The sequence below is a fragment of the Streptomyces sp. 17_S59 genome (assembly GCF_056930295.1).
Genome location: NZ_JBXOWD010000001.1, coordinates 7,166,287 through 7,218,862, shown reverse-complemented (window position 1 = coordinate 7,218,862; position 52,576 = coordinate 7,166,287). Strand labels below are relative to the sequence as shown.

48 protein-coding genes and 2 pseudogenes (1 of these 50 cut by a window edge) are annotated in these 52,576 nt (G+C 69.9%); 27 read left to right on the top strand and 23 right to left on the bottom strand.

All coding sequences use genetic code 11. From position 1 onward, the window contains the following. The 3 genes from AC1Z4A_RS32425 to tpg all read left to right on the top strand — a co-directional run. On the top strand, positions 1 to 2,036 hold a 2,036-nt coding region (locus tag AC1Z4A_RS32425; protein ID WP_483683456.1), incomplete at its 5' end, for a helicase associated domain-containing protein. Between the two features lie 139 nt (positions 2,037 to 2,175). After that, positions 2,176 to 2,652, top strand: coding sequence for a GNAT family N-acetyltransferase (locus tag AC1Z4A_RS32420; RefSeq protein WP_483675715.1), 477 nt, complete (start codon positions 2,176 to 2,178; stop codon positions 2,650 to 2,652). 574 nt (positions 2,653 to 3,226) lie between these two features. After that, on the top strand, positions 3,227 to 3,853 hold the full coding sequence (gene tpg / locus AC1Z4A_RS32415) for a telomere-protecting terminal protein Tpg (protein WP_483675716.1): 627 nt from the start codon (positions 3,227 to 3,229) through the stop codon (positions 3,851 to 3,853). A gap of 32 nt (positions 3,854 to 3,885) precedes the next feature. Here the strand turns inward: tpg and AC1Z4A_RS32410 are convergent, their stop codons facing one another. The 8 genes and pseudogenes from AC1Z4A_RS32410 to AC1Z4A_RS32375 all read right to left on the bottom strand — a co-directional run bounded on the left by AC1Z4A_RS32410 (position 3,886) and on the right by AC1Z4A_RS32375 (position 13,602). Beyond that, positions 3,886 to 4,698 (bottom strand): hypothetical protein, encoded by an 813-nt coding sequence (locus tag AC1Z4A_RS32410; RefSeq protein WP_483675717.1) that lies wholly within the window; start codon positions 4,696 to 4,698, stop codon positions 3,886 to 3,888. Beyond that, a complete protein-coding gene (locus AC1Z4A_RS32405; RefSeq protein WP_483683457.1) occupies positions 4,695 to 6,413 on the bottom strand; it encodes a transposase in 1,719 nt (572 codons plus the stop codon). The genes AC1Z4A_RS32410 and AC1Z4A_RS32405 overlap by 4 nt, the downstream gene beginning before the upstream one ends. A gap of 188 nt (positions 6,414 to 6,601) precedes the next feature. Beyond that, positions 6,602 to 7,009, bottom strand: coding sequence for a TniB family NTP-binding protein (locus AC1Z4A_RS32400; protein WP_483675718.1), 408 nt, complete (start codon positions 7,007 to 7,009; stop codon positions 6,602 to 6,604). A 7-nt stretch (positions 7,010 to 7,016) separates the two neighbouring features. Then, positions 7,017 to 8,054: a transposase family protein gene (locus tag AC1Z4A_RS32395; protein WP_483675719.1), complete on the bottom strand. Its 1,038-nt coding sequence runs from the start codon at positions 8,052 to 8,054 to the stop codon at positions 7,017 to 7,019. Positions 8,055 to 8,223: 169 nt separating this feature from the next. Then, a pseudogene (locus AC1Z4A_RS32390) lies at positions 8,224 to 8,367 on the bottom strand (IS110 family transposase); the annotation flags it as partial. A 173-nt stretch (positions 8,368 to 8,540) separates the two neighbouring features. Beyond that, positions 8,541 to 9,281: a BPL-N domain-containing protein gene (locus AC1Z4A_RS32385; protein WP_483675720.1), complete on the bottom strand. Its 741-nt coding sequence runs from the start codon at positions 9,279 to 9,281 to the stop codon at positions 8,541 to 8,543. A gap of 34 nt (positions 9,282 to 9,315) precedes the next feature. After that, complete coding sequence (locus tag AC1Z4A_RS32380) at positions 9,316 to 13,299, bottom strand: Pls/PosA family non-ribosomal peptide synthetase (RefSeq protein ID WP_483683455.1); 3,984 nt, start codon at positions 13,297 to 13,299, stop codon at positions 9,316 to 9,318. 66 nt (positions 13,300 to 13,365) lie between these two features. Beyond that, positions 13,366 to 13,602: an alpha/beta hydrolase fold domain-containing protein gene (locus tag AC1Z4A_RS32375; protein ID WP_483683792.1), complete on the bottom strand. Its 237-nt coding sequence runs from the start codon at positions 13,600 to 13,602 to the stop codon at positions 13,366 to 13,368. A gap of 1,028 nt (positions 13,603 to 14,630) precedes the next feature. Between AC1Z4A_RS32375 and AC1Z4A_RS32370 the strand changes: the two genes are divergently transcribed. Both AC1Z4A_RS32370 and AC1Z4A_RS32365 read left to right on the top strand, forming a co-directional pair. After that, on the top strand, positions 14,631 to 16,400 hold the full coding sequence (locus AC1Z4A_RS32370) for a hypothetical protein (RefSeq protein WP_483683454.1): 1,770 nt from the start codon (positions 14,631 to 14,633) through the stop codon (positions 16,398 to 16,400). 108 nt (positions 16,401 to 16,508) lie between these two features. Next, positions 16,509 to 16,829 carry a hypothetical protein gene (locus tag AC1Z4A_RS32365; protein ID WP_483683453.1) on the top strand — a complete coding sequence of 107 codons (321 nt, stop codon included), beginning with the start codon at positions 16,509 to 16,511 and terminating at the stop codon, positions 16,827 to 16,829. Between the two features lie 325 nt (positions 16,830 to 17,154). Here AC1Z4A_RS32365 and AC1Z4A_RS32360 read toward each other — a convergent pair whose 3' ends face one another. Then, on the bottom strand, positions 17,155 to 17,889 hold the full coding sequence (locus AC1Z4A_RS32360; protein WP_483683452.1) for a dienelactone hydrolase family protein: 735 nt from the start codon (positions 17,887 to 17,889) through the stop codon (positions 17,155 to 17,157). A 753-nt stretch (positions 17,890 to 18,642) separates the two neighbouring features. Here AC1Z4A_RS32360 and AC1Z4A_RS32355 point away from each other — a divergent pair. From AC1Z4A_RS32355 to AC1Z4A_RS32345, 3 genes are all read left to right on the top strand, one after another. Continuing rightward, on the top strand, positions 18,643 to 19,008 hold the full coding sequence (locus AC1Z4A_RS32355; protein WP_483683451.1) for a hypothetical protein: 366 nt from the start codon (positions 18,643 to 18,645) through the stop codon (positions 19,006 to 19,008). Between the two features lie 373 nt (positions 19,009 to 19,381). Further along, positions 19,382 to 19,678, top strand: coding sequence for an HIT family protein (locus tag AC1Z4A_RS32350; protein ID WP_483683450.1), 297 nt, complete (start codon positions 19,382 to 19,384; stop codon positions 19,676 to 19,678). Then, positions 19,678 to 19,815 carry a hypothetical protein gene (locus tag AC1Z4A_RS32345; protein ID WP_483683449.1) on the top strand — a complete coding sequence of 46 codons (138 nt, stop codon included), beginning with the start codon at positions 19,678 to 19,680 and terminating at the stop codon, positions 19,813 to 19,815. The genes AC1Z4A_RS32350 and AC1Z4A_RS32345 overlap by 1 nt, the downstream gene beginning before the upstream one ends. Before the next feature lie 682 nt (positions 19,816 to 20,497). Here AC1Z4A_RS32345 and AC1Z4A_RS32340 read toward each other — a convergent pair. Beyond that, positions 20,498 to 21,079, bottom strand: coding sequence for a hypothetical protein (locus tag AC1Z4A_RS32340; RefSeq protein ID WP_483683448.1), 582 nt, complete (start codon positions 21,077 to 21,079; stop codon positions 20,498 to 20,500). A 208-nt stretch (positions 21,080 to 21,287) separates the two neighbouring features. On the opposite strand from AC1Z4A_RS32340, the gene AC1Z4A_RS32335 reads away from it, so the two are divergent. The 4 genes from AC1Z4A_RS32335 to AC1Z4A_RS32320 all read left to right on the top strand — a co-directional run bounded on the left by AC1Z4A_RS32335 (position 21,288) and on the right by AC1Z4A_RS32320 (position 25,237). Further along, a complete protein-coding gene (locus AC1Z4A_RS32335; protein ID WP_483683447.1) occupies positions 21,288 to 21,713 on the top strand; it encodes a DUF6924 domain-containing protein in 426 nt (141 codons plus the stop codon). A 370-nt stretch (positions 21,714 to 22,083) separates the two neighbouring features. Further along, positions 22,084 to 22,410, top strand: coding sequence for a hypothetical protein (locus AC1Z4A_RS32330; RefSeq protein ID WP_483683446.1), 327 nt, complete (start codon positions 22,084 to 22,086; stop codon positions 22,408 to 22,410). A gap of 561 nt (positions 22,411 to 22,971) precedes the next feature. Further along, a complete protein-coding gene (locus AC1Z4A_RS32325; protein ID WP_483683445.1) occupies positions 22,972 to 24,012 on the top strand; it encodes a vWA domain-containing protein in 1,041 nt (346 codons plus the stop codon). Between the two features lie 163 nt (positions 24,013 to 24,175). Beyond that, on the top strand, positions 24,176 to 25,237 hold the full coding sequence (locus tag AC1Z4A_RS32320) for a helix-turn-helix transcriptional regulator (protein WP_483683444.1): 1,062 nt from the start codon (positions 24,176 to 24,178) through the stop codon (positions 25,235 to 25,237). Positions 25,238 to 25,456: 219 nt separating this feature from the next. Here AC1Z4A_RS32320 and AC1Z4A_RS32315 read toward each other — a convergent pair whose 3' ends face one another. From AC1Z4A_RS32315 to AC1Z4A_RS32305, 3 genes are all read right to left on the bottom strand, one after another. Then, on the bottom strand, positions 25,457 to 26,584 hold the full coding sequence (locus tag AC1Z4A_RS32315; RefSeq protein WP_483683443.1) for an LLM class flavin-dependent oxidoreductase: 1,128 nt from the start codon (positions 26,582 to 26,584) through the stop codon (positions 25,457 to 25,459). A 140-nt stretch (positions 26,585 to 26,724) separates the two neighbouring features. After that, entirely contained in the window at positions 26,725 to 29,577 is a 2,853-nt protein-coding gene (gene lanL / locus AC1Z4A_RS32310) for a class IV lanthionine synthetase LanL (RefSeq protein WP_483683442.1), read from the bottom strand. Positions 29,578 to 29,909: 332 nt separating this feature from the next. Further along, complete coding sequence (locus AC1Z4A_RS32305) at positions 29,910 to 30,872, bottom strand: ArsR/SmtB family transcription factor (RefSeq protein WP_483683441.1); 963 nt, start codon at positions 30,870 to 30,872, stop codon at positions 29,910 to 29,912. A 242-nt stretch (positions 30,873 to 31,114) separates the two neighbouring features. Between AC1Z4A_RS32305 and AC1Z4A_RS32300 the strand changes: the two genes are divergently transcribed. From AC1Z4A_RS32300 to AC1Z4A_RS32290, 3 genes are all read left to right on the top strand, one after another. Then, positions 31,115 to 31,711 carry a hypothetical protein gene (locus tag AC1Z4A_RS32300; protein ID WP_483683440.1) on the top strand — a complete coding sequence of 199 codons (597 nt, stop codon included), beginning with the start codon at positions 31,115 to 31,117 and terminating at the stop codon, positions 31,709 to 31,711. A 421-nt stretch (positions 31,712 to 32,132) separates the two neighbouring features. Further along, positions 32,133 to 32,699, top strand: a complete 567-nt coding sequence (locus AC1Z4A_RS32295) for a DJ-1/PfpI family protein (RefSeq protein WP_483683439.1) — start codon at positions 32,133 to 32,135, stop codon at positions 32,697 to 32,699. A gap of 187 nt (positions 32,700 to 32,886) precedes the next feature. Beyond that, positions 32,887 to 33,228 carry a transposase gene (locus AC1Z4A_RS32290; RefSeq protein WP_483683438.1) on the top strand — a complete coding sequence of 114 codons (342 nt, stop codon included), beginning with the start codon at positions 32,887 to 32,889 and terminating at the stop codon, positions 33,226 to 33,228. A 136-nt stretch (positions 33,229 to 33,364) separates the two neighbouring features. On the opposite strand, the gene AC1Z4A_RS32285 is transcribed toward AC1Z4A_RS32290, so the two are convergent. From AC1Z4A_RS32285 to AC1Z4A_RS32270, 4 genes are all read right to left on the bottom strand, one after another. Further along, complete coding sequence (locus AC1Z4A_RS32285; protein WP_483683437.1) at positions 33,365 to 33,712, bottom strand: VOC family protein; 348 nt, start codon at positions 33,710 to 33,712, stop codon at positions 33,365 to 33,367. 91 nt (positions 33,713 to 33,803) lie between these two features. Further along, entirely contained in the window at positions 33,804 to 34,499 is a 696-nt protein-coding gene (locus tag AC1Z4A_RS32280; protein ID WP_483683436.1) for a DUF899 family protein, read from the bottom strand. A gap of 32 nt (positions 34,500 to 34,531) precedes the next feature. Then, positions 34,532 to 35,533, bottom strand: coding sequence for a PI-PLC domain-containing protein (locus AC1Z4A_RS32275; RefSeq protein WP_483683435.1), 1,002 nt, complete (start codon positions 35,531 to 35,533; stop codon positions 34,532 to 34,534). Positions 35,534 to 35,543: 10 nt separating this feature from the next. Continuing rightward, on the bottom strand, positions 35,544 to 36,452 hold the full coding sequence (locus tag AC1Z4A_RS32270) for a hypothetical protein (RefSeq protein WP_483683434.1): 909 nt from the start codon (positions 36,450 to 36,452) through the stop codon (positions 35,544 to 35,546). A 122-nt stretch (positions 36,453 to 36,574) separates the two neighbouring features. Between AC1Z4A_RS32270 and AC1Z4A_RS32265 the strand changes: the two genes are divergently transcribed. Then, positions 36,575 to 36,838, top strand: coding sequence for a hypothetical protein (locus AC1Z4A_RS32265; RefSeq protein ID WP_483683433.1), 264 nt, complete (start codon positions 36,575 to 36,577; stop codon positions 36,836 to 36,838). Here AC1Z4A_RS32265 and AC1Z4A_RS32260 read toward each other — a convergent pair. Then, entirely contained in the window at positions 36,823 to 37,689 is an 867-nt protein-coding gene (locus AC1Z4A_RS32260; RefSeq protein WP_483683432.1) for a bestrophin-like domain, read from the bottom strand. The two genes, AC1Z4A_RS32265 and AC1Z4A_RS32260, sit on opposite strands and share 16 nt — an antisense overlap. Positions 37,690 to 37,807: 118 nt before the next feature. Then, positions 37,808 to 39,124: a hypothetical protein gene (locus AC1Z4A_RS32255; RefSeq protein ID WP_483683431.1), complete on the bottom strand. Its 1,317-nt coding sequence runs from the start codon at positions 39,122 to 39,124 to the stop codon at positions 37,808 to 37,810. 108 nt (positions 39,125 to 39,232) lie between these two features. Here AC1Z4A_RS32255 and AC1Z4A_RS32250 point away from each other — a divergent pair. The 4 genes and pseudogenes from AC1Z4A_RS32250 to AC1Z4A_RS32235 form a co-directional block, all read left to right on the top strand. Further along, positions 39,233 to 39,328, top strand: a pseudogene (locus tag AC1Z4A_RS32250) (DUF1203 domain-containing protein); the annotation flags it as partial. Between the two features lie 144 nt (positions 39,329 to 39,472). After that, positions 39,473 to 41,143, top strand: coding sequence for an FAD-binding oxidoreductase (locus AC1Z4A_RS32245; protein WP_483683430.1), 1,671 nt, complete (start codon positions 39,473 to 39,475; stop codon positions 41,141 to 41,143). Between the two features lie 121 nt (positions 41,144 to 41,264). Next, positions 41,265 to 41,939, top strand: a complete 675-nt coding sequence (locus tag AC1Z4A_RS32240; protein WP_483683429.1) for a protein-L-isoaspartate(D-aspartate) O-methyltransferase — start codon at positions 41,265 to 41,267, stop codon at positions 41,937 to 41,939. A gap of 6 nt (positions 41,940 to 41,945) precedes the next feature. Continuing rightward, positions 41,946 to 42,638, top strand: a complete 693-nt coding sequence (locus AC1Z4A_RS32235; protein WP_483683428.1) for a DUF429 domain-containing protein — start codon at positions 41,946 to 41,948, stop codon at positions 42,636 to 42,638. A 110-nt stretch (positions 42,639 to 42,748) separates the two neighbouring features. On the opposite strand, the gene AC1Z4A_RS32230 is transcribed toward AC1Z4A_RS32235, so the two are convergent. Then, positions 42,749 to 42,934, bottom strand: a complete 186-nt coding sequence (locus AC1Z4A_RS32230; RefSeq protein WP_483683427.1) for a hypothetical protein — start codon at positions 42,932 to 42,934, stop codon at positions 42,749 to 42,751. Between the two features lie 187 nt (positions 42,935 to 43,121). On the opposite strand from AC1Z4A_RS32230, the gene AC1Z4A_RS32225 reads away from it, so the two are divergent. The 3 genes from AC1Z4A_RS32225 to AC1Z4A_RS32215 all read left to right on the top strand — a co-directional run bounded on the left by AC1Z4A_RS32225 (position 43,122) and on the right by AC1Z4A_RS32215 (position 47,402). Further along, a complete protein-coding gene (locus AC1Z4A_RS32225; protein ID WP_483683426.1) occupies positions 43,122 to 44,183 on the top strand; it encodes a PP2C family protein-serine/threonine phosphatase in 1,062 nt (353 codons plus the stop codon). A gap of 571 nt (positions 44,184 to 44,754) precedes the next feature. Further along, entirely contained in the window at positions 44,755 to 46,710 is a 1,956-nt protein-coding gene (locus AC1Z4A_RS32220; RefSeq protein ID WP_483683425.1) for a RiPP maturation radical SAM C-methyltransferase, read from the top strand. Continuing rightward, on the top strand, positions 46,707 to 47,402 hold the full coding sequence (locus AC1Z4A_RS32215; protein WP_483683424.1) for a DUF5825 family protein: 696 nt from the start codon (positions 46,707 to 46,709) through the stop codon (positions 47,400 to 47,402). The genes AC1Z4A_RS32220 and AC1Z4A_RS32215 overlap by 4 nt, the downstream gene beginning before the upstream one ends. Positions 47,403 to 47,458: 56 nt before the next feature. Here AC1Z4A_RS32215 and AC1Z4A_RS32210 read toward each other — a convergent pair whose 3' ends face one another. After that, positions 47,459 to 48,370: a LysR family transcriptional regulator gene (locus AC1Z4A_RS32210; protein WP_483683423.1), complete on the bottom strand. Its 912-nt coding sequence runs from the start codon at positions 48,368 to 48,370 to the stop codon at positions 47,459 to 47,461. Positions 48,371 to 48,482: 112 nt separating this feature from the next. Here AC1Z4A_RS32210 and AC1Z4A_RS32205 point away from each other — a divergent pair, with 112 nt between their 5' ends. The 4 genes from AC1Z4A_RS32205 (at position 48,483) to AC1Z4A_RS32190 (ending at position 51,364) form a co-directional block, all read left to right on the top strand. Next, positions 48,483 to 48,833, top strand: a complete 351-nt coding sequence (locus AC1Z4A_RS32205) for a DoxX family protein (RefSeq protein WP_483683422.1) — start codon at positions 48,483 to 48,485, stop codon at positions 48,831 to 48,833. 283 nt (positions 48,834 to 49,116) lie between these two features. Then, positions 49,117 to 49,386: a hypothetical protein gene (locus AC1Z4A_RS32200; protein ID WP_483683421.1), complete on the top strand. Its 270-nt coding sequence runs from the start codon at positions 49,117 to 49,119 to the stop codon at positions 49,384 to 49,386. 202 nt (positions 49,387 to 49,588) lie between these two features. Beyond that, on the top strand, positions 49,589 to 49,918 hold the full coding sequence (locus AC1Z4A_RS32195; RefSeq protein ID WP_483683420.1) for a hypothetical protein: 330 nt from the start codon (positions 49,589 to 49,591) through the stop codon (positions 49,916 to 49,918). A 99-nt stretch (positions 49,919 to 50,017) separates the two neighbouring features. Then, a complete protein-coding gene (locus AC1Z4A_RS32190) occupies positions 50,018 to 51,364 on the top strand; it encodes a zinc metalloprotease (RefSeq protein WP_483683419.1) in 1,347 nt (448 codons plus the stop codon). On the opposite strand, the gene AC1Z4A_RS32185 is transcribed toward AC1Z4A_RS32190, so the two are convergent. Beyond that, positions 51,361 to 52,224, bottom strand: a complete 864-nt coding sequence (locus tag AC1Z4A_RS32185; protein ID WP_483683418.1) for an ATP-grasp domain-containing protein — start codon at positions 52,222 to 52,224, stop codon at positions 51,361 to 51,363. The genes AC1Z4A_RS32190 and AC1Z4A_RS32185 overlap by 4 nt on opposite strands. Positions 52,225 to 52,422: 198 nt before the next feature. Next, a protein-coding gene (locus AC1Z4A_RS32180; protein WP_483683417.1) for a sugar-binding protein crosses the window boundary here: on the bottom strand, positions 52,423 to 52,576 show its end. It continues 1,691 nt past the right edge of the window; only the last 154 of its 1,845 coding nucleotides appear in the window; the start codon falls outside the window, past its right edge — the gene reads right to left on this strand; it ends in the stop codon at positions 52,423 to 52,425.

The following is a 52,576-nucleotide window of genomic DNA, read 5'->3' as shown; positions in this document are numbered from 1 at the left end:
TCACCGCCACGCCCCGCATCCTGGCCTCGCCGCGGCCGCAGAAGGGCAAGGACGGGCGCGAGCTGGAGATCGCCTCCATGGCCTCCGACCCGGCTGGCCCGTACGGCGAGTGGATCTACGAGCTGGGGCTGTCGGAGGCGATCACGCGCGAGATCCTCGCCGGATTCGAGATCGATGTGCTGGAGATCCGCGATCCCTCACCCGTCCTCGGGCTGTCCGAGGGGGCGCTGCGGGGCCGGCGCCTGGCCCTGCTGCAGACCGCGCTCCTGGAGCACGCAGCCCGGCACAACCTGAAGACGGTGATGACGTTCCACCAGCGGGTCGAGGAGGCGGCCGCGTTCGCGGAGAAGCTGCCCGTCACCGCCGCCGAGCTGTACGCCACGGAAACGTCCGACGAGGACCTGGCGGCCGCCGAGAAGCTGCCCGCATCGTCCATCGACGCCGGGTTCTACGAGCTGGGCAGCGGCCGTCACGTGCGGCCGGACCGCATCTGGGCGGCATGGCTGTGCGGCGACCACCTCGTCGCCGAGCGCCGCGAGACCATCCGGCAGTTCGCCAACGGCGTCGACGCCGGCGGCCGCGGCGTGCACCGCGCCTTCCTCGCCTCGGTGAGGGTCCTGGGCGAGGGCGTGGACATCGTCGGGACACGGGGCGTGGAGGCGATCTGCTTTGCCGACACCCGCGGCTCCCAGGTGGAGATCGTGCAGAACATCGGCCGGGCGCTGAGGCCGAACCCGGACGGCACCGCCAAGACGGCCAGGATCATCGTGCCGGTCTTCCTCCACTCCGACGAGAGCCCCAACGACATGGTCGCGTCGGCTTCGTTCGCCCCCCTTGTCGCGGTGCTCCAGGGCTTGCGCTCACACGACGAGCGCCTGGTCGAGCAGCTCGCCTCCCGGGCGCTGTCCCGCAGCAAGCAGGAACGGCGGGTGCATGTGAAGCGCGACGAGGAAGGCCGGATCGTCGGGGCCGGCGGCGAAGGCGAGGACCAGGAGCACGAGGACGGCACCGAGGCCGCGGTGGAGTCGGCACTGCTGCACTTCTCCAGCCCACGCGACGCGGCCACGATCGCTGCCTTCCTGCGCACGCGGGTCTACCGGCCGGAAAGCCTGGTGTGGCTGGAGGGCTACCAGGCCCTGCGCCGCTGGCGCCAGGAGAACGGCATCACCGGCCTGCACGCTGTCCCCTACGACACCGAGGTCGAACTCGGCGTCACCACAGCGTTCCCGCTGGGACACTGGGTCCACGAACAGCGCAAGGCACTGCGGGCGGGAGAACTGGAAGAGCACCGCAAGGAGCAGCTCGACGCCGAGGGGATGGTATGGGAGCCGGGCGAAGAAGCATGGGAGAAGAAACTCGCCGTGCTGCGATCGTACCAACGCGTCCACGGGCACCTCGCCCCGCGGCAGGACGCGGTCTGGGGCGGCGCGGAGGGCGAACTCGTGCCCATCGGGCAGCACATGGCCAACCTGCGCAGGAAGGGCGGCCTGGGCAAAGACCCGGAGCGCGCCGCCGTCCGCGCGCAGCAACTGGCGGCCATCGACCCCGACTGGGCGTGCCCGTGGCCGCTGGACTGGCAACGCCACTACCGCGTCCTCGCCAACCTCGCCGAAGACGAACCCGGCGGCACCCTGCCCGAGATCCAGCCGGGCGTCCTGTTCGAGGGCGACGATCTCGGACGATGGCTCGAACGGCAGGCGAACTCATGGGCGCAGCTGCTGGAAGAGCAGCAGCAGCGACTGTCAGCGCTGGGAGTGAAACCCGCCGAGCGGCCCGCTGCGGCCCTAACGGACAAGGGAAGCAGTAGGGGGAAAGCGTCCGCAGCCTTCCAGCGGGGCATGGCAGCCCTCGCGCAGTACATCACCCGCGAAGGCCACCACCGCATCCCCAGAAACCACACAGAGCAGATCGCGGTCGAGGACGAACCCGTCTCCGTGCGACTGGGGGTGTTTATGAGCAACACCAAATCGAGGCGCGACAAGCTCACCCAGGAGCAGCGGACCGCGCTGACGGAGCTGGGCATCGAATGGGCATGAAGGACGGAGCCGCCGAAACAGAGCCGGGCGATCGGTGGGACACAACGCAGGGCCGTACCAGCCAGCGGCCTTTGAAGAACTCAGGCGCGGAGCGGCTGAAGCGGCCACCGGGCCGACGGATCTGCGCCACGATGAAGCCGTGGATGACATCGCTTGCCGCCCTGCCCAGCCCCATGAGTTAGCCGCTGTCGCCGAGCTTCGATGGCGGTGGGTGCAAGAGCTCTACGGAACGCCCGGTACCACACTGGACGAGTTCACGCCCCGATTCGTGGCATGGGCCCGGAAGGCCGAGTCCTCGCACCGGTGCATGGTGATGGTCCGCGACGATGCTGTCATCGGCATGGCCTGGCTGGCCATCACGCAGCGCGTGCCGCATCCGCGCGCAACCGAGCGGACGTCCGGCGACGTGCAGTGCATGTACATCGTGCCGGATGAACGAGGCCGAGGCCTGGGCGGCGAGCTGATCGAAGCGGTCCTGGCACTGGCGAGTGATCTCGGCCTTGAGCGGGTGACCGTTTACTCCAGCGACCGGGCGGTCCCGGTGTACTCCCGGCATGGCTTCGAAGTCTCTGCGCGCCTGCTCCAGGCCGAAGTCGGGCACGGCCACGCGGGGTGACACCGGGCACGGCCGGCCGCCAGCAGCTGAACCGACTCCCTCCTGCGGAAAATGATCACCGTGCGCGGGGGGCGGGCCACGCGCAGCACCCGCTATACGTGCAGACCACACTGCCGACGGCTGCTCCATGGCCGCTGGCCGTACCCACAGAATGCCCCGCTTGCAGACACACAGGGTTCGCAAGCGGCAGGGACAAACTCGGGGACTACTTGAGGTCTGGTTCCTTCCCCGGCACTTCGGCTGCCGGTTGTGTGGTCTCACCCTCACGCTGGGAGAACTGGAGCTCGCCGACATCAGGGGTCGGGTGCTCAACGACTCCGAGGAATCCGACGAGCTCGACCCTGACTGGGAACCGGATTTCGAGACGTCCTAGGCGGTCATGCAGCAGTTTCTATCTCTACGTACGAGGAGGCTCAGGCGGGAGCTCTGCCCGGGGTGGTCTCCAGCTCACGGTCGGCGGCGTCCTTCCTGACCCGCGCCGTCAGCCTGTCGCCGGTGCTCCCCCAGGGGCTCTAGCCTGCGTCAACCGGCGCTGTCTCGAGAATGCAGGAACTGGCAGGCAGGGGCGGGCGGTGTGGGAGAACTGACACTACGGGCTGCGGGGTGCTGGCCCTGCCGGCTGGCCGCTTGGAGAGGCGGACGTGGGACAGATCGAAGAGGGACTGGAGCGTGCGTTGCGCACGCGGCCCGTTCCCTCAAGCACCAGGGCCCGCCTGCGTTTTTTGCTGGCGGCGCACCAAGGCCCCCCCCCCGGAGGGTAGCCGCCGTGCTGGGGGTGTCGCAGCGCACTGTGCAGCGGTGGGTGACGAAGAAGCCCGGAGCACGTCGTCCGCCGGGTCCGATGCAGGCCCGGACGATCGAGGAAGAGGTCCTGGCTCGGTGGCAGCCCCGGATACGGGCCCGTCGGCGTGCTCAGGCCGAGGCGGAAGGCTTCGTCTTCCATACCCGGGCGCGATTCGGGTTCGCCGCGCCAGCAGGGTCCTCGGACGATCCGCGAGTGCGGCGGATCACCCAGTACCTGCCGGGAGAGGTAGCCCGGGAGCTGTTCGCCGCCCGGGATGCCGCCGCGGGCGAGCAGCAGCAAACGGTGATCCTGGCCCGCGCGCTGGGACACGTCTACTTTCGCGCATGGGGCCGCCGCGCCCACGGTCTGCACATCGCCTTCAGCAACGTCGAGTTCGCCGACTTCTCGATCGGATGAGCCTGCCCCTTCGAGCGAACGCGTCAGGGTGTTCAGCGTCGCGAGGGCCTGGCACGCCTGGCCGGCATCGCTTCGTGCCTCTCAGCTTCCTGCCGCTCGCGCCAGTCCCACTCCACACGGCCAACCGGGCCTTGGCGGCGGGTCGCGGGCGGCTGAGGCGGGCGCAGCCTGGCCGTCTCCGCCACGCGCAGCAGGTGCCCACGGTCACCTGGCGCGGCGAGCAGCTCCTGGTCCTCGCCGGATACGAGCCGGGTGAAGCAGGCCGCGGCCCGCAGGAAGACGCCCGCCCAGGGCGGTACGGGGTAGGCGGCGCAGCCGTCGGTGTAGCGGGCACGGTCGTGCAGGGCGAGCGTGGCCGCGGCAGCGTCGTAGTCGTGGGGGCGGGCGGTGGCGAGTTGCTGGAGGGAGGCGCCAGTGAGCAGCGCGGCGGCGACGGCTGCGGCCAGGCGGGGATGTGCGGTCGCCGCGTGCAGCCGGTGGGCGACCTTCTGGGCGGTGTGCGCGGCGAGAGGACCGGGTGGTGGGCGGTGCCGCCAGATGATCGGGGGCGGCGTGCACGGGGCGGAGCAGGGGCGGGGGCTGTCGTAGGAGACGAGGCGGTCCAGTGCGGGCAGGGTGAGCCACCGGTCAGCCGACCCGGCGGGCTCGTCTGCAGGCGGGGGTTCGGCGACAGGCGTGCCGTAGTAGTGGCGGCGGGCTGCCTCGAAGCCGGCACCGCCGTGGATGCACATCATCGCGCGGGCAGCGACGGTGTCGGCGATGTTCTCGCGGGCGGTGAGCAGGGCGCGGGTGGTGACCACGGAGGCGTCGGGCAGGTCGACGTACTGGTAGGTGGCCGCAGTCACGAGGCGTCTCCGTCTTCGTCGGTGGTGGAGGGTATGGCCCGTCCGGCCGGGCCGTCGGGGACTGCAGGGGCGGAGTCACGGCCTGGCGGGAGCGGGGCGGGGCGGGCCGGCGTGGTCAGCGCGGCCAGAGAGGGCGGGGTGCGCCAGTCGGCTGGTGGCGCAGCGTGCGGGATGACGTCCGGCAGCGCGAGCTGCGACAGGCTGGTGCCGGCACTCCGGGCGAGTTCGTCCCCGGCCTGCGCGGCGGTGAGGGCTCCCAGCCGCTGGGCCGGCCCGGCCGTGGTGGCCGGGGCGAAGCGCTGTCGGCGCAGCGTCTCGGCGGCTTTCACCTCCGCTCGCAGACGTCGGGCACGCTCCGCCCGGGCTGTGCGCAGGGCCCCGAGTTGTTCGGGGGTGGCTTCGTCCGCGAGGTGCGCGGGCCCGAGATACCTGCCGCTTGCGTCACAGACATCGATCTCGTGATCGTGGTGCGGCATGTAGCGCACGGTGACGGTACGGCCAGCCTGGCCGGTCATCCACGGGGCGATGTAGGTGCGCCCGCGCCACCGCACGCCGTGGCTGGTCAGCTTCCGCGGGCGGCCGTCGTCCTCGAGGGTGAAGGTCCACAGGTCGGCGGCGGGGATGTCGGTGACAGGGGTCGGGTCGGCCTGCCATGCCTCAAGCGGCGTACGGCCGGACAGCGCCTTGGGACGGTGCTCGGTGTTCCACCAGTGTGTCCAGGCCAGCACCTCCGCTGTGAAGTCCTGAAACGACATGGCACCGGACGTGTCCGGCCTGCGGCCCGCGCCCTTGCTTCGCCGGCCGGAGCGGAGCTTCGTGGGCGTGAGGGTGTAGCCGGGCAGGGCCGCGAACAGCATCCGGTCGACGGCTCGGTTGAGGTTTTCCACCGTTCCTTTGGGATGGGGGCTGTAGGCGGGCAGGTCCTTCACCGTCACGCCCATCGTTCCGAACGCCGTAGTGACGGCGGTGGACAGGAAGTCCTTGCCCCGGTCCACCCGCACCTGCTCCGGTGTCCCTCCCGCGGGGCCGTAGGGCTCCTCACGCAGAACAGCGGCACGCAGCGCGGCCAGCACGGAGGCGCGGGAAGGGACGCCAGGAGTGACCGCGGTGCCGGTGATGACTTTGGTGGCGGTGTCGATGAACCAGGTCACCCACGGGCGCACCAGGTCGCCGTCGGCATCGACCAGCAGCGGTGCCTGGACGTGATCGGCCTGCCAGACGTGATTGCGCCAGGAGGCCGCCCGCTTACCGAAGACGTCGTGCGCGCGTGCCGCGTCCGGTCCCGCGGCGAGACCGGCCCGCTCCGCCGCGGTGAGATCACGACGCACCGCACGCAGGAACGTCGACAGCGACGGAGGCGGGTCCAGCAACGGCACCGCGGCCGGCAGGGCGCCCGCGGGAGAAGCCGCGGATTCGGCCGTGGTCGTCGGCTGACCGTCACTGCCGTGTGGGCCGGTCTCGGCCCGGGCCACCAACCGGCGGTGGACCGCGGAAGCGTTGCCGTGCCAGTACGCCAGCAGCACCCGGATCTCCCTGGTGATCTCGAACCGGTCACCGCTGCGTTCCCCGGGGCGCAGCGCGGCCTGAGGCGACCGGGAGGCCTCAGCCAGCCACCGCCACACCGTCCGCTCCGACACGCCCAGGCACTCCCCGGCCAGGCGCACATGCTCCCGCGACAGCCGCCGCTCGGCGCGCAGCGCCAGCAGACGACGCACCGCCGGCGCCCGCAACGCCGTCAACGACTCCTCCCCCAGAACACCGGCCGGATCCTCCGGCGGCTCCATCGGCTGCCCGTCCACGCCATGCCCCTTCGTTCTCGTCCGCTTCCATGAGCACGCCTTCGTTCACTTGGCCTGGAACCAGGTGAAGGCCCTGTACACGAGCCTTTCGAGCAGCCGGACCGTCACGGATAGGGGCCAAGACGCGCACATGCCTGCTCGATCAGCTCCCGGTCCACACGCCTTGCGGGGTCGCGCTCGCGCGCGGCGTAGACATGCGACGTGATCTTCGCCCACGTGCGGAAATTGCCGCGCGCTATCCGCTCGTCCACCCGCGCCAGGTCGTCGGGTTCCGCCTGCGCCCACACGGGATGCAACAGGCTCAGTGTCTGCGGCACCTGAGACGGCTCGAGCCGGCCGACCTGGTGCCAGGTCAGCACGCGCGAGCGCAGCGCCGAAGCGCGGGCCAGGGCCCGTTCGCTTCCCGCGCCGCACAGCACCAGCGCCGCCGCACAGCCCGGCGCGTCCCACAACTGCCGCAGGTAATCCAACAGCGGCGGCGTCAGCCGCTGGGCGTCATCGACAAACAGCACACCCGGCTCAGCCAATGCCCGCATCAGAGCCTGGCTGGCCGGCACAGCCCGGTGCGGCAGAGCACCCGACGGCAGCCCCAGCGCCCTCGCACAGCGAGGCCCGCAGCTGTGGCAGACCGGGCGCCACGCCGGCCACCGCCCGCCACGCCGGCACCCGGACAGGAAGGAGATGCAACGCCTGCTCGACCGCGACCGTCTTCCCCAGGCCCGTGTCCCCGTACACACAGCACATCCCGCGGGCCGCGACCGTATGACCCACCGCCCCCACGACAGCGGCCACCTGCCGTGTGGACACCAGGCGGGCCTCTGGCACGTACAACCGCACACCGCCGCCCCGCGCGCCCGCATCCACGGCACCACCCTCTGGGACAGGCGCGTCAGCGGGCGGCCCGTCGGCAACCAGCGGACCACCCGCCCCGTCCATGAGCCCCAAATCCGCCAGTGCCCGGTCATACCGGCTCGGCTCCAGCCCCACCCGGGCACCTGCCGGGCGCGCCACCTCAAGAACCCGGCCCGCCCCCAGATCCCGCTTGATCACGCGGTGCAGTGTCGGCAGCGAAGGCACACACTCCGCACCCCACCCTTCCACCGCCCCCTCTTCCTGGGCCCGGAGCATCCTGCGCCGCAACTCCGCGACGTTCCCGCCCGCCTGAGCCAGGACCTCCCACAACGCGTCACTCAGCGAAAACCCGTCCTGCCGCGGCCGCGCCTCGACAAGACCACGGCGTCCATCGGCCAGCCACCGCCACACCGTCCGCTCCGACACCCCCGCCAGCTCCGCCGCGATCCGCACATGCAGCGCAGTCAGCGTCCCCTCCCCGTCCACCGCGAGAAGCCGCCGCACCACCACGCCCCGCGCCAACGACACACCACCCGCCGGCACAACAACAGCCGACCCCGCCCCGCCCTCGGCCCCACCCGCCGTCCCGTGAACCGTCATAGAGCCCAGCCCACCCGAACCGGCCAGCCCCTCACACAGGAACAGCGAAAGCCATGACAGCCAGCAACCAACCTGCCAGCCACCCCACAACAGCCGCTTGGTCACCCCATGACAGCAACCACAGCCCCGTCCTGCACCCACTACCAGGACAGCTACCCTGCGATTCCGGTGACACCCACCCACTGCCACCCCACCACCCACTCACACTGGCGTGAGGATGCGACTCCTGGCCAGCGGTTCGCTTCGTGGGTTCGCCCTCCAGGCCAGTGACGGGTCAGGCGGCCACGGAGTTCAACTCGTCCCGTGGTGCAGGGAAGGCCAGCGCCTCCTCGTAGCGACGGCCCGTCCGGAGGCAGTGGTAGAGCTGTCCGATCATGCGGTTGAAGAGGTTGCGCTGGGCGGCGGCGTGCCAGTCGCCCCAGACCCAGGCTGCCCAGCCGCCCCCGCCTCAGGCACCCCGCTACGACGTCGGCAAAACCGTCCGCCGCGAGAAGACCCTCATGCGGTTCGACGGGCCGGGCTCTGCGCGCAGACTGCCACACGGTCCCGGAGCCCGCGCGCCCGGCACCTGTATGGGTCACTCCGGCACGCTCACTCCAGCACCGCGCCCGCGAGGTCGAGGCCCAGGTCGTGGCCGTGGTGGACGGGGAGGCCGACGTCGGTGAACCAGTCGTCGGTGGCCTCCGGGTGCGGCCCCACGACCCCGACGCGGCCCGCGCCGAAGGGGGCGACGAGTGCGGCGACCGTGCCGTTCGTATAGGTGGCCAGGACCGTCGAGTGCGCGCCCGGGTCGAGGAGGAACTGCGGACCGTCCTGGAAGAACAGGGTGCGGCGCAGGCCGCGCCAGTCCACGTCGACCAGTGTGTTGCTCTCGTCCTGGACGGTGGCGCCCGGTGAGCCGATGTACTGGTCGGTGTCGCCGGGCAGCAGGCCGAACCCCGGGGTGGCCCCGGCCAGATAGCCGCCGAGGCAGAAGCCCAGATAGCGGCCGCCGCCGTGGACGTAGCCGCGGATGGCCTCGCGCTGCCGTCTGAGGTGCCGGTACGCGTGGGACAGCGTGCCGCCGCCCGGCTGGGCGTACACCCACGCCTGGGCCAGCGATTCGGCCGACAGCGGTACGGCCTCGTGCGGGCCGGTGTAGCGGATGTCCAGGTCCCACGGCCCGGCGGCCAGCAGCCGGGCCACCGCTTCCGGGCAGCCGGGCAGGGTGGCCGGTCCGCGGTAGACGAGCGCCAGCGGGCGCTCGCCGGCGGCCCGGACGGGGACGTCGACGGGGGCGCTCCTGCTGCCGAACGCCCGGCGGAGGGAATCGAGGATGCCGTTGAGTGCCATGAGTGCTGCCTCACCGCCCGTGTCCGGTCGGCGTTCACCGGTGGCGGGGTCCGGGCGCGTGCTCGCGGCCGACGTCCCGGTGGGCCACGCCCTGGGCCGGGATGCCGCGCCAGCTCGTGCCCGGCGTGAGGTGCTCGCCCTTCATGAGCAGCGACAGCGCGTCGAGCCAGACGCCCTCGCCGACCACGCCGTCGTAGAGCACGATCGCCCGGGTGCCGATGCTGGTGCCCGCCTGGAGGGTGACCGTCGACATCTTCATGACACGGTCTTCGAACAGGTGTGTCTGCAACGATACGCCCGTGCCCACCGCGGCGTCATCGCCGATGTCCACCAGGTCGAACTCGGTGAGGTAGGTGGTGCTGATCCAGGTGCGTCTGCCGATACGGGCGCCGAACCAGCGCAGCACCGGCGGCAGGAACGGGGTCCCGGTCAGGGCGGCCACCCCGGCCGGTACGGCGGCCGCCTCGAAGAGGCCGGTGACGAACTCCGTACGCCGCACGAAGAGGCTCCACAGCGGCTCGACCCGCGGCCGGTAGACCCCGGCGACCAGGCGCTTGACCACCGCGCAGTAGGCGATCACACCGAGGCCCACGCTCATCAGCAGGACCGGCGCCACGAGTACGGGGAGCAGGAGGCCCGGCAGACGGACCAGGCCGGCGAGCGCCAGCACGTACAGGAACAGGCTCGTGCCCAGCACCGACGCGGGCATGGTGGCGCGGAAGAACTCGATGCCCAGCCGCTGGAGGACCGCCTTGCGGGTCGGCGTGAACGTCAGCTCTTCGGGGAAGGCGCCGCTGCTCTGGCGCACCGGCAGGTGGATCGCGGGCGACCCCAGCCACGAGGTGCCCGCCGGCACCTCCTCCCGCGGCGGCACCGTGCCCACGCCGACGAGGGAGCCCGGCCCCGTCCGGGTGCCGGCCGGTACGCACGCGGCGTTGCCGACGAACGCCCGCCGGCCCACCTCGGTGGGCCCGAACGAGACGCGTCCGGCCGCGAAGGAAGCGGCACCGATGCTGGCCATGTCCGCGACGAAGCTGCCGTCGCCGAGGGTGAGCAGGCCCGGGTCGAGGTGCGCGGCGGTGGAGACCTCCGCGCCCCGCCCGATCCGCGCGCCGAGGACCCGCAGCCACGGCACGGTGTAGAGCGTGGCGTAGAGGGAATTGGTGAACGCCAGGCTGAACTCCAGGAGCTTGTCCGCCAGCCACTTGCGCACGCCCAGCGAGGACCGCAGCGGCCGGACACCGGCCGGCGGGGTGGGCAGGACCAGGCGTTTGCCGACGGCGACCGCGCAGCACACGGTCAGCACGTACACCGGGCCGGACAGCAGCGAGACGAGGAGTGCCGCCCAGGAGCCCCGGACGAGCAGGGACCACCACACCAGCACCAAGCTCGGCACGATCATGGCGAGCACGCCGGCCTCCAGGGCCGCGAGGCCGAGCAGCGCGGCGGCGAGGTGCCGCGGCCGCCACCGGCCGGCGTCGCCGTCGGCGCGCAGCATGGCCTCCACGTCGGGGGAGAGCGCGTCCGTCGGGCCCGGCGGCGACCCGGCCCAGCGGGCCCCGGGGGGAATCGCCTCTCCCTGGCCGATCACCGACTGCTCGCCGAGCCCCGACCCGGCCCCCATGCGGGCGCCGGGTTCGAGGACCGCGTTGGCGCCCACGTAGCACCGCGGGCCGATCTCGATCGGGGCGACCGTCACCCAGCCGTCCGCCACGCGCCACGGGTGCAGGGTGGCGCCGTAGCCGATCGCGGAATCACCGCCGACCCGCAGCAGCGTGGGCAGCGACAGGGCGTTCGTCGCGATCGTGGTGCGGGGTCCGACGCGCGCGCCGAGCAGGCGCAGGTACGCGGCCATCATGGGCGAACCGCTCAGCACCGGCAACGGACTGAGGCTCAGCAGCAGGCCCAGCGACCACAGCCGGAGGTAGGTCCTGCCCCACAGCCGGTAGCGGCCCGGCCGGATGCCCGCCGCCAGCGGGCGCGCGAGCGCGGCCGGGACGACCCAGCGCAGGAAGAGGTAGCTGATCAGCACGGCAGCCGCGGCGCGCAGCGAGGTCCGCAGCGAGAGCTGACCGCCGCCGTGGTCGAGCACCCAGACCAGCGGCAGCGTGAAGGAGAGCAGCACCAGATAGAGCGCCCCCGCCTGGACGGCCCCCGCGGCCGCGATCCGGCCGCCGCTGTGGCGGATCGGCGCCGGGCGGGGCGGACCGGCCGGCGGAGTGGTGGCGGCCGGTGCGTCCAGCACGGCGGCGAGGCCGCGCACAGTGGGGTGGGCGTAGAGGTCGCGCAGAGCGGGGGTGCCGATGCCCCGGTCACGCAGCAGTGACACGACGCGGGCCGCGAGGAGGGAGTGGCCGCCGAGGTCGGTGAAGAAGTCCTCCTCCGCCGACAGCGACGCGGAGCCGACGCCGAACGCCTCCGCCCAGGCGTCCCGCACCTTCTCCTCCACCTCGCCCCGGGGCGGCACCACTTCGCCGCCGCCCAGCAGGCGGCGGCCGGTCGGCGGGGGCAGCTTGCGCCGGTCCACCTTGCCACTCGGCATGGCGGGCAGCTCGGTGAGGATGTCCAGGAAGGACGGGACCATGTAGGCGGGCAGCCTGCGTCGCGCGTGCTCGTGCAGCCGGGCGAGGAGGGTCTCGTCCGTTTCGGTGCCTTCCGCCGACCGCACCACGTAGGCGGACAGTTCGGCCGCGCCGCCCTCCACGTCGGGCGCGGGCATCAAGGTGGTGGCCGCCTCGGCCACACCGGGCTCCTCCAGCAGCACGTTGTCGATCTCACCGAGATCGACCCGGTGCCCGCGGACCTTCACCTCGGCGTCGGCCCGGCCCAGATACTCGAACTGCCCGTCCGGGGTCCTGCGTCCGAGGTCGCCCGTGCGGTAGAGCCTGCCGCCCGGCGGTGCCAGCGGATGCTCGATGAACCGGTCGGCGGTCAGCTCCGGCCGCCCGATGTAGCCACGGGCGACGCCGGGGCCGCCGACGCAGATCTCCCCGACCGCGCCGTCGGGCACGGGCCGGCGCTCCTCGTCGAGCAGCACCACCGAACAGGTCGGCAGCGGCCTGCCGATGGTCACGGGCCGACCCGGCAGCAGTTCCCCGACGGTGGCGGTGACCGTGGCCTCGGTCGGGCCGTAGGTGTTGAGGATGCGGCGCCCGGGCCTGCTCCACCGCTCGACGAGCCGGGCCGGGCACGCCTCTCCGCCGACCATGATGGCGCGCAGGAGCGGGAGGTCCCGGGGGATCGTCGCCAGCAGCGTCGGCACGCAGTACAGCACCGTGATCCCGCGCTCCTCCAGCCAGTCGGCCAGCTCGGCGCCGAACTGCGCCGAGCCGGCCGGGCCCGCGACGAGCGTGGCGCCGACCGCCCACGTCGGCCAGATCTCCTCGATGGAGAAGTCGAAGGAGATCGTCATGCCCTGGTGGACCCGGTCCTCGGGCCGCACGTCGTACAGCTCGGGCACGTAGCGGAGGAAGTTGCAGATGCTCGACTGGGCGATCCGCACGCCCTTGGGCCTGCCGCTCGAACCCGAGGTGTACATGATGTACGCCAGCGGATCGTCCTCCTCCCGGCCGGGCGGCAAGCGGGTGCGGGGCGCCGCCGCGAGCTCCGGCCCGCGCGTGCCGAGGTCGAGGACGCGGCGGGCGATCCCTTCGGCCGCCCGCGCGGCGCCGGAGGCGGTCAGCACCAGGTTGACGTCGGCGTCCTCGGTGATGAAGCCGACCCGGGCCGGTGGCGCCGCCGGGTCGACGGGCAGGAACGTCGCCCCGGCCTTGCCCACCCCCAGCAAGGACACGTACGTCTCCACCGACCGCGGCACCAGGATCGCGACCCGTGACCCCGGGCCGATGCCCAGGCCGCGGAGGTGATGGGCGAGCTGATTGGCGCGGGCGTCGAGTTCGCCGTAGGTCAGCCTGTGCTGCTCGCACTCCAGCGCGGTGGCCGACGGCGAGCGGTCACAGGCGGCCTCGAACACGCGGTGCAGCCGTGCGGCGCCCGTGGCCGGCCTGTACGTGGCCATGTCTCCATGGCATCGTCGATCACAAGTGATCGCATCCCTGGGCCGGGAGCGGCGGCCCCAGGCCGCTCACTTGAGCAGGCCGGCGAGTCGGGCGAACAGCTCGCCCGCCGCGGCGTCGGCACCGGGGGAGAAGGGGTAGAGATTCAAGAAGCCGTGGATCAGCCCCTCGTAGTTCCGCGCGAACACCTCCACCCCGGCGTCGCGCAGCGCTTCCGCGTAGGCCAGACCCTCGTCGCGCAGCGGGTCGTACTGCGCGGTGGCGACGACCGCGGGCGCGAGCCCCGCGAGGCTCTCGGCGCGCAGCGGGGAGACCTGGGCGCAGCTCCGTACGGCCGGGTCGTCGCCCGCGTGGTCGGGGGCGCCGTCCTGATGTCAGCGATGCTCACCCCGCCGCCCGCGTGGACCTTCGGCACGGTGGGCGCGGCCGCGGCCCTGCTCAACGTGGCGCCGGGACCTCGCTCGATCGCCCGCTGGGCGGCCGTCGGATACCGGCACCTGCGGGAGAAGACCACGCCCGGCGTCGCGTTCGCGCGTCCGGGAGCGGCCAGGACCTGGGCCCTGTACCCGGACCATGGCACCATGCAGGACCCGCTGCGGCGGGCGGCGTTTCACGATGCGTTCTCCCACGCCTTGAACTTCGCCGGCGGCCAGGCCCGCACCGCCGGTATCCAGGTCCACGTCAGCTACCACGCCACGGTCGGCGACTACACCGACCACTCGCAGACGGTGTCCGTGTACATCCCTAAGGGGCTGGTCGGACAGCCCGCTCGCATCCTCGACACCCTCGAGGGCGAGTTCGCGGCCCTGGGCGCCCTCGCGCCCCTGACACCCGAGCCGATCCCCGCGGTGACCGACCGCGGCGCCAGCTGGGCGGCCCTGGACGACGGCCGCTACGCCTCCACCGCGCGGATCACCGGCTGGCCCGAGGAGAGCGGCGGCGACCTTATGCCCCGGCTGCTGCTGGGCCAGGAGTCTGACCGGTCCCTGGCGGTGCTGTACCGGCCGCTGCCAGTGGGCCAGTCCCGGCGGTCGGCGAAATGGCAGCGCGCCGCAGCCCAGGCATTCACCACCGACAAGGTCAAGCAGGACGCTCACGAGATCGCCTCCAGCGCCGCGCGTGGCGCGCTCGTCCAGGGCGCGACGCTCGTGGACATCGACGCCTACCTGACGGTGTGGGGCGACAGCCCCGAGACCGTCACGGACGCCCGCTGGCAGGCCGAGCTCGCGGCCGACCAGCACTGCATCCACCTCGACTGGCTCGCGGGCCAGCAGCACCGCGCCCACGCGATGACCACTCCCCACGGAGCTTCCACCAGGAAGGGGGCGATCCTGTGATCCGTCTGCCCTCCACCCATGCCGCGATCACGGCGCCGCTCGTCGCCTCCACCACCAGGTTCCCCGGCATCCCGATCGGGCGGTCCCTGCTGGACGGCCGCCCCTTCCGCCTCTCCCCCGTTCTCGCCGAAGCCGCCATCCTGCCCTCCACGAACAGCCTCGGCCTGGGCGGCCTGGGATCCGGTAAATCCACGACCGCCAAGGTCCGCATCCGGCGGGAGATCCTCGAGCACGCCCACCAGGCCGTCGTCATCGACAGCTTCGGCGAGGACAACGCCGGCGGCGAATGGGCACCGCTCGTACGCGAACTGGGTGGGCGGGTCATCCAGGCCGGCAGCTTTACCCTCAACCCCTGCAGCGACTTGTTCCCGCCCGAGGTCCGTGAGCAACTCGTCCGCTCACTGATCGCCGCAGTGGAGCCCAACGCGCTCAGCCCCCAGGCCACCCACGCCCTCCAGCACGCCCTGAACCACCCGAAGGCCACCTCGCTGGACGGCCTGGTGGACGCACTGGTGCGCCCCGAGGACGGCCGATGGCCGGCGGCGAAACTGACCGGGTGGGGTGAGGGCGCCGCGATCGCGCTGTCCCGCTACACCGAGGGCAGCCTGCGCGGCCTATTCGACGGCCAGAACGCGGCCCTGCCCGAGACGGACCTGCCGATCCTGAGCTTCGACTTCTCCGGGCTCGACCGCAACAGCCCCGCCATCCCCGCCTTGATGGCCGCCGTGTCGTGCTGGGCAGAGCACCTGTGGCTGCGGCAGTCCACCGCCGTGCACCGCCACCTGGTGCTCGAGGAGGCATGGCAGATCCTCCTCTCCCCCGCCACAGCCGAGCTGATCCAGCGCCTGCTGAAGAACTCCCGCAAGGCGGCGTTGTCCCTGGACGTGCTGATGCACACACTCTCCGACCTGGGCGACGGCCGGGCACAGGACCTGGCGCGGCTGTGCGAGGTCGCCCACATCGGACGCCTCGGACCGGAAGAAGCAGCCATCGTCGGCGCGCTGCTCAGCCTGCCGGCCTGGGCGGTGGAGAAGATCCCGACGCTGGACCCCGGACAGGCCGTGTGGAAGGTCGGCCCCGACTATGTCGACATCGTCCAGACCGTACTGAACGAGGATGAAGCACGGCTCACCGACACCTCCGCACGACGCCGCCAGGCCCAACAGGCCATAGGCGCCGTGGCCGACGCGGAAGCCGACGCCGAACAGGCCGCCGAGACCGAGATGGACGTCGACGCCGACAGGGACCATGGCGACGAGGGCGACGCCCTGGCGGAGGCGGCAGTGTCCATCGAGCAGGACACCAGCGAAGAGGATGGTGACTGGGAATGGGAGATGCCGCCGAACGTCATCGACACCCGGCACCAGGACGTCCTCCAGGCCGCGAGGCAAGGCCGGTGCAGCGAGGCCGCTCAGATGGCGGCTATCGGCGAGCGCGAGGACATCAACACGTACGGGATCAACTCGGATCAGGCCATTTCCTGGCTCGCGATCCAAGCCCAGGTAGCGGAGCTGTGCGGCAACCCCGACCAAGCAGCCGGGCTCCGCGCTACTGTCGCCCGCATGGGCAAAGACGTGGAATGGTGGCAGCAGCCCGGAACCGGCGATACAGCGGGAATGGCATGGCACAGCACACCCCAGCCGCCCGCACCCACCACCCTGCCCAGCCCGACGTCGGACGGCAAAGGACACACACAACCGCGTCGGCGCACCTGGCCCTACATCGCCACGATCGCGGCCCTGGGCATCGCCGGGGCGTGCGTCTGACAGAACGCTCAAGACGAACAGCAAACCCAACAGCGTCAGGCGAAAGCCGCCGCGTACAAGCGCAGGTCCGGCGCAGCACTCCACATCGACGGCGTCAAAGCAGACGTCGTGGCCCACTGGAACAGCAACCGGGACCACGTCGTAGTGGAGCTGCGCAGCTACTTCGACCGGAACGCCAAGTTTCTGCGCATCGATGCCACATCAGGCGAGAGCGCGCAGAGCACGCGGGGGAACGACAAGTGGTTCCCCCGAGCACCTGAGGTCTCGGTGCCGGTCAAGGACCCGCTTGCCGACGTGACAGTGCGTGCAACGGTTGGCGGAACAAACTGGCACGAGGACGCTAAGCCGCCCACCCGGATGGTTCGCCTGTCGCCGACAGGGCTCGCCTACGACGCCGAAACCGGCAAGAGCCTTCCCTCCGACCTTTAATGCCACGCAGGAAGCGGCCCCTGTCGCCGGACTCGGTTCCGGCGACAGGGGCCACTTCCTGCGCTTCTCCACTTTCTGAGCGATGCCTGCGGAAGTGCCTACCGGCTGGGCCTGCCTCTCAACACAGCAGCAACACACCAAGCCAGCCACCACCTCCCAGCGTCAAGACGTCGAGCAATTCATGGCTTCGGGCAGCACGGGCCCCTGCCGAGAGTCTGGCAGGGGCCCGTGCTGCAGAGAGCCGAGGAGGGCCGGGGCCTGTCCCTGGATGAGCAGCATCCTGGCCGACACGGCTACCGTCTGCTGGTGGCCTGACGGCCCGGCGTCACTTCAGGTGCCGGGTGAAGAACTGGGCCGCGGCGTCCCCCGCGAACTGCGGGACGCCGGTGTGCCCGCCCATATTGGCGTGCAGCGTCTTCTCCTTGGAGCCGAAGGCGTCGAACAGTTCCAGGGCCGCCTGCCGGTCGTTCCCTTCGTCGTCCCACTGCAGCAGGACGTGCACAGGAATGGTGACCTGGCGGGCCTCCTCGAACATGGCCCGGGGGACGAAACTCCCGGCGAACAGAACAGCAGCCGAGATGCGCGGCTCGACCACCGCCAGCCGGGTCCCGATGGAGATCACTCCCCCCGAGTACCCGACCGGGCCGCCGATCCCGGGCAGCGACAGGAGAGCGTCCAGGGCGGCCTGCCATTCCGGGACCGCCTTGTCGACCAGCGGGAGGATGAGGGCATCGATGATCTCGTCGCTGACCCGCTCACCGGCCTCCACAGCCCGGCGCAGGTCGGCGCGGGCCTGCTCGGCGGCGGGCCAACGGGGCCGGTCGCCGCTTCCGGGAAGCTCAATGGTGGCCGTGGCGAAGCCGTCCACCGCGGAGCGCCGGGCCCGGGCCACCAGCCGGGGGTACGTCTTGCGCAGCCCGAGAGGAGGGGGGCTGAGCAGGATCAGCGGCACCGGTGCGGATGCGGATCCGGGCGTCCACAGGATGCCGGGGATCTCGCCGAGGGTGAATTCGCGCTCGAGGACGCCGTCGTCAAGACGCTGTTCAGAAGTGAAGTGCATGGTCGTGCCTTTCGGGAGAGCTCATGAACGGCGCTCCCGGACGACCTATCGCCCAACCGTGACCCCGGAGGGGAGCACCCATGTCGATACTGCGTTCACGGATACCACCTCCTCGCTCTCTTGCACGGCCTCCGGAAACGTAGCAGTGGCCGCCGTGGTTCCGCCAACGGGTTTTCGCGGAGGCTCCGTGGCCGAACACCACGGCGCCGAAAGTCACGCCTGCCACTGGCCGGGAAGCGCACGTCCGCCACCGCTTCGAGCACCGAAAAACCGGCAATCAACCGCTGACGGACGCTCTACTGCGCAGACAGCCGCCCATGACCAGCGTGAGCACCCTGAGCACCGGTCACACCAGCCCTTTGACCTGCGACTTCAAGTCGGCGCAGGCCCACCGTGCGGTCCGCTCGGTGGACGATGCCCTGCACCGTCACCACAGCCAGGCGGCGGAGTGCCGCACACCCGTACTTCCCGCCGGTGGGCAGGCCATCACCGGAGCTTTACCGGAGCACCCGTCAGACGGACCGGGCGTCCACCGCCGCCCACGACTGTGCCGCACGGGCCCGCGCCCATGCGGCACAGCGGCTTTCCCACGGCTTCCTCAAGGCCTTGAGAAAACCTTGAGAACGCCCTTCGCGGCCGTTCATGGCCGAAAACACTCTCCTCAAGACCTTCACACAGGCCATTGAATGCCCGTGGCCAACACTGATCACTCATCAGCGCATCAGTGCACTCTTCACGCTTGGGAGACACCCCATGAGACGACTCCGCACCGCGGGTCTGGCACTTCTCGGCGCGACGCTCGCCACCTCCGTCACGGCGAGCCCGGCCCAGGCGTCACCGGGCGAGACCCGCACGGTGTGCGCCGACTCGATGACCCCGGACGGCTGGGTCGACGTGAACTGGGGCACCAGCGCCTCGTGCCGCGTGATGGGCGGCTCGAACATCAAGATGATCAAGCAACTCGACGGCCTTCCCGTCGGCACCCAGGTCAACGCCTGCGCCAGCGCGCTCCCGCCCAAGGGCTGGACCAAGATCCAGACCTACTACAGCGGCGGCTGCGTGGTCTTCGTCAACTCCTCCTTCACGCCGAACGCCTGGCTGCTGCAGAAAACCTCCTGACCGGAGAGCGGCGAGGGTGCGGCGACCCAGCCAAGCAGCCGTCACCGACAAGCTCACCCGCTCCTGGGCGAGAGATGCTGCGCATCATCCGCCCAGGAGGCCGCATCGTTATCTGCGACCCGGACACCGCGACCCAGGCTCTCAACATCGAGGACCATCGCCTGGCCGCCAGGATTCTGGGCCTGCGCCAGACGGCCAGCATCCGGCACGGCACCTTCGCCCCCGTGTCCCCGGGCTCCTCACCGCACGCGGTCTGTGATCGTTCATGGGCCGGCAGCACATGGATCTTGAGGCGTACGTCGAGCGTTCGCAGAGCGGTCCGTGCTTCATCTGCGCCTTTCTCCGCGGGCACCCGGACTACCCTCACGAGACCGTGTTCGAGGACGAAGACCACATCGCGTTCCTGGACCGGTGGCCCACGTTGCCCGGGAAGATCCTCGTCGCCCCGAGGCGGCACGTCGAGCATGTCGTCCGCGACCTGGACGAGACTGCCTATACCTGGCTCATGCTGTTCGTCCGTGGGGCCGCTGTTGCTGCCGAGGCTGTCCTGGGCCCTGAGCGGACGTACCTGTACTCGCTCGGGAGCCAGCAGGGGAACGCCCACCTTCACTGGCACATCGCGGGCTGCCGCCCGGTGTCCCTTACCAGGAGCAGCAGTTCCACGCCCTGATGAGCGAGAACCGCGTCCTGTCCCCGTCCCCGGCAAAGGCAGCCGGCATGGCGGAGCGCATCCGCACCGCGATGGTCGCCATTCGCGACGGCGCGCCCCGGGAGTCAGTGCATCAGTCCGTGCGCCGCGAGGTGTAGCTGGGCCTCACTGGCCGGCCAAGGGCACGCCGAGGTGGCGTAGCCGGGCGATGAAATCGTCCGTGCCGTTGAAAAAGGTGCGCTTGGATGACCAGGGATCGCGCGGCCTGGACGAAGGTCGGCTCGTCGTCGAAGTAGGCCAGGGCGGTTGGTGGGATGCCCAAACTCCGCCTTCCACCGCCACACCTCGGTACGGGTGACCGTGGCCCGGCCGGAGTCGGCGACGAGGGCACGGGCGAGGTCGTCCTCCGTCCACCCCGCACGCAGACGCAACATACGAATCAGCGGCCCAGCCGTTCACCGGTCAACGGAGGTTCTGGCATCACCGGATCCCTCCGAGGAGAAGCCGCTGGAGCAGCACGCCGAGGCGGTGGTGCTCGCCGCGTGCACTCTGGCTGATGCGGCGGCTCCGGACGGGTGGAACCCGGGTGCGGTGGAGGACGTGGCCACAGCCCTGGAGGTCCCGGCCGGGGCCCCGGCCCAGCGCGCCCCGGAGAGCGCGGGGATCCTCGCCCTCATCCCCCTCGCTATTGCCGCGCTCCGCGAGCGCACCGAGCAACAGGCCCAGACACCCGGCGGGCAAGCGGGACGCAGCGGTCCGGGAGCTGTGGACGATCACGATTCTCGGCTCTGTCGCTGATCTTGTGAAGCCTGAGTGCTTGCGGCCTCCCCCGTTGCCGGGTCAGGGCCCGTCCTGCCCGGCGATGCGCAGTGCGACTGCGATGTGGCTGTATCCGGGGACAGGCGACCCGGCGGCCTTCTCGTAGCGCACGGCGTCAGCGATCCCGAGCTTCTCGCCCGTCGAGAGGGTCCTGTTCGCCGTCCACAGGAGCATGCGCAGGTGTTCGTTCTGGGCGCCGAGGAGCGGGGCGGCAGACTCCAGCGGCATGCCGGTGCGAACCCGCCAGTCAGCCACCGCGGCCCAGAAAGCGGTCACGGTGTCCCAGCAGATCGCGCTTCGGGGTCCGAGCAGCAGACGTATCTCGTCGGTGGACCGAAGCGTGTCGAGGCCATGGGACACGAGGTTCTGGAGGTTCTCCAGGAACGTGACGACGAACTCGTACTCGGCCTCGTCTTTCAGCAGTTCCTCGACGACCGCCAGAACCTCAGCGGTCGCGCCGTGGTCCCGCCGGGCTACCCGAAAGGCGACCTGCCGGCAGACGTCCAGGTCGTCGGTTTCATCAACCGACCCGGGCTTGACACCCGCAATGTCGAGGAGCCGCCGCGACCGCCCGGCCGACCGTCGGCGCCATGGAATGCGCATCGTATCCCTTTCCGCTTGCAGCGATGGCGATCATGGCCGCCCGTGGTCGGCCAGCATGACACGGCGTTCCGGGCAGGCCGCTCACGGGGATCGACATCAGTGCGAGCTGCGGACGACCCAGCATCACAAGATCTGCGACAGAGTCCGTTCACCCGTGCGTGACTGAGCACATTCGCGAGTACGCCGACAGGGTGGTTGGATCACCTGCATGGCCTTGCCTCAACCTGACGATCTGACCTCGCTCGTCTTGCGCATCGACTTCAGCAGCGACTCAGCCTGGGAGGCGGTGCGAGCGGCCATCGACGGCGTTGACGAGTACCGCAACGCGACGTACGTCAGCGACACGCTGTTCGCCGGCGTGAGCGTTGAAGAACTGGTTGGCGCGGACGGCGATGCCGAGGATGATGACAAGATCTGCTATCTGTTCGTCGCGGATGACACCACGATGACGGACGACGAGCATCCGCTCCTGGCTGTCGATCTGTATGACGAGCCTGGCCGGACGTTTCGAGTCCCTCCCCGGTGGTTTGCCGACATCTCGAACAACCTGTCCATTGCCAACATGGACTTCGCCGAGTTCGCTGACGCGGTGGACGCGTCGGGCACCTACCGCGGATTCGAGAGCGCACCGTGATGAACGACTTCCGGCCAGCGGACGGGCTTCGAGTGACCTGTCCGGCAGCGGCTGCTGAGGTCACCAAGGTCTCGCCGCACTACGTCTCCCTTCGCCGGCCCTGGCGCCAGGTGGATCCGAACTCGCGGTTTCGCTGGAACGGCGACCGAGCCTTCCCCCGAAGAGGCGACCACTACGAGTTGGGACATGGAGCTGTTCCGGCTCATGCCGGATACCTCCGAGCTTGCCGAGGGCGAAGAGTGTCACGTCGGGATCCCGGCCACGACGGTTCACATGCTCTCCGAAAGCCACTTCGACCCGCCTCGGGACGTGGGCTGGTTGCCCCGACCCACCCCGTCACTTCATGTGCTGCGGCATGGACAGTCCTTCGATGCGGACCTCGAAGAGCAGGGAGGGCTGCACCGTCGATCCGGGCGGCCAGGAGCCGATCGAACCGGAGCTGCTCTTCCGTCCGTACGCGTTCCCGCAGGTTGGTGACGAGGTCGCCGGTGCCCACAGAGAAGCATGGCGCCTTGAGCACCCTTTGGCCTGGCACTCCTTCAGCGGCTTTACAAGGACGTCGGCCTGGCCCCTGATCCTTCTTTCTCGCGGCGGGTTGCCGGTCGATGGCGACTTCGCAGTGGCGGAGGCGACAGCGGACGGCTCACACGAAGCGGAGGAGGCCCGCTGGCGCTCGCTCACGAACGCCGAGCCGTGAACGGGTCGATCTGACGATGATCGGAGGGTGACGGTCTCACTGAGGGCGAGTGTCAGCTACCCGCGTCTCTGGGTGCGCCGGAGCCGGGTCCGGTAGGTGCGCACGAGTTGGTCAGCTGGAACCAAGCTGCCCCAGACGACGAAGGGGGACCCGGCGAGCAAGGCTTCGTGTGCGGGGCGCATGCCGGCGTCTGCGCGTCCGAGCATCGCGGCGAGATCATTAGACCCCCTCTGAGCCCGACCTGCCCGCCGTCACCACCGGAAAGACCGGCGCCAGGGCAATCCGCCGCGGGAGCACGGCCTGGAGCAGAAGGGGCCAGGGCGGTCCGGGCCACAACGGCCAGTGCCGAGATACCGCGCACTTCACAGCCAACGAGAAGATCCCCGCCCCACCAGGCCCCGCCGGTCCCCGCGGCCGCAGTGCCCAGGGCCTCGTGCCGCATCCCGGCTGCACCCCCGGCCGGGCGGGCTCCTCCCCCAGCCCGGGAGCCAGGACCGATTGTCAGTGGTGGGTGAGACGGTAGGAGCATCAAACCGGAAGCCGGAATGAGGGGGACCTGCCATGCCCGGAAACCAGAACTACATCAACCACGTTGCCCTTGTACTGGACGCCAGCTCGTCCATGTCGCACCTGAGCCGCAAAGTCGTCGACGTCGCCGACCAGCAGATCGCCTACCTTGCCCGCCGCTCAAGGGAACTCGACCAGGAAACCCGCGTCACAGTGTACGTCTTCGCAGACAAGGTGAAGTGCGTCATCTACGACAAGGACGTACTGCGGATGCCGTCACTCAAGCAGCTGTACCGGGCCGGTGGAATGACGGCCCTGCTGGCAGCCGCACTGAAATCACAGCGGGAGCTGGCACAGACAGCCCAGCTGTACGGCGACCACAGCTTCCTGACATTCATACTCACCGACGGCCAGGAAAACGCAAGCCACCGCTGCCCCGACGCCCCCACCAGGAACCCGCGTGAACTGACCCAGGCCGTCGCCGAAATGATCGAGACACAGAAAGACAACTGGACACTCGCCGTCCTCGTACCGGACCAGATGGGCAAACGCGAAGCCATGCAGTGCGGCTTCCCGAAGGACAACATCGCCATCTGGGACGCCACCAGCACACAAGGCCTGGAAGAGGCCGGGCAGGTCATCCGGCAGGCCACCGAGAACTTCATGGTAGGCCGCACCCAGGGCATCCGGGGATCACGGGCCGTGTTCTCCACAGGCGCGGAAGCAGTCAACAAGGACACCATCAAGGCAGCCGGCCTCACCCCGGTGAATCCGTCGCAATACCAGCTGATCCCCGTGACCCGTGACGCGGCAATCCGCGACTGGGTCACCGAATGCGGGCACACCTACCGAACCGGCGCCGCGTTCTACCAGCTGAGCAAGCCGGAGAAGATCCAGGCACAGAAGCAGATCGCAGTGCTGGAGAAAAAGACGGACCGCGTCTACACGGGACCCGAGGCCCGGGCCCTCCTCGGCCTGCCGGACATGGAAGCCCGCGTCAAACCCGACCACAACGACCACTTCACCATCTTCGTGCAGAGCACCAGCGTCAACCGCAAACTCGTACCCAACACACGCCTACTCCTCATGCTCTGACACCCCACAAACACCGTACGGAGATCCGCTGATTGAGCTTCGGCTCGCGGGCCTCCATGAACAAATACTCGACGCCCCACCCGTAGAGTTCCACGCCTCCGGCATAGACTCGAGTTTGCTGCGAACGCGGCCGCGGAAACATCCCAGTAACTGGGGGGTTGACATGCCGGCGAAGCGCAAGAGCGGATCCGGGGCGGAAGAATGGCTCCACCGCACGCTGCCCGCCATGGCGGCGGATCCCACGACCGTGCCGGAACTGGCCCACGCATTGTCGCACTTCGTGGGCCAGCTCATCCCGCACGACCGATACATGCTGGCGGGTCTGGACCCCAGCTGCTTCTGCCATGGAAGAAACGGCTACCGCCTCGTCGCGTCCAGGCACCCGGAGGTCGGCGACTTGCCGGCTGCCGAACCCCACTCATTCGCACACTTGATGCACAGTTCCCAGCGGGTCGGTGCTCTCGACTCGGGATCCCGCCTGTTCAAAGACAGTGACCGGTCCCACGGCGTCGTGCCGGTGGAGGGGTTCGGCAGCGAAATCCGCATCGCGCTGATGCTCGGCGGGGTGGCCTGGGGCGGCCTGACGCTCCTCCGGGACCAGGGGAACCGGCCGTTCTCGGAAACGGACGCGGCGCACGCCGAACGCCTCTCGGCCCCCCTTGCCGCCGCCCTGAAACGGTTCGTGGCCGCCCAGCCGCTGCGGCCGAGCCGTCGCAGTGTGCTGCCAGGCGTCGTGGTCATCGGCGCCGACGACAAGATCCAGGCCATCACGCCGTCCGCACGCAGCTGGCTGGGCCAGTTCGTCCCCGAGGCCTCGCTGGCGAGCAACGGAGAGCTCGGCCAACGGCTCTGGGGCATCACCTACTCGGCGCGCCGCTCCAACCAGCCGGCGCTCAGATGCGTTCCGACATCCGACGGCTGGATCGCGGTGCACGCGCAGTTCCTCAACAACGACGAAGGCGACCCGGACACCGAACGGCGCGCCGTGGGCATCACGTTCCAATCCGCCCCGGCCACTCTTCTCCTGTCCACCATCTCAACCTGGTACGGGCTCACGCCGCGAGAGCAAGCGATCGTTGGGCACCTGCTGCAGGGCTTGACCATCAAGCACATCGCTCGCGTCCTCGACAGGTCCCCGCACACCGTGATCGACCACCTCCGGTCCATCTACCGCAAGACCGGCATAGCGGGCCGAGAAGAACTCGTCGCCGGCCTCACTCACTGAGGGCTGTCAACTCCAGGGCCTGGTCGTCACGGCCGGCGGCCACAAGAGCGCCAACGGCGTGTACGTGGAAGCGAAGAACCTCGGCATGGACTCGATGGCCGCCCGTTCCATCTCCAGGTCGCCTGCCGACCTCACGCGTACCCGCGCCAAGGTGGCCCCGCATAGCGGGGCCACCGCCCCGCTAGCGGTGCCCGGCACTGGCGCGCGGAGCCGGCTGCATCACTGCCGTACGGTTTCGCATCGTCCGTCCGGCGCTTCGGGTTCCGAGATCAGGTCGGCCGACTGGTCCCCGAAGTCTGATGAGCCGCGTCGTGGCCCTGGTGTCAAGGGTGAGCGAGGCGTGCCCGGGGCGCCGATGTGCGGGGCCGGTGCCAGAACGGCGTCTTCCGCCAGGACTTCCCGCAGGTCGGCGAGTGCCGCATCGAGGCCTTCGGTGAGCAGCACGCCGGCGGGGCTCAAGATGACCTCGTCCACTCCGCAGGCGCGGTACTCCTGCAAGGACGCGGCGATCTCGGCGGGGTTTCCCGTCAGAACTCCTCCCGAGCGCAGGAGCTTCCTGGCCCCGTCGGCCGGGTCGCCCGGGTCGGTGCTGATTCCCGCACGGCGGAACATGTCGGTGTAGTGCGGCAGGGTCAGGTTCGGGTACGCCCCGGTGAATGTGACGTGTTCGAGGTCCCGCCCCGGGAGTGCGACGGCGATCTGCGCGATTGTCGCGATGCGCGGGCGGTTGCGGCCGGCCTCGCGGGCCCCGGCTTCCAGGGCGGGGACGATGTGGTCGCGGATGTACCGGGGCGGGGTCATCAGCGTGATTGCCACGTCGGCCACCAGCCCGGCTGTGCGGGCCATTGCCGGACGCAGGACACCCAGGCCGAGCTCGACCGGTGGTGCCGCGAGTGGCTTGAGAGCGGCGTTCAGGGTGAAGTAGCCGCCGTCGTGCCGGACCTTCCGACCGTCCAGGAGGGCGCGGGCGAGACGGATGTATTCCTCCGCCGCGGAGCACGGGCCGGCATAGGACGTGGACCGCAACGCCCGCTGGGCTCCTGCGTATGAGGGGCCGTAACCGGCGACACAGGGTGCCCCGGACAGCAGGGCCAGGGAGCGGGCGTGCAGCGCGGCGTCGTAAGGATGCCTGAGCAACGTGACCGCGACGCCCGTTCCCAGGGGAATTCCCGGGAAGCGCACGGTGAGCGCGGCGAGGACCTGGTGGATCTCCAGCCCTTCCACGGACTGGCCGGCCCACAGCCGGCGAGCGTGGCCCTGGTGCACGAGACGGGCGAAGGCGGCGATGCTGTCGAGCCGCTTCGGCTGGACGGGAAAGTAGACCGAGGCAGGCGAACGGCTCGGCATCTCATTGCTCCTTCCTCGGCGTGCGGCCGTGGCTGCGGGCGGGCACCGCGACGCACGCCGCGCGTGCCCGCCCTTCACCGATGTGTCATGAGGTCCCCGGACAGGTCCACAGACAGCTCTGCAGAGCGGTCTCGGCCTCGTCATCGGTCTCCAGCGCCTGCAGGGCAGTCACATCGACCGCCGCAGCCTTCTCGTTCTCCATGGTCTTCACCTCCCTCCGGGCTCGCATCCGTCTCTTGTGTCTCCGCGCCGGCACCGGATTCGGTGGCGCGGATGCTGTGGTGCGGCAGCCACAGGCGGGGACCGCCGTGGGCCAGCCGCAGCAGGAACGCCAGGACTCCGGATGTACCGGTACCGAAATCGGCCGCCAGGCCGGTCGTGGTCTCGTCGGCAGGCAGCATGCGTCCGTCCTGCAGGGCGTGGCGTGCCAGGACGGCCGTCGCGAGATCCGCCGCCCAGTCCCGGTAGCGTTCCTCGCCGGTCGCTTCGGCGAGATCGAGGAGGAACTCCCCGTCGCCCGAGATCCCGTGACACTGAGTCGTCCCGGCCTGCCAGCGCGACCGGTGAACGGCGTGGGCTGCCAGACCGGCCAGTTCACGCAACCGCTGGTCGCCGTTCTCCCGCCACATGCGCACCAGAAACGTGCCGATTCCGGAGGAGCCGCTGCACCAGTGCTTCCACAGCCGGCCGGGATGGTCGCCTTGCATGCCTTTGGGCCAGTACGCCGCGTTGTCACGTACCACCACGACGGAGCGGAGCGTGTCGGCTGCCTGCGCGGCCAGCCGCACGTAGGCGCCTTCGCCGGTGGCCTGCCCGGCACTCAGCAGGAACGCGGCGACGCCGGCGACGCCGTGCCCGAAACCGTAGTGGGTGGCCCCGGCGAGGCGGGACGGAAAATGATGCGGGATGGGCCAGAGGACGAGCCCTTCCCGGTACTCGGCCGCTGCGGCCACCGCCTCTGCAGCCTGCCCCGCCCGTTCGAGGAAGACCTTCTCGCCGGTGATTTCCCAGAGGCGGAGCTGAGTCAGTCCCGCGCCGGCGACGCCATGGCAGACGTCCGGATTGGGCCAGTGGAGAGGGACCGTCCGGGCCAGGTCACCCGCGAGCACGAGCAGGTCGTCGTCGCCGAGAAGCACTCCGGCCTCCGCAAGCGCCCAGGCCGTGCCGGAGCGGCCGAAGTGGAGCCCGGGCAGCGCCCGCGGCTCGCGGGCGATCCGGTAACGGATCCAACCGGCGGCAGATGCCACGGCATTGCGCAGCGCAGCATCCGGCCGGGCCTGATGGGCCAGGACCAGGGTGCCCAGGACTCCCGCGGCACCGTGCTGGACGTTGAACGGATCCGTGCCCGTGCCCGAGGCGCCGGTCGGCCACAGCCGTGAGGAGTGACCGATGTCCATGGTCGCCACCAGGTGGTCGATCGTGTCGGTGATCATATGTTTCACGTTGGCGGTTCCGGGGAGCGACAGGAGCGATCCGGCGGGGCTGTTCGGGCGGGCCGGGCCTGTCTGCCCGGTCAGCAGCCGACGGACTTCCGCCGGCCCGGGGCGCCGGCCGGGGTCCTCGTGCATGAGGGCGAGGGTGACGACCGCCATGCAGCGTGCGCCCGGGTTGCCCGCTCCGAGCAGGCCGAGCCAGTACGCGATGCGCTCGTGCCGCGGGCGTGTCACGGGGTTGTCGTCGGGCAGCAGCGGATCGACACCGCTGACCAGATGGAAGAAGGTCGCGCCCAGGCTGTACAGATCGGCCGTGGGCGCCGGGGCGGTGCCGATCCGTGGTGCGGCGACCTCTTCCGGTGCGGCATAGCCCGGCGTGTATCCGCGGACGACCGGCCGTGCTCCGGGAGAGACCAGGAGTTCCAGGTCGATCAGGCGCAGGGAGCCGTTCCCGGTGATCATCACATTGCCGGGGTTGAGGTCGCGCAGCACCAGGCCCCGGGAATGCACCGACGCGACCAGGTCGGTGAGTCGGGAGGCGATCTGCCGGACATCGTCCGGCGGCGTTCCCCAGGTGCCGTCGTCGTGGACCCGCATGTTCTGCGTCACCCACTGGCGCAAGGTGATACCGGCGATCTCTTCCTGCACCAGAAACAGGTCGCCCTGCTGCTCGAACAGATCGACCAGAAGCGGAGTGACACCCGACGAGGCGAACCGTCGCAGCATCTCCGCCTCATGACGGCGGATGTCGCGGATGTCGCTCCCTGTCGTCGTGGCCTGGGTGTGTGCGCGGGCCTGCTTGACGACGACCGTCGCGCCGGTCTGCTGGTCGAGGGCGCGGTACACGCCACCGGTACACAGCTGGCGCACGGCCCTCCGGACCAGATAGCGGTCGTTCAGCAGGACGGGGCGGGGAGCCGCCGAGCCGTTCGCAGCGGCGTCCGGGTGGTGTCCGGCCTCGGCGAACGGATCACGCGGCGCCCACGCGGGCGGAGAGAACCGTGCCCTCCGCTGGTCCAGCACAAGAGCCCCGTCGGGGGCGACCAGCATCGCCTCGTACTGACCGTCGTTGCTGAGCATCGGCACGCCGTGGAACACCCCGAACCGGTAATGCACCGAGCTTCCCGGCCGCCAAGGGCGGTCGGAGAGGACGGCCGGTCCCGGCAGCCCTGCGGTCGCCTCGTCGAGTTCCGCCGCCAGTGCGCGCAGCGCCTGGTCGTCACCTTCCGGGTAGACGGTGACGAACTTGCCGGCTGCCCCCCGATCGCACTGGCGGGATACGAGATCCGTGACGCCCTCGATCGTCCGGGCGAACTTGAAATGGCACCGGTGACGCACGAGTACGTCCGCCGCGCGTGCGAGCGCCAATGGCGCCGACAACGGCGTGGCCGAAATATGAAGCTTCCACCCCTGAATGCAGGAGATCTCGCCGGGCGGCCGGACGTAGCACCAGAAGTCCTTCGCCACCATGTTCCAGTCCCGCGCCCCGTGGCGGTCGAGCACCGCGCGGACGCAGTCCTCCAGCACCGTTGCATCCGCGACGATGAGCCGACCCGGCATCTCCGCCTCCCTCGACGTCCGGAGGCGTCCGCTCTCCTCCCGTCACCGACTCTGGCATGGCGGTCATCGGGCGGACATCCCCAATTGTTGGGGGTTGACAGGTGATATCGCCTCAGGAGCCGGCTGCCGCCTCGCCGACGTTGCCGCCTGATTCACCGGAGTCTTCATCGGCATCGTGAACGACTGCTTCGTTCTTGGTGCGGGTGCTGGCGCCCTTGGTGCGTCCGTTGTGATGGGGCAGGGTCAGGCCGGCGCCCACAGAGGCGCAGCTGGTGCTGCACCGGGCCTGTGCCTGAGCGGGTACTCACTGAGGGCGTCCGCCACGTCGCGAGTCATGCGCTCCCGTGCACGAGGAGGTCCAGGCCCAGGGGTGTGCACCAGTGCCACATGGCCTTGCCGTCGCGCTGGGAGACGATCAGTCCGGCTTCGCGGAGGATTTTGGCCTGCATCGAGGCGGCCGCTGGGGTGACGGCGAGTGCACGGGCGAGGTCGGTGGTGGTGTGCTGCCGCACCAGCAGGCGCAATGCCTGGGCCCGGGTACTGCCGACAAGAGCAGTGAGCGGGTCATCGGGTGTTGTGGCGTCGCGGAGCGGCAGGGGTGTGACGGCTGGGTAGATCAGCAGGAGCCGTCCGTCGGGCTGGGGCGCGGCCAGGAGGTGGTCGGCCCAGAAGAGGGACGGCTGCAGGATGATGCCGTGCCCGTGCAGGGTGACGTCCAGGTCGCGGGGAAAGCGTGCTTCCAGGGTCATGCCGCGCCAGCGGACGGACGGTGCCAGACCCATCAGGGCCGCGTGAAGTCCTTGCTGGGCCAGGATGCGGGAACGCCAGGCCGTTTCGGCGTGGAAGCCGGCCTGGATACGGGGCCACGCTTTGGCGGTGACACTGGCGTGGCCGGCGTGGACGGCCTGTTTGAGGATTTTCCAGGCATCCCGGTCCCGGTCGGCGAGGTCACGCACCCACGGGGTGAGCGGTCGGTCGATGGCGTGCATCCGGCGCAGCTCGGTGCGGACCCGGGCCCGGGGCGTGGACAGAATCTGATCCATGCCCTCTTCCAGGTCGTGGCTGGGCGGGTCCAGGAACAACGGCCCAGCCCCCAACGGGGAGACCAGCTGCAGCATGGGGTGTGCCGGCCGCGGCAGGGTGCGGGCCATGCGCCGCCGCCATGGGCTGAACACCGGGTGCGTGTCACGGCGCTGCAGCATCTCGAAGGCCAGGCCGAGTTCCACCAGCGGCGCCGGCCGGTCAGCGACCGTTACCGTGAGCAGATCCTCCGTCGTGCAGTGGACTCGTAACACGCCCGGCCCCCGGTTGATGCCCGAACCATTCAGCCCTCACTGAAAGCATCGCGTCCCCCCGCCGCATCGGAGAGCGTGATACACGCCAACCGGCAACCGGGCGGCCCGGTCCGCCCCGCACCGTTCCCGGACTCCCCAGGGAAGGAATTCCCGCTACCGCCGTACCTGGACGGCCATACGTGCCGTCGTCCGGTCGGCGCTCCGACAACGCATCAAAGAGACCGTGCGATAAGGAGCCGAACGTGTCGCGCATCATGTTCAAGCACGCCGTGGGCATTGCCGTCGCCACGGCAAGCCTTCTGGGCGGAGCAGCCACGGTATCCGCGAGCGCCACCCCGGCGAGCCCAGCCTCCCGTCACCCGGACTTCACTGCCCAGGCCGAGGCCGCGCGCCTGACCAGCGCTCAGGGAACGGCGCTTCAGGAGAAAGTCAACAACTATGTGAAGACCGTCGGCGGCAAGCAGGTCTCGCCCAACGAGATCGACTTCAAGGGCGGGAAGCTGACCGTCACCCTCCCCGGAGAGACGCACCCGCGTGACTTCACCTCCGGGGCAGGCACGCAGACGGCTTCCGATCCCTGCGCGAACTACTACAGCGCAAACGGTTACTTCTGCGCCTACAGCGGCTCGCACTACTCGGGCGACGAACTGAAGTGGAGTGCCTGCGGCGACGTTCACGACATGCCCTTCCACCACGGTGGGTCGTGGCGCAACAACCAGACCAGAGGTCAAGTCGCTTGGATGTTCGACAGCCGCGGTCGTGTGCTGAAAGAGTCATACGCCCCCGAAGCGGACCCCACCGGGGACTGGTGGCACGTATGGTCCGTCGTCCTCTGCTGACCTGAAGGCGCCAGGAGCCCGGGGCCCCGCCCCCCGGCTCCTGGCCGCACCACGCCGCAGCGCCTCCTCGGCGGCCGGTAACTTACGGTCGCCGTACCACCGGCGAGGCGCTCGCCCCGGGGACGGGTGCCGTCGCCGCCTCACGAGGGAGGGGCGACGGCCTCCAGGAGCCTGCGGGCGGCGAGCACCACGTACGGGCCCCGTACTCCGCCAGGAGGGGGTCGCGCGCCCCGGTCGGGTTGAACACCAGCAGGACCGGCGGAAGCAGTGCCTGCCCGTACGGGTCGGGCGGGAAAGGCCAGCGGGTGCGCCACATCGCCCGCTCCCGGCAGAGGATGACCCGTCGGCCGCGGTGAGTGACCGCGCCCGGAAAGCTGGGTAGGGAGACCTACCGGGCCCGTATCCGAGCCGAAGGAGTCCCATGCCCAAGGTTGTGATCCTCACCGGCGACGCTGCGGAGGACTTGGAGGTCCTCTATCCGTATCAGCGGCTGCTGGAAGAGGGGTACGAGGTGGACATCGCCGCGCCGACGGCGAAGAAACTCCAGTTCGTCGTGCACGACTTCGCCCCCGGATTCGACACCTACACCGAGAAGCCCGGGCACTCCTGGCCGGCCGACCTCCCCTTCGCCGACGTGGACCCCGACGCGTACGCGGCTCTGGTGATTCCCGGCGGCCGAGCTCCCGAATACCTGCGGCTGGACGCCGACGTGCAGCGGATCGTACGCACGTTCTTCGCCGCGGACAAACCTGTCGCACACATCTGCCACGGCGCGCTCGTCCTCGCAGCGGCAGGTGTGCTCGAGGGCCGCCGCACTGCGGCCTATCCCGCCTGCGCACCCGAAGTGGGGCTCGCGGGAGGCACGTTCGTGGACGCGGAGGTCGTGGTCGACGGCAACCTCGTCTCAGCCCGGGCATGGCCCGACCACCCCGCATGGATGCGCGCGTTCGTCACCCTGCTGCGCGAGCAAGCACCCGTCAAGCAGTAAGGGCGGCAGGCATCGGAGCCCGGCCGGGACGACGCCCATGCCGCAATCCCCCTCCACGCAGACAGCCACACCCTCCTGTGATCACGGTGATACCGCTGTTCGTTTCGGCGGCTGTCCGGTGACGGACGCCCAATGAGCGGCGCTGGAACCGTTGTTGCCCAGGGGCAAGAATCGTGGACGGCCGCCGATGCAGACCAGGCGGCAGCTGATTGACGGCATACGGTTCCGGGTCCGCACCGGTGTCCCGTGGCGGGACCTCCCTGCCGTGCAGGGGCCGTGGATCTGGGTGTACGACCCGTTCCGTAGGTGGCAACGGGACGGTACCTGGCATCGGCTCTTCACCGCGCTCCAGGCCCAGGCCGACGCGAAGGAGCTGATCACCTGGGACATCAACGTCGGCTCCACGGTATGCCGGGCCCACCAGCACGCCGCCGGGGCGAGTAAACAGGGGAGCTGCAGAAGGAGCCGCCCGGAGGCGTCACCGTCGAGCCGGACGACCACGGACTCGGGCGCTCGCGCGGCGGCCTGACCGCCAAGCTGCACCTGGCCGTCGAACAGGGCCAGAAGCCCATGTCCATCGTGATCACGGCCGGGCAGCGGGCCGACAAGCGCACCAAACGACAAGTGGCTGTGACCGGCACCGTCCCAGTGGCGCGGGAAAGGCGTCAGCGGTGGCCCAGCACGTTCACCACACTACCGTTGGGGTCGCGGACGAAGAACCGTCGTACCCCCCACTCCTCGTCCTGCAAGGGGTGGACGATCTCCGCACCGCGCTCCTGCATGATTGCGTAGGCCGCATCCACGTCGTCCACCTCGACGCTCATGTCGGGCGCGACAGGCGCGGTTTTGTCACTGGTCATGACGCTGATCTGCGCTGCCGGGCTGGACGGGGAGGCGAGCGTCATGATCCAGCCGTGGTTCATGACCTCCTCGAAGCCCAGCAGGCCATAGAACTCCCGGCTCTCCTGCGCGGCCTCCGACTGGATGTTGGGCACGACACGGTAAACGGCCATCGGGCGACTCCAAGTGAGAACAGACGTGTCTCTGGAACTTCCCAGGAGTACTACGGAACACCCGCCACCGCACACACTTTCGCAGCAGGACCTAGGTCGTCGCGCCCCCGTAATCCAGCTCGGCGAACCAGTCGCCCCGGCCGTGGGGCGTGAGGTCCAGGACGTGCCACACCGGGCTGAGCAGGTCGATGCCCCGCTGGTCGATGTCCTCGGCCATCCGCGGGTGCGCCGAGTAGAAGTGCCGCACCGTGCCGTCGTCGTCGCGGGTGAACACCGAGATGGTCGAGTCCTGGTTTCCCTCGGCGTCCTCGCTGCCGAGGTCGTACTTGAAGCTGCTGTCCGCCGCGCTGAGCAGGCGCAGGTTCGTCCACCCCCGGGTGCGGGCGTGCGCGCGGAGCACGGGCAGGTCGGCCGCGGCGACGATCGCGAAGTCCGCGTTCTGGACGATGTGGTGGACCACGCCGTTGTACCCGTCGATCCACATCGTGCACATGGGGCACGCCTCGGTCTGCCGCTTGCCGTACATCAAGTGGTAGACCACCAGAGCCCGCCCGGGCCCGCTGAACAGCTCGCTCAGCCGCACGCGCGACACCGGTGCGTCCCCGGCCTCCAGGTCTGCGGGCCCTTCCTCGAAAACGTAGTCCTCGACGGCCGGACCGGGCGGGAGCTGGCGCCGCAGCTCGGCGACGCGTTCGCGGTGACGCATCAGCTCGATCTCCGCCTGTCGCAGCTCCTCGCGGGCGCGGACGTATTCGACCGACTCGCCGGTGAGATTGGTCAAGCGCATGGCCGCCTCCGGCTGACTCCAGCTTCCTCCGGCTATCCGATCACAACCGAGCCTTCCTCTCCCGGCTCCTTCTCGAGACGCAGCGGGATATCGACGACGACTCTCTCCCGGTAACGCCCCGGAGAGATGAGGACGGTCCATCCCCAGCCGGCTCGCAGAGGTTCACGGACTCCGTTCGCCGTGGTTCCCTGAGCCCGGGTGACCGCAGCCCGGACGGTCCGGTAGGGGAATCTCCATGTTCCCTGTTCATGGACCACCTGCCCATTCCATGCATCCCCGTTGGGGCAGCTCCAGTGGTCCTGGGAAGGGCCCTGCACGGCGTCCGTCACCGTCCAGGGCGGTCGGGCCGCGCCGTCCACTATCAGGGGGTTGGGCGGGACACCGTACTCGAATGTCCAGTCGGCCTGGTACTGGTCGAGTCCGATGATCCGGCAGCCAGGCGAGGAAAAGCCAGGAGAGCCCGGGCACCCGCCCTCAAGACCCGCTCCCACTGCGATGGCCTGGTTGACGGCTTCACGGTCGGTGCATTCGTCCTGGTACCCGCGATTGATCCGCAGCGTGCGAAGGAGTACTGCCTTACCAGCGAGTTCCGGCGCAGTGGGCAGCGGAACAATCGGCGTGTCATCGGTGAATTTGATGGCATTGTCCGTTCCGAACACTGCGCGAAGGTCCGTCATGCCGATGTCCACCGCGGTCGATTCATCCGTGTCGCCCCAGTCCTTCACATCGAAAATGAAGAAGACGGGCCGGTACGGGCGCGAGCGCGCGTTGTGGATGTCCTGAACGTAGTCGCGAAGGAAGCGCCCCCAGCACAGAGGGTCGTCATCGTCGTTGTGTCCCACGATGGCGCGGGGAACGCCATCGACGCTTTTCACCGCGAAGTCGAGTTCCACGGACCAGACGCCGAAGTCATCGATCTGCTGAAGCGGAGGATGTCCCATCACGGGAGGTGTGTGTATCCCGAAGAGCGAGGAGCAGGCGTAGGAGTTGTGCGTGCCCTTGAACACCAGCTCGCTGATCCGGGGGAGTCGCATGGCCCCCTCCTCACAGAAGGTTGACAAGGGCGAGGACGAGCCCCGTACCGCCGCCCAGGCCGCTCATCGCCTTGCCCAGCGCGGCGCCGTGGCAGTCGACGCCGGGCTCGGCGCGCATCGCGTGGCCGCGCACCGCTGATGTAACGAGGAGGTCCCCGGGCTCGATCGGGTGGGAGTCGGCTTCCGCCTTGCAGTAGACGCGTCCCGTCAGTGCGAGCCGACGACCGGTTCCCGGCTGCCCGGCCCCGAAGGTCAGTCCAGGTGCGAGCTCACCGGCCCCACTCAGGACCCCGGCCACTTTGCGATCACAGGGCCTGTCGCTCGCCCTGATCATCCCCGGCCGCCGGTCGTCGATGACCATGACCGTACCGGGCTCCACCCCTTCGGCCTCTTCGCCTTCGCCGTCCTCGTCATCGGGCAGGGAGAAGGCCTCCGCCAGATCAGCCCCACCGGTGACTTCCAGCACTTCCACCCGTGCGGTTCCGTTGACGTCCAGTTTCGCCCCGGGCCTTTCCGTTCCGACGCCGACGTTTCCCTGCTGGGTGAACGTCATGACGTTCCCGACCCCGAGGACGAAGACGTTGAGCTTGGCCACGCCGGCCGCGATGTCCCACAAGGCGTACGGCACGATCGCGCCGTCCGCGTCCCGGCCGGTGGACTGGAAACGAAGCCGCGCGTACTCCAGGGGTGTCTCCTGGGTGAGGGCGATCTGGGGCCTTTCGAAGCCCTCCTTGGACTGCACGTGAAACTTTGCCTTCGGGCCGGTCAGGCCGATACCGACGCTGCCGGCCGCATCGACGCGCACAGCTTCGTTGCCGTTCGTCTTGAACACCAAGGGTTCGCCGTCGACCGTTCCCAGAAAATCCCCCGGGGGGTCAGTGCCGGCGTTGCCCGCGAGTTTCCAGTCTCCGTCCGTCATGACAGGACCCCGTTCAGAGTTCTCTCGCATACCCCTACGGCCAGCGTCGATCGTGCACAGCAGCTCTGCAACTGGGCGAGGGACCGGTAGAGACCACCCGCGAGGTCCGGCTGACGGCGCGCGTGGAGTCGACGGCTCCGTACGACTGGCACCCGGTCGTCTACCGCGAGTTCGATCCGATGGATGACGACCACCCGCTGTGGGACGAGGACTTCCGGGAGGGCGTCTACGAGCGCGTCGACGTCAGCAAACACCGCATCGGCGGCCACGCGAGCCCCGACCAGGACGACGTCGAGACCGAGGTCGTCCACGGCGCCCTGGGCGGCGTGCCCTGGAACGCCCCCTGCGCGCCCAGACCGGACCAGCCGGTTCAGCGCCAATACTGAGCCAGAATGCCCTCCTTGAACGGCGCAGGCGAGATAGTGAGATCCCCGGAGAACGGCCGGTCCAGCGTCAGCACAAGAAGCACGCTCACACCGATCAGAGCAGCAACCGCACTCACGAACACCAACTGCACACGAATACTGCGGATCCCATACACCCACGTCAGCGGAATAACCACCAGCGCACCCCCGCACACCAGCGCCGTCAGCAGAACCGGCAGCTGATCCTGCGACGTTGCAAGCCGGCTGCGGCGCGCGGCTGCAACACCGCCCAGATTCGAGACCGCCTGACTGTAGTACGCCTTCTGTGCCTCAGTGACCGGCTCATACCCCTGGAAAGCCCGGTAGAGAGCAGTGATCTGCGGATTGGTCAGGTCCGGGTCCGGGTCTCCCTGCCGCATCCGCGGCCACTGCTTCTCAACAATGGCATGCACATACGCTCCTATGGCATCCGAAATCCTCTGCTGCTGACCGGCAGGGAACGCCGAAGCATCCCGCAAGACCTCAGCAGTCTGCGTCGCCTCCGTGGCAACGTTCGTCCGGGCAGCCCCCAGAGCCTCCCACTCGGCCACAATCACGAAAGCGAGGATGATGCCGTAGATTGCACCGTAAATACCCAGGACCACACCGATGGTCTCGTTGTGCCGTCCCCCGACAGTGTGCGGAAGACGACGACGCACCAGCAGGCTGCCCGCTATGGCGAACAGCATGACACCACCGATGAACACGGTGGCCAGAGCCGGAGTGCTGAAGGTATTGAGCAGCCAGAGTTCCACAACACCCTTCCGCAGACCCATCCGGACACCGCTGCCCGCATAGTTGCCCGCCACAGCAGCCCCGTACGAGCGGATCATGAAGGGTCCACAAGGCCTCCGCAACCACTTCACCTGGGCACCCGCGACTGACGAAGTGACGAAATGGGCCGTTGCCTTCAGCTCTCGTAGCGGCCACTCCGCCAACAGGCGCGGGCCGTCAGAGGCGGTGGACAGGTGCAGACGCCTGGGTCCAGTGCCAGTTGACCGGCGCCCATTGTTTCTTCAAGGCAGTGCGCCGGCGGGCGTAGGCGCGCAGTGCCTCCTCGACCACGGGCGCAAGGCCGGTGAGGTCCTCGGGGACGGGCACGCGCAGGATCAGGTGCTGCTTGTTGTGGACGAACAGCAGGTCACCGGTGGGCGAGCAGGAGGCGAGCGTGAAGTGGGCCAGAGGCTTGAAGGCCTTGGTCTCGGTCTCCAGCCTGGCCCGCAGCGTCCCTGCCCTGTCCCACGCGTACAGGCCGTAGCGGTTGAGGTGGAAGGCGTGGCCGCGATGCGGGTCGGCAGCCAGGTTGAAGCAGAAGCCGGTGAAGGGGGAATCGCGCCGCTTGTGCAGCCCGTCGAGGCGTCCGGTCATCTCTCCCCGGTCGTTGACGAGGGCGAAGGCGAACGGCTGGCCCCGGCTGCCGCTGCGGAACGTCTTGGCGTAGACCGGGACGACGAACAGGTCGTCAGCCAGCGGTACGGGCCGCCCGAGGCGGGAGTCGTGCCAGCCTGAGAGAGGGTCCTCGCCGGTCAGCAGCTCGGTCAGTGCCGGACGGGGCCTGTTCGCCAGGCCGACCGGGGCGCCTTGGCAGGTGACGTGCGGGCGCAGGTCGGCACTGCTCTGGCGGGCCGGTTCGGGATCGAGCGACGCGAGCGCGTTGATCCGGGGTTTTGAATCGGCGGTCAGGGCGCCGTCGGCCAGGCCGACGATGTTGGTGATGGTGCTGCCGTACCTCCACACGCCGTACTCGGCCACGGTGCACAGCAGGCGTCCCGAAGGCGTGACGCTCAAGGACGTGGCGAAGGCATCGCCGGGCGTGAACTCCTTGAACGGGCGCCGGTCCTTCGAGTCGTAAGTGGCCACGACACGGCTCAAATCGGCTGTGATCAGGGTCGTGTTGTCCGGGCGGGCGCTGACGGCGAGGGTGCCGTCCGGCAGGACACACAGGGTCATGTCACTGCCTACGGCCACCGCCGAAGCATTCTCGTCGCCGTGAGCCGAGTCCCACAGAGCGCTCGCCAGTACTTCGCCCTCCGCGGAGTACCGGGTGATGATCGCGTACTCGAAGCTGGCTATGGCCGGGTCCGGTCCGTTGCGGGCCGCGCCGTAGGTGTACCGGCGCACCCCGTACAGCGCGTAGACGTCCCCGTTCGGCGCGGCCGCGACATCGTCAGCATGGACACCCCAGCCCGTGGAATAGAGCGCGGTCAGGTCGATGCGGTGGAAGTCCACCAGCGCGCCCGGCAGAGCGAGCGGAAGTGTCTGGATCATGGCCCCTATTCTGCGGTCCGGCACTGACACCAGCGCAGAGGACGGCCTCGGCGCCTCAGGACGACGTCCGGATCCCGCCGGTGAACGGCCCCCGTGGGCGCCAGCCTGGCCTTCACGGAGGCATTCGCCGACCCCCGCGTGGCCCTGGTGCACGTCAGAGCCGTCGAGTACGGCTGCTTCCTCTACGAGGTACGCAGAGTCTGAGCCGGACGCACGGAATCCTGTACCGGCACCTGGCGCCGACCCGGCCGTCCGAGGCCCGGAACCCCGCACCACGCCGTTCACGCGCCACACAGAACATGGCAGCCTGACAAGGCGCGTTGCCATAGCCAGGGAAGGGAAACCGTGATGAATCGACCAAGGCCCGACTCGCTCAACCGCCGCGGACTCCTCGCCGCGGCAGGGGCGGTCGCCGCCGGAGGCGCGGCAGCAGGGCTGGCCGGGCCGCTGGGATCCGTGCCCGCCGCAGCGGCCAGCGCCCCCGCCCCTGCCCCTGCCGCGCCGGACCCCTCCGCCTTCGGGCCCGTGACCATCCGGCCGGACGATCCCCGTTACCCCAGCCTGCTGCGCGGCAACAACTTCCGGTTCGTGGGCAGACCGGACGAGATCCGCGTGGCCGGGTCCATCGGGCACGTGGTGCGCGCAGTGTCGGACGCCGTGCGGTCCGGGCGTCGGATCGCGGTGCGCAGCGGCGGGCACTGCTTCGAGAACCTGACCGCCGATCCTTCGGTGCAGATGCTGCTGGATCTGTCGCCCATGGACGCGGTCGGCTACGACGCCCGGCGGGGCGCGTTCGCGGTGCAGCCCGGGGCCACCCTCGGGCACGTGTACCGGACGCTGTTCAAGGGCTGGGGCGTGACGATCCCGGCCGGCGGCTGCCCGGAGGTGGGCGCAGGCGGGCACTTCGCCGGTGGCGGGTACGGGCCGCTCTCCCGTCGGTACGGATCGGTGGTGGACCACCTGTACGGCGTGGAAGTGGTGGTCGTCGACGAGGACGGCACCGCCCGTGCGGTGGTGGCCACGCGCGAGCCCGACGACCCCAACCGCGACCTGTGGTGGGCGCACGCCGGCGGTGGCGGCGGCAACTTCGGCGTGGTCACCCGGTACTGGCTGCGCTCGCCCGGCGCCACCGGCACCGACCCCTCCCGGCTGCTGCCGCCCGCACCGCGCGAGATGCTGGAGTACCTGGCCCTGTGGACCTGGGACCAGCGGATGACCCAGCAGGCGTTCACCACACTGCTGCGCAATTTCGGTACGTGGCACGAGCGCAACAGCGAGCCCGGCTCGCGGTACGCCGGCCTGTACGCCATCCTCCTGCCGGCGCACCGCAGCGCCGGCAAGCTCATGATGGTCGTGCAGACCGACGCGGGCATCCCCGACGCGGACCGCCTCGTGGGCGAGTTCATGTCCGCGGTCATTGCCGGCACCGGCACCGAGCCGACCGTCATCCACCGGACCATGCCGTGGCTGCATCCCCTGACCTGGCCGGGCACCGGCGAGCCCGGCGACTTGTTCGTCCGCCGGTACAAGATCAAGGCCGCCTATCTGCGCAGCTCCTACACCGACGCACAACTCGAAACCATCTACCGGTACTTGACGGACTCCTCCCCCGTGCCGCGCGGCGGCATGCTGCTCATCGGATACGGCGGTCAGGTCAACGCGGTGCCGTCCGGCGCCACCGCGGTCGCCCAGCGCGATGCGGTGATGAAGGCGGTCTACCAGACGATCTGGGCCGACGAGAGCGAGGACGAGGCCAACCTCTCCTGGGTCCGCGGCCTCTACCGCGATGTGTACGCCGCCACCGGCGGTGTTCCGGTGCCCGGTGAGGTCAGCGACGGTTCCTACATCAACTACGCCGACGCCGATCTGGCCGACCCGGCATGGAACCGTTCCGGTGTGCCGTGGCACTCCCTCTACTACAAGGACAACTATCCACGCCTGCAGCAGGTGAAGGCCCGCTGGGACCCGCGGAACGTGTTCCACCACGCGCTGGCGGTGGAACTGCCCGCGGGCACGTAGCCGAGCCGCTGCCCTCCAAGCCCGTGCGGGCCCCGTCTCCGTGGCCGCAGAGCCCGGCCCCCGCGAGACTGGAACCACGGGGCCCGCCCCGGGCCCGGACGAGACTGGAAGGCGGACACCGATGACCGGCCGTAGCCGCGCCCCCGGTCCGGAGGACCTGGCCGGGGCTGCCCGTGCCGCAGGTGTTGCGGACGAGCGTCTGCTGCGCGCCCTCCGCACGACCCCGCGTGCGGCCTTCGTCCCGGCCTCCCACCGTCCGTCGGCGTATACGGACGCGCCGATTCCCATCGGCCACGGTCAGGTGACAACGCAGCCCTCCCTCTCCGCCATGATGATCGACTCGCTCGCCCTCACCGGCGGCGAGCGCGTGCTGGAGATCGGCAGCGGCTACGGCTTCCAGACCGCACTGCTGGCCCGCCTCGCCGCACACGTCGTCAGCGTCGAGCGGCGACAGGACTTCGCGGAGGCCGCCCGGGCCAACCTCGCAGGCGCCGGCATCGGCAACGTCGAGATCGTCGTCGGCGACGGCACCCTCGGCATGGCGGACCACGCCCCCTACGATGCCGTCGTCGTCTCCGCCGCCTTCCCCCAAGTGCCGCCCCCGCTGATCGCACAGCTCAGGAACGGGGGCCGTCTCGTCCAGCCCATCGGACCCGGCGGCCTGGACCAGGTCGAACTGTACGAGAAAGCCGGACGGGAACTCGTCCACCGCAGGACCGTCACACCCGCCCACTTCGTCCGCCTGTACGGGGAATACGGCTATCCCCCCGCACCCCCTTCCGAGGAGGACTACTGACCTGTGATGACGGTCCTCGGCGTCGACGCCTGCCCGGCCGGATGGGTCGCGGTCGAACTGCGCAACGGCCGGTTCGCCGGGGCACGGCTCGTCAGCCGCCTGGGCTCCCTGCTGCCTGGGGCCGGTACGGACCAGGGCGGGGCCGCTGTGGTGGCCGTGGACATCCCGCTGGGGCTCCTCGACACCGGATGGCGGCGCGCGGACACGGAGGCGGCGACCCTGCTGGGGCGGCTGCGCAGCAGCGTCTTCCGCGTGCCGCCCCGTGCGGTATGGCAGGAGGAGGAGTACGACGCCGCGAGCCGCCGGTGCCGCGAACTCACCGGAGCCGGGCTGAGCCGCCAGAGCTGGGGGCTCGCCGCAAAGCTCCGGGAGGCGAACGCCTGCCTGACACAGGCCGGCGGCGAGCGGCTCTTCGAGGCACACCCCGAGGTGTCGTTCCGGGCCCTGGCCGGCGGCACACCGCTCACCCACCGCAAGAAGAGCTGGGCCGGGCAGATGGCGCGCCGCTCCCTCCTCGAATCCACCGGGATCGTCCTCCCGGACGAACTCGGGGACGCGGGACGCGTACCGCCGGACGACGTGCTGGACGCGGCAGCCGTGGCATGGACCGCGCACCGGATCGCCCTGGGCCGTGCGCGCTGCCTCCCGGACCCGCCGCAACACGACCGGCACGGCCGCCCCGTCGCCATCTGGTACTGATTTCCGGCCCGGCTCCGGGTGGTGCTCACCAACCCGCTGACCCAGCGTGCCGGGAGCCCGGAGCCGGGCCCGTCGTTCACCCCCGGCGCCACCGGTCCGGGGCCGTGGGATCAGGAGGACGACTGCCCGCGGTGGCCCCAGCCGAGGACGTCCTGTTCCGGTGCCGGCTTGTAGACGTCTTCCGACGTCTTCTCCGCTTCCTTCCTGGTTTCTGTTCCGGCCGCCTTCTCCTGCTGCTTGCGCTTGTCTTCGGCGGCGTGGGTCTCCTTGTGCTTTCTCTTCGGCAGCCCGATCATGGCGCATCCAATCTCGTCGGACTTCGAGCCCCCTTTCAGACTCGCACGGGTGTGCGATACATGCATCCTTCCGCGAGTGGAACCTCCTGGATCCGCGCGGGAGCCTGGAGTCATGGGGTCGCACTCGCGTCCTCCCCGCGCGGGAACGGGCGCTCACAGCCGGGGCCTCTTCACGCTGGGGCAGTGCGTGCCGTTCGCGATCGCCTTGCTGGTCGTGGGCATCGAATTCTCGCCCGCTCACTTTCTGTACACCGGCCCCCTCCTCACAGCGACTCCGGCACTGGCGGCGGTGACGATGGGGCCTCGGGGCACCGTCGCGGCAGCCGCTGTCGCAACAGCCGTCGGGGTGGCCACCGCGACCTACAACCACGCGTGGGGGACCCAGCAGGTCTACACCAATTTCCTGGCGCTTCTCCTCGTGTCCGTCGCCAGCGTCGCGACGAGCAGTGCCGTGCGAACGCGCAGGCAGCACGAACTCGACCAAGTACGCCGGATAGCCACGGCAGCACAGCAGGTCGTCCTGCGGCCCGTACCCGCCCGGCTGGGCCCGGTCAGGGCCGCCAGCATGTACCTCGCGGCTGAGGCCGGGGCGCAGATCGGCGGTGACCTCTACGAGGCGCTGGAGACCCGGTACGGGGTCCGGATGATCGTGGGGGACGTCCGGGGCAAGGGGCTGCCCGCCGTGCGCGCGGCCGCCGCCGTGCTGAGCGCCTTCCGGGAGGCCTCGCACTACGAGGACGACCTGGCGGAGGTCATGAACCACTGCGCCGCCGCGCTGCGCCGGGAACGCGCAGTACCGGGCGCGTTCGACCAGGACACCCTGATGGAGGGGTTCGTCACCGCTCTCGTGGCCCAGGTGCCGGACGGGCCCGTGGTCGAGGTGGTGAACTGCGGCCATCCGCCGCCGCTGGTGCTGTCCGGGGACGGGACCCGGGCCCTCGCGCCTGCCTGCGCCCTGCCGCCCCTGGGGCTGGAGGACCTGGAGACCTGTCTGCCCGGCGGGGCGGAGAGCCACCCCTTCGCGCCGGGCGAACGCCTGCTGCTGTACACCGACGGCGTGATCGAGGCCCGGGGCCCCGGCCACGGTTTCTTCCCCCTGCCCGAGGCCATGGCAGAGGCCGGGAAAGGGACACCCATCGGCGCCCCGCACGATTTCCTGGAACGCCTGCACCGGGAGCTGGTCCGGCACACAGGAGGTCACCTGGCCGACGATGCGGCGATGCTCCTCCTCGACCGGCTCGACGCATAGCCGGGGAGAACGCCGGCGGAGCCGGACCGGCGGCGGAGCCGTGGCCTCCGAGCGGAATCCCGGGATTCCGCTGCGCCAGCGGGACGAACGGTGCGTCGAGTGTGTGGCGTAATCCCGTGTCATCCCCGGCCCGGCCGGGCATGCGCGATGCGCACCAAGTCCATCGCGCCCCCGCCGTCCCGCTACTGCCGCCCCCTGCAGATGTCAATGAACCCGTCTCTCTTCACAACTCCCGCACAGCCGCGCACGCTTCGGTCCGGAGCGCCTCTTCGGAGGGCTTCCCTATCGGACGCCGAGCCGCGGCGGGCAGCGCCACCTGCCGTCCGTCGCGGGGAAGGAACGGCTATGGAGAAGGACATCATCAACAACGACCCGCTTCGAGAAGAAGAGGGCGAGCACCAGGGCGGTATGCGCTGGATCGACATCCCTATCGCGGGAGTCCGTGAATAGCGAATCCGGGGGCAGACCAGGACCGCTGGTCTGCCCTTCGTTCCGCCGCCGTGCCGTTTCCGGTTCGCCGATGTCCTGTGAGAGATGTCCCGTGAGAGATGTCCTGTGAGAGAGGCCGATCGTGCGCGTACTCCTGGTGAACATGCCCTGGGCCTCCATCGACCTCCCGTCGCTGGCTCTGGGCATTCTGAAACGCAGCGTCGACGAACGCGTGCCCGGCGCCCGGGCAGAAGTGATGCACGCCAACATCGACTATGTCGACTGGGTGACCAGACGCACCGACTTCGCACTCCGTGACTACGAGTACTACTCCCTTTCCTCCTATTTCATCGGATGCGGCGACTGGGTCTTCTCCTCCGCCCTCTACGGAGACGACGACTGGCGTCTGGAGGAGTTCACCGAAGGAACCCGCGGGAAAGTCGACGGTCCGCGTCTGGAACAGGCACGATTACTGCACACCATGGCCGGGGAGTTCATCCGGGAGACGGCCGCCCGCATTGTGGACACGGCGCCCGACGTCGTCGGGCTCACCTCGACCTTCCAGCAGAACACCGCTGCTCTGGCGGTGGCACGGCAGATCAAGGAACTCGCTCCCGGCATCCGTACGGTCATGGGCGGCGCCAACTGCGACGGGCAGCAGGGAGAGGCGGTGCACCGCAACTTCGGCTTCGTCGACTTCGTTGCGCGCGGCGAGGGAGAGGAATCGTTCCCGGCCCTGCTGAACGCACTGAACGGCAAAGGGGATCCGGCCGGGATTCCGGGCCTGTGTCACCGCGACGGACAGGGCGGTTCCGTCGTCAATCCCATGAGCACCAGGCCGCTTCCGCCCCACTCGATCCTGGCGCCGGACTACACCGGGTACTTCGAACGTCTCGCCCGCTCCGGCGCCCGCTCCTGGGTCGAGCCCAAGCTCGTGGTGGAGAGTGCCCGCGGCTGCTGGTGGGGCGAGAAGCACCACTGCACGTTCTGCGGCCTCAACGGCTCGTTCATGCAGTTCCGCAGCAAGAACCCGGCCGTGTTCTTCGAGGAGATCATGGATCTTTCCCGGAAACACCGGGTCCTGGACATGTACGTCGTCGACAACATCCTCGACATGAACTACCTGAAGTCCTTGCTGCCCCGACTGACCGAGACCGGCTACGGATTCCGGCTGCAGTACGAGATCAAGTCGAATATGCGGCGGCACCAGTTGCAGGTGCTGGCCGACGCCGGAGTGGTCTACGTACAGCCCGGCATCGAGAACCTCAACAGCAGGGTCCTGAGCCTGATGGACAAGGGCGTGACAGGCTGCCAGAACGTCCGGATGCTCCGTGACGCCTCGGCCGTCGGGCTCTGCGTCGCCTGGAACTACCTGCACGGCTTCCCCGGGGAGCAGGCCGAGGACTACGACGACGTGATCGACCAGATTCCCGTCCTGGAACACCTCAACCCACCCGGCGGTCCCGCGGGGCGCATCGCGGTCGAACGATTCAGCCCGTACTTCAACAATCCCGGGCTCGGCTTCCGCGACCTGCGGCCCGCCGAGCAGTACCGCATCATCTACGACCTCCCCGAGACCGAGATGTTCGACCTGGCCTACATCTTCGACGTGCCGCCCCAAGGTGTCGCCACCGAAGTCGTCGACCGGCTCAACGCCGCCATCGCGACGTGGCAGGAGTCCTACGCCGGCAGCCGCCTCGCCCACACCGACCTCGGCGACCGGATCGTCCTGGCCAACACGCGCCGCACGTTCGACTGGACCGCGCTCGAGCTGACCGACCCCTGCGAGATCGCCCTGTTCCGTCTCCTCGATCAACCGCACACGGTGACGGCCGCCGCACGCAAGCTCCGCGCGCCCGAACAGGCCGGGCCGTCCGCAGCCGAACCCGCCGAGCCTGCTGACGCATGGGAGTCCAGGGTCCGGCGGACGCTCGACCGCTGGCGCGCCTTGGGCTTGGTCTTCGCGGACGGAGGCCAGTACGTGCACGTGGCTCCGGCCGCGGCCAATCAGGAACTGCTGCGTCTCGGCTACCTCAGGGACCGCGGCACGGGTGCGGCCGCAGACCGCACGCCGCAGCTGCAGGCGGCCCCCGCATGACGACGACCACGCCGGCCTCGTCCGGCACCGCGTTCACGGTGACGGCCTGGCGGGACCACGATCCGGTGCTGTGCCGGGTGCCCGGCATGGCCATGGGAACCGTCGGCGTTCCGGCAGGGTCCGCCGTCCGGGCCGCGCGGTACCTCTTCGACGCGGGCGTGCGACGCGTGGCCCTGCCCCGGCCGGTGCGGCTGACCGGCGCATCCGGCGAGGCCGACGGGCCCGACGAGTCGGAGAGCGCCTGGGCCGTACGTGCCCTGAGCCTGATCGGCGCCCTCACCGGGCTGGCCGTCGTCGTCGACTGGCAGGTGCACACCGCTGCCGAAGCGGATGCCTGGAGCGTGCTGAACCATCTCCATCCTCCGACGGAGCTGCACGGCCCGCCCCGGGCCGAGGAGGCGCTGCGGCAGTGGCGCGACGGTCACTACCTCTGCAAGTGCGTCTACCGCCGGGGGCCGGGGTTCGTGCAGGTCCGCGATCGACGGCACAGGAGGCTGCGCCGGTTCACCATCGACGACCCCGCCTACCGGGAGGCGATCGACGCCCTTGCGGACGGCGCCCCGGCATCCGTGGTGCCGGAAGCCGTCCTCGCCGACCTCCGCGAGGAGGAACTCGCGGTCGTGGTCGGGCAACACGTGTGGTGGGTGCCGTATCTGGTGCAGCGATGGCCGCTGGCATCCTTGGTCATCTGAGGTGATCCGACGCGGTTCCGGCGGCGTGGCGGCAGCTGACCGCGCCGGGCATGGCGTCAGGTCGTCGCCTCGTCCTGGCGCGGTCTGTTGTCCAGGCAGCTGCGGACGAAGTCCTGGACGACGGGGTCGGTGTCGTCGGCCGGGGCCCATGCGACGCCGACCCGGCTGGGGCCGACACCGCTCACGGGCCGGTACGTGACGCCGGGGCGGGCGTAGAAACGGGCGGCGGATTCGGGGGCGAGGGCGATGCCGTAGCCGTTGGCGATCGCGCTGAGCCAGTCGTCGGGCCGGTCGGTGACGGCGCCGATGCGGACCGGGTGGCCGTCCCGTTCGTCGGTGGCCAGCCAGTAGTCCCGCCAGCGGCCCGCTTCCGGCGGGGCCGCCACGAACGGCTCGTCCCACAGGTCCCGGAAGGGAATCACGTCGCGTGCGGCGAACGGATGCGCGGAGGGGAGGGCGACGCAGCGGGGCTCGGTGAGCAGCGGCGTCACGCGCAGGCCGTCCTGGCCGGGGAACGGAAGGCGCAGCAGGGCGACGTCCACGTCTCCGTCGGCGAGGCCCGCGGTGGGGTCCGACCAGGCGGCCTGGCGCATGTCGGCCCGCCAGCCCGGCCGACGGCGGGCGAAGTCCGCAACGATGTCCCGGGTGGCTTCGTTGGCGGCGCTGGCCACGAAGCCGACGCGCAGCACGCGGGCTGCCTGGCTCGCCGTGCTCTTCGTGTGCCGCAGGATCCGGTCCCATTCGGCGAGCAGGGCGGGCACCCGCTCCGCCAGGGCCCGGCCGGCTTCGGTCAGGGTCATGCCGGTCCGGGATCGCGTGAACAGCGGTACTCCGAGGCGCATCTCCAGTTGCTTGATCTGCTTGGTCAGCGCCGGCTGGGAGACATACAGGCGTTCCGCGGCGCGGGTCAGGCTCCCTTCGTCCGCCACGGCGGCGAAGCAGCGCAACAGCCGGGTGTCGACATCCATTCCGTCAGGTTATGGATGCAGGTATTGGACGGCGGATCCGGGGCCCGGTGAGGCTTGTCGCGGCGGGCGGCCCGCCCGCACCCACCGCCTGTCCGGCTCATGAGGAGCACCCATGTTCATTGCCTATGTGACCGTTACCGTCGTCACGATCGCGGCCAATGCCGGGATCGCCGTCGCGGACTTCTCGAGGGCCGGGTTCGTCCTCGCCAACTCGGCCGAGGTGGGAGTCCCGCGGTCGTGGCTCCCCTGGCTCGGGACGCTCAAGGCCGCCGGAGCGGCCGGGCTGCTGCTCGGGCTCCTCGGATTCCGGCTCGTCGGCATCACGGCCGCGGTGGGGCTCGTCCTGTTCTTCGTCGGCGCCGTCGCCGCACACGTCCGTACCCGCGTCCATCACAACCTTGCGTTCCCCGGCGGCTATCTGGGGCTGGCCGCGGCCTCGCTCGTCCTTGCCGCGATGCGGTGAGCCCGCGGCACCAGCCGGGCCGCACATCGGGCGGACGCTCGAAAGCTGGCACTCTTTTCGCCTCCGGCGTCAGGGCGCGGGCCCGTTTACACCCTTCCGAGGCACCCTCCCAACACGACTGGGTGATCAGCGGATTGGCGATGTTTCTTGTATTCGTACTCGGCGATAACCTCACGGAGGGATGGCGAGGGGCTGTGTCCTCCGGCGGTCGCAGTTGCAGGCGTCGGGGGCGTCCGGTGGCAGGGCAGCCGCAACGGTGTCACCCCCTAGGGAGGGAATCACATTGGGAGCCGCCGTTACCTTCGGGGAACTCGGCCGCATTTCCGGCGAGGAACTTCCTCCTCGCATCGTGCTGTCGAGCCTGTCGCCGGCAGGCACCGATCACACCGTTTATCCGATGCTGGTGAGAACGGATCACGGGACGACAGTGGCCTATGCCTGTCAGTACCGTCAGCATGCGAGCAGTCCCGCTCTCCTCGTCGCGCTGGGCCTGGCCTCCAGCGACCCCGGTTACACCATGACATGCATTCCTGCGGCCATCTCCAGCCACTGACAGCGGATCTGTACCGAGGTTTTTCCAGTAACCACTTGTGCCCTGACGGCAGTTCGCGCATGACAGCACGCCGTCATCAGTGAAAACCAAGGACTCGTCCCCGAGCAGGTTCAGTCTCGTTCGGGGGCGGTTGCCCGGGCTGCCGACCGGCGGTCCGAGTGCGGAAATCACCGGAGTGCGGAAACCAACGAAAGGGAACGGAATGGAAAACGCCATCAGCTTCGAGGAGCTCGACAAGTTTGCGGGTGAGGTGCTGCCCGAGCGGACCGTCATGGGCATCATGTCCACCCCGTTCAACAACTTCGGCGGTGGCCCCGACGGCGGCGCCGGCAGCGCCAGCAGCAGCTCTGCGGCCACCTCGGGCGGAGGCGTGTACGCCCCTGCGCCTCACGACCACGGCGCCACGATGCTGTCGGCCTGTCAGTCCATCGACCGGCAGGGCACCCCGGGCCTGCTGGGCAGCCTCGGTCTCGGCTCCGAGAACCCCGCCAGCGGCGTGACCTGCACTCCCGCGGCCATCGCCAGCCACTGACGCACTAGCGGCTCGCCGTACCGCTCGGGGAAGGGCCGGACTGCTCCGGCCCTTCCCCACCCTCTCGCAGGCCGTCCCCCCGCCCCTCTTGGAGCGCCCATGTCTGTGCCCCACGCCCCGCGTACCGGCGAAGCCGACCGGACCGAGGGGCCTCTGCTGGTGGCCGGGACCGAGCTGGTCGGTGAGTTCGAAGGCTCCGGCTACCGCGAGCCGCCGCTCCTGGTCTGCCGGCCCGACGGGCAGCTCGTCCGGCTCCCGGCGCTGTTGTACAAGGTCGTCAAGGCGCTGGACAGCGGGCACAGGAGCCCTCGCGGTCAGCAGCCGCACGACCGCGACGAGATCACGTCGCAGGTGGCTGCCGAACTCAGCCGGGACACCGGCCGGCAGTTCACGTCGGAGCACATCGCCTTTCTCCTCGACGAGAAACTCGCTCCGCTCGGCGTCACCACCTACAGCGACGGCTCGCCCCCTCCCCCGGCCCCGAAAAGCGATCCGTTCCTGGCCTTCCGGTTCCGGCTCGCGGTGGTGCCGGAGCACATCACCTGGTTTCTCTCCGGCCTTTTCGCATGGCTGTTCCGTCCCTGGGTGATGGTGTTTGCCGTCTCCGCCTTCGTCGCGAGCGAGACGTGGCTGTGGACGACGCAGGACACCGGTGCCGCGCTCCAGGCGGTGCTGTCGGCTCCGGCCAGCGTTCTCCTCGTCGTCTTCCTGGCCATCACCTCCTGTGCCTTCCACGAAATGGGCCATGGTGCGGCGTGTCGGTACGGGGGTGTGCGGCCCGGCGCCATGGGATGCGGCATCTATCTCGTCTGGCCCGCCTTCTACACCGACATCACCAATTCCTACCGGCTGGGCCGCGCCGGGCGCATCCGGGCCGATCTGGGCGGGGTCTACTTCAACGCGCTGTTCGCCCTGGGCCTGCTGTTGTCGTATGCGGCCACCGGATTCCAGCCGCTCCTCGTGGCCGTCCTCTCCGTGCACATCGAAATCATCCAGCAGCTTCTCCCCACGCTCAGGTTCGACGGCTACTACATCGTCGCGGACCTGATCGGCATCCCCGACCTCTTCAAGTACGTCGCCCCCATCCTGCGGAGGGTCGTGCTCCGGCGGCCGCAGGACGAGCGGCTCCAGGCGCTCAAGCGGTGGCCGCAGGTCGTCGTCGCCGTCTGGGTCATGTGCCTGGTTCCGGCGCTCCTGCTCCAGCTGGGCATGGTGCTCGTCAATCTGCCCCGGCTGCTGCAGGCCGACTGGCAGAGGATCAACGTGCTGGTCGAGCGCGCCGACGCGTCCGGCGACCACGTCCTCGGCCTCGCCTCGGCGGGTCTCCAGATCGTGTTGCTCGCGCTCCCGCTCGCCGGGCTCGCGCTGGCGCTGGTGCGGCCCGTGCGCTCGCTCGTCCGTGCGGCCTGCCGTCGGTGGGCGGGCCGGAGCGCGGACACCCCCTAGGCCGTGGTGCTGCGGCTCTCGGCGGCCACGGCTGCCACAAAGCGCTTCAGGCCCTGCGGGCTGCTCTCGAGGAACAGGTCGGGCTCGATGAGCTCCAGTTCCATGACCACGGGATCGCCGGTCGCGTTCAGTGCCAGGTCCACCCGGGCGAAGAGCATGGCACTCGACGACGGAACTGCTGCCAGTGCCTTCAGGGCCGTGCGGATCTCGGCATCGGTCGGCCGGTAGGGAACGGCGCCAGGGTGCGGGTCCCTGGAGTTGTCGATCACGCCGGGCTCGGTCAGCAGGGGCTGTTTCCGGATCGCATGGCTGAAGGTGCCGCGGATGAAGATCAGGGCGCGCTCCCCTTCCTCGACACGGCGCAGATAGGGCTGGATCATCACCCGGCGGCCCTGGTCCAGCAGCATCCGGACGTGGCGCACGGCATCGGCGTGCCGGCCGGGCTCGTAGCGCGCGGTGTCGCGGGCGCCCGCGGAGACGGCGGGCTTGATCACCACCCCGTCGGCCCTGTCGCAGTCCTTCTCGGTGCAGTGCCCGCCCGGTTCGACGAAGTGCGTCGGCACGACGGGGACGCCGCATGCGGCGAGCTTCGTCAGATAGCGCTTGTCGCTGTTCCAGCGCACGACGGGCGCCGGATTCCACAGGCGGGTGACGCGGGCGGCCCTGTCAGCCCATTCCAGGAACTCCCCGAGCCGTTCGGTGTAGTCCCAGGTCGACCGCATGACGGCCACGTCGAAGCCGTTCCACATTGCGGGGTCCGCGTCCCAGGCCACTGCTTCCGCGGCCAGGCCGTCGGCGCGCAGCGCGTCCACGACCAACGGGAGATCCTCGTCCTCGGTGATGCCGGCGTCGCTCGTCACGACTGCGATCCTGGCGGTGCCCATGTGGTTCTCCCGTCGTCACACCTCGGACCCGTCCCCGTCGGGCACCGGTGTGACGGGAGGTGCCGGGGCCAGGAACACATGTCTGGCGGACACTCTGTCACATATGGTCGGTTTCCAGGTCGGTGACGTGCGGTCATGAGGTGCCGAGCAGTGGCGCTCGACGTGCCGTGCAGGTCACGGGGTTCGGCGCGGCCCTCCCGCCAGGGGGACGCCCGTGCGGCGGGACTGTGCGACCGAGGGCGGGGAGTTCTCGCTCCGGGCCGCCTCCAGCGGGATTCCCGGGGGCTGCGCCGGGTGCCCGGAGGGCGGGTTGTACCCGGGCAGGCGC

Coding starts and splice junctions, on each gene's coding strand:
- AC1Z4A_RS32355 (WP_483683451.1), top strand. CDS start 18,643: ATGAGACGACTCCGCACCGCGGGTCTGGCACTTCTCGGCGCGACGCTC.
- AC1Z4A_RS32245 (WP_483683430.1), top strand. CDS start 39,473: ATGAATCGACCAAGGCCCGACTCGCTCAACCGCCGCGGACTCCTCGCC.
- AC1Z4A_RS32360 (WP_483683452.1), bottom strand. CDS start 17,889: ATGCACTTCACTTCTGAACAGCGTCTTGACGACGGCGTCCTCGAGCGC.
- AC1Z4A_RS32345 (WP_483683449.1), top strand. CDS start 19,678: ATGAGCGAGAACCGCGTCCTGTCCCCGTCCCCGGCAAAGGCAGCCGGC.
- AC1Z4A_RS32385 (WP_483675720.1), bottom strand. CDS start 9,281: ATGGCACTCAACGGCATCCTCGATTCCCTCCGCCGGGCGTTCGGCAGC.
- AC1Z4A_RS32320 (WP_483683444.1), top strand. CDS start 24,176: ATGCCGGCGAAGCGCAAGAGCGGATCCGGGGCGGAAGAATGGCTCCAC.
- AC1Z4A_RS32290 (WP_483683438.1), top strand. CDS start 32,887: ATGCAGACCAGGCGGCAGCTGATTGACGGCATACGGTTCCGGGTCCGC.
- AC1Z4A_RS32235 (WP_483683428.1), top strand. CDS start 41,946: ATGACGGTCCTCGGCGTCGACGCCTGCCCGGCCGGATGGGTCGCGGTC.
- AC1Z4A_RS32340 (WP_483683448.1), bottom strand. CDS start 21,079: ATGCGCATTCCATGGCGCCGACGGTCGGCCGGGCGGTCGCGGCGGCTC.
- AC1Z4A_RS32325 (WP_483683445.1), top strand. CDS start 22,972: ATGCCCGGAAACCAGAACTACATCAACCACGTTGCCCTTGTACTGGAC.
- AC1Z4A_RS32285 (WP_483683437.1), bottom strand. CDS start 33,712: ATGGCCGTTTACCGTGTCGTGCCCAACATCCAGTCGGAGGCCGCGCAG.
- lanL (WP_483683442.1), bottom strand. CDS start 29,577: ATGCCGGGTCGGCTCATCGTCGCGGATGCAACGGTGCTGGAGGACTGC.
- AC1Z4A_RS32270 (WP_483683434.1), bottom strand. CDS start 36,452: ATGACGGACGGAGACTGGAAACTCGCGGGCAACGCCGGCACTGACCCC.
- AC1Z4A_RS32190 (WP_483683419.1), top strand. CDS start 50,018: ATGTCTGTGCCCCACGCCCCGCGTACCGGCGAAGCCGACCGGACCGAG.
- AC1Z4A_RS32205 (WP_483683422.1), top strand. CDS start 48,483: ATGTTCATTGCCTATGTGACCGTTACCGTCGTCACGATCGCGGCCAAT.
- AC1Z4A_RS32330 (WP_483683446.1), top strand. CDS start 22,084: ATGCGGACCTCGAAGAGCAGGGAGGGCTGCACCGTCGATCCGGGCGGC.
- AC1Z4A_RS32275 (WP_483683435.1), bottom strand. CDS start 35,533: ATGCGACTCCCCCGGATCAGCGAGCTGGTGTTCAAGGGCACGCACAAC.
- AC1Z4A_RS32255 (WP_483683431.1), bottom strand. CDS start 39,124: ATGATCCAGACACTTCCGCTCGCTCTGCCGGGCGCGCTGGTGGACTTC.
- AC1Z4A_RS32280 (WP_483683436.1), bottom strand. CDS start 34,499: ATGCGCTTGACCAATCTCACCGGCGAGTCGGTCGAATACGTCCGCGCC.
- AC1Z4A_RS32215 (WP_483683424.1), top strand. CDS start 46,707: ATGACGACGACCACGCCGGCCTCGTCCGGCACCGCGTTCACGGTGACG.
- AC1Z4A_RS32230 (WP_483683427.1), bottom strand. CDS start 42,934: ATGATCGGGCTGCCGAAGAGAAAGCACAAGGAGACCCACGCCGCCGAA.
- AC1Z4A_RS32315 (WP_483683443.1), bottom strand. CDS start 26,584: ATGCCGAGCCGTTCGCCTGCCTCGGTCTACTTTCCCGTCCAGCCGAAG.
- AC1Z4A_RS32195 (WP_483683420.1), top strand. CDS start 49,589: ATGGAAAACGCCATCAGCTTCGAGGAGCTCGACAAGTTTGCGGGTGAG.
- AC1Z4A_RS32240 (WP_483683429.1), top strand. CDS start 41,265: ATGACCGGCCGTAGCCGCGCCCCCGGTCCGGAGGACCTGGCCGGGGCT.
- AC1Z4A_RS32260 (WP_483683432.1), bottom strand. CDS start 37,689: ATGATCCGCTCGTACGGGGCTGCTGTGGCGGGCAACTATGCGGGCAGC.
- AC1Z4A_RS32380 (WP_483683455.1), bottom strand. CDS start 13,299: ATGGCCACGTACAGGCCGGCCACGGGCGCCGCACGGCTGCACCGCGTG.
- AC1Z4A_RS32295 (WP_483683439.1), top strand. CDS start 32,133: ATGCCCAAGGTTGTGATCCTCACCGGCGACGCTGCGGAGGACTTGGAG.
- AC1Z4A_RS32210 (WP_483683423.1), bottom strand. CDS start 48,370: ATGGATGTCGACACCCGGCTGTTGCGCTGCTTCGCCGCCGTGGCGGAC.
- AC1Z4A_RS32335 (WP_483683447.1), top strand. CDS start 21,288: ATGGCCTTGCCTCAACCTGACGATCTGACCTCGCTCGTCTTGCGCATC.